The 57,184-nt window shown below is 70.3% G+C and carries 49 protein-coding genes (2 of these 49 cut by a window edge); 30 read left to right on the plus strand and 19 right to left on the minus strand.

The annotated features are described in order from the left end of the window. The 3 genes in view from ACFWNN_RS04535 to ACFWNN_RS04545 are tightly spaced (at most 32 nt apart) and all read left to right on the plus strand, a layout consistent with a single transcriptional unit that may run on beyond the window. Nucleotides 1-916 carry the 3' portion of an ABC transporter permease gene (locus tag ACFWNN_RS04535; RefSeq protein WP_382438461.1) on the plus strand. The gene continues 152 nt to the left of window position 1, outside the view, so only the last 916 of its 1,068 coding nucleotides appear in the window; its start codon lies beyond the left edge, outside the window; its stop codon occupies nt 914-916. A gap of 5 nt (nt 917-921) precedes the next feature. Further along, a complete protein-coding gene (locus ACFWNN_RS04540; RefSeq protein ID WP_382438462.1) occupies nt 922-1,833 on the plus strand; it encodes a Gfo/Idh/MocA family protein in 912 nt (303 codons plus the stop codon). 32 nt (nt 1,834-1,865) lie between these two features. Beyond that, a complete protein-coding gene (locus tag ACFWNN_RS04545) occupies nt 1,866-2,969 on the plus strand; it encodes a macrolide family glycosyltransferase (RefSeq protein ID WP_382438463.1) in 1,104 nt (367 codons plus the stop codon). Here ACFWNN_RS04545 and ACFWNN_RS04550 read toward each other — a convergent pair. Continuing rightward, nucleotides 2,944-3,789 (minus strand): alpha/beta hydrolase, encoded by an 846-nt coding sequence (locus tag ACFWNN_RS04550; protein ID WP_382438464.1) that lies wholly within the window; start codon nt 3,787-3,789, stop codon nt 2,944-2,946. The genes ACFWNN_RS04545 and ACFWNN_RS04550 overlap by 26 nt on opposite strands. Nucleotides 3,790-3,898: 109 nt before the next feature. Here ACFWNN_RS04550 and ACFWNN_RS04555 point away from each other — a divergent pair, with 109 nt between their 5' ends. Continuing rightward, complete coding sequence (locus ACFWNN_RS04555; protein WP_382438465.1) at nt 3,899-4,618, plus strand: SDR family NAD(P)-dependent oxidoreductase; 720 nt, start codon at nt 3,899-3,901, stop codon at nt 4,616-4,618. On the opposite strand, the gene ACFWNN_RS04560 is transcribed toward ACFWNN_RS04555, so the two are convergent. Continuing rightward, nucleotides 4,581-5,180, minus strand: coding sequence for a DedA family protein (locus ACFWNN_RS04560; RefSeq protein ID WP_382438466.1), 600 nt, complete (start codon nt 5,178-5,180; stop codon nt 4,581-4,583). The two genes, ACFWNN_RS04555 and ACFWNN_RS04560, sit on opposite strands and share 38 nt — an antisense overlap. A gap of 72 nt (nt 5,181-5,252) precedes the next feature. Here ACFWNN_RS04560 and ACFWNN_RS04565 point away from each other — a divergent pair, with 72 nt between their 5' ends. The 7 genes from ACFWNN_RS04565 to ACFWNN_RS04595 all read left to right on the plus strand — a co-directional run bounded on the left by ACFWNN_RS04565 (nt 5,253) and on the right by ACFWNN_RS04595 (nt 11,062). Further along, nucleotides 5,253-7,373 (plus strand): NACHT domain-containing protein, encoded by a 2,121-nt coding sequence (locus tag ACFWNN_RS04565; protein WP_382438467.1) that lies wholly within the window; start codon nt 5,253-5,255, stop codon nt 7,371-7,373. Between the two features lie 100 nt (nt 7,374-7,473). Then, on the plus strand, nt 7,474-8,715 hold the full coding sequence (locus tag ACFWNN_RS04570) for a hypothetical protein (protein ID WP_382438468.1): 1,242 nt from the start codon (nt 7,474-7,476) through the stop codon (nt 8,713-8,715). Beyond that, nucleotides 8,712-9,011, plus strand: a complete 300-nt coding sequence (locus ACFWNN_RS04575) for a hypothetical protein (protein WP_382438469.1) — start codon at nt 8,712-8,714, stop codon at nt 9,009-9,011. The genes ACFWNN_RS04570 and ACFWNN_RS04575 overlap by 4 nt, the downstream gene beginning before the upstream one ends. After that, nucleotides 9,008-9,640 (plus strand): ESX secretion-associated protein EspG, encoded by a 633-nt coding sequence (locus ACFWNN_RS04580; protein ID WP_382438470.1) that lies wholly within the window; start codon nt 9,008-9,010, stop codon nt 9,638-9,640. Before ACFWNN_RS04575 ends, ACFWNN_RS04580 begins: the two co-directional genes overlap by 4 nt. Beyond that, nucleotides 9,637-9,981 carry a YbaB/EbfC family nucleoid-associated protein gene (locus ACFWNN_RS04585; RefSeq protein WP_382438471.1) on the plus strand — a complete coding sequence of 115 codons (345 nt, stop codon included), beginning with the start codon at nt 9,637-9,639 and terminating at the stop codon, nt 9,979-9,981. The genes ACFWNN_RS04580 and ACFWNN_RS04585 overlap by 4 nt, the downstream gene beginning before the upstream one ends. Further along, the gene (locus ACFWNN_RS04590; protein ID WP_382438472.1) at nt 9,978-10,277 is read left to right on the plus strand and encodes a type VII secretion target; all 300 of its coding nucleotides are present in this window, start codon (nt 9,978-9,980) and stop codon (nt 10,275-10,277) included. Before ACFWNN_RS04585 ends, ACFWNN_RS04590 begins: the two co-directional genes overlap by 4 nt. Further along, a complete protein-coding gene (locus ACFWNN_RS04595; protein WP_382438473.1) occupies nt 10,274-11,062 on the plus strand; it encodes a hypothetical protein in 789 nt (262 codons plus the stop codon). The genes ACFWNN_RS04590 and ACFWNN_RS04595 overlap by 4 nt, the downstream gene beginning before the upstream one ends. Nucleotides 11,063-11,103: 41 nt before the next feature. On the opposite strand, the gene sucD is transcribed toward ACFWNN_RS04595, so the two are convergent. Together sucD and sucC are read right to left on the minus strand one after the other, a co-directional pair. Continuing rightward, nucleotides 11,104-11,982, minus strand: a complete 879-nt coding sequence (gene sucD, locus ACFWNN_RS04600) for a succinate--CoA ligase subunit alpha (protein ID WP_382438474.1) — start codon at nt 11,980-11,982, stop codon at nt 11,104-11,106. Next, nucleotides 11,982-13,082, minus strand: coding sequence for an ADP-forming succinate--CoA ligase subunit beta (gene sucC / locus ACFWNN_RS04605; protein WP_382438475.1), 1,101 nt, complete (start codon nt 13,080-13,082; stop codon nt 11,982-11,984). Before sucC ends, sucD begins: the two co-directional genes overlap by 1 nt. A gap of 126 nt (nt 13,083-13,208) precedes the next feature. Here sucC and ACFWNN_RS04610 point away from each other — a divergent pair, with 126 nt between their 5' ends. The 6 genes from ACFWNN_RS04610 to ACFWNN_RS04635 all read left to right on the plus strand — a co-directional run bounded on the left by ACFWNN_RS04610 (nt 13,209) and on the right by ACFWNN_RS04635 (nt 21,443). Next, the gene (locus tag ACFWNN_RS04610) at nt 13,209-14,906 is read left to right on the plus strand and encodes a thiamine pyrophosphate-binding protein (RefSeq protein ID WP_382438476.1); all 1,698 of its coding nucleotides are present in this window, start codon (nt 13,209-13,211) and stop codon (nt 14,904-14,906) included. Nucleotides 14,907-14,916: 10 nt separating this feature from the next. After that, nucleotides 14,917-16,146 (plus strand): formyl-CoA transferase, encoded by a 1,230-nt coding sequence (gene frc, locus ACFWNN_RS04615; RefSeq protein WP_382438477.1) that lies wholly within the window; start codon nt 14,917-14,919, stop codon nt 16,144-16,146. A 21-nt stretch (nt 16,147-16,167) separates the two neighbouring features. Continuing rightward, complete coding sequence (locus tag ACFWNN_RS04620) at nt 16,168-18,315, plus strand: acetate--CoA ligase family protein (RefSeq protein ID WP_382438478.1); 2,148 nt, start codon at nt 16,168-16,170, stop codon at nt 18,313-18,315. Between the two features lie 238 nt (nt 18,316-18,553). Beyond that, nucleotides 18,554-19,960 carry an Nramp family divalent metal transporter gene (locus tag ACFWNN_RS04625; protein WP_382438479.1) on the plus strand — a complete coding sequence of 469 codons (1,407 nt, stop codon included), beginning with the start codon at nt 18,554-18,556 and terminating at the stop codon, nt 19,958-19,960. Between the two features lies 1 nt (nt 19,961). Continuing rightward, nucleotides 19,962-20,396 (plus strand): hypothetical protein, encoded by a 435-nt coding sequence (locus ACFWNN_RS04630; RefSeq protein WP_382438480.1) that lies wholly within the window; start codon nt 19,962-19,964, stop codon nt 20,394-20,396. A gap of 30 nt (nt 20,397-20,426) precedes the next feature. Beyond that, entirely contained in the window at nt 20,427-21,443 is a 1,017-nt protein-coding gene (locus ACFWNN_RS04635; RefSeq protein ID WP_382438791.1) for a TerC family protein, read from the plus strand. Here the strand turns inward: ACFWNN_RS04635 and ACFWNN_RS04640 are convergent. Together ACFWNN_RS04640 and ACFWNN_RS04645 are read right to left on the minus strand one after the other, a co-directional pair. Then, complete coding sequence (locus ACFWNN_RS04640; protein ID WP_382438481.1) at nt 21,434-21,619, minus strand: hypothetical protein; 186 nt, start codon at nt 21,617-21,619, stop codon at nt 21,434-21,436. The genes ACFWNN_RS04635 and ACFWNN_RS04640 overlap by 10 nt on opposite strands. Nucleotides 21,620-21,885: 266 nt before the next feature. Continuing rightward, the gene (locus ACFWNN_RS04645) at nt 21,886-22,611 is read right to left on the minus strand and encodes a GntR family transcriptional regulator (RefSeq protein ID WP_382438482.1); all 726 of its coding nucleotides are present in this window, start codon (nt 22,609-22,611) and stop codon (nt 21,886-21,888) included. 265 nt (nt 22,612-22,876) lie between these two features. Here ACFWNN_RS04645 and ACFWNN_RS04650 point away from each other — a divergent pair, with 265 nt between their 5' ends. From ACFWNN_RS04650 to ACFWNN_RS04675, 6 genes are all read left to right on the plus strand, one after another. Further along, complete coding sequence (locus tag ACFWNN_RS04650; protein WP_382438483.1) at nt 22,877-23,854, plus strand: 2-dehydropantoate 2-reductase; 978 nt, start codon at nt 22,877-22,879, stop codon at nt 23,852-23,854. A 4-nt stretch (nt 23,855-23,858) separates the two neighbouring features. Then, on the plus strand, nt 23,859-24,779 hold the full coding sequence (locus ACFWNN_RS04655) for a LysR family transcriptional regulator (RefSeq protein WP_382438484.1): 921 nt from the start codon (nt 23,859-23,861) through the stop codon (nt 24,777-24,779). Nucleotides 24,780-25,136: 357 nt separating this feature from the next. After that, nucleotides 25,137-25,562: a helix-turn-helix domain-containing protein gene (locus tag ACFWNN_RS04660; protein ID WP_382438485.1), complete on the plus strand. Its 426-nt coding sequence runs from the start codon at nt 25,137-25,139 to the stop codon at nt 25,560-25,562. Continuing rightward, nucleotides 25,559-26,029, plus strand: coding sequence for a hypothetical protein (locus ACFWNN_RS04665; protein WP_382438486.1), 471 nt, complete (start codon nt 25,559-25,561; stop codon nt 26,027-26,029). The genes ACFWNN_RS04660 and ACFWNN_RS04665 overlap by 4 nt, the downstream gene beginning before the upstream one ends. Then, nucleotides 26,022-27,059, plus strand: coding sequence for an MAB_1171c family putative transporter (locus ACFWNN_RS04670; protein WP_382438487.1), 1,038 nt, complete (start codon nt 26,022-26,024; stop codon nt 27,057-27,059). Before ACFWNN_RS04665 ends, ACFWNN_RS04670 begins: the two co-directional genes overlap by 8 nt. Nucleotides 27,060-27,115: 56 nt before the next feature. Further along, nucleotides 27,116-27,769: a hypothetical protein gene (locus ACFWNN_RS04675; RefSeq protein WP_382438488.1), complete on the plus strand. Its 654-nt coding sequence runs from the start codon at nt 27,116-27,118 to the stop codon at nt 27,767-27,769. Nucleotides 27,770-27,785: 16 nt separating this feature from the next. Here ACFWNN_RS04675 and ACFWNN_RS04680 read toward each other — a convergent pair whose 3' ends face one another. Then, nucleotides 27,786-28,616, minus strand: coding sequence for an alpha/beta fold hydrolase (locus ACFWNN_RS04680; protein WP_382438489.1), 831 nt, complete (start codon nt 28,614-28,616; stop codon nt 27,786-27,788). A 79-nt stretch (nt 28,617-28,695) separates the two neighbouring features. Here ACFWNN_RS04680 and ACFWNN_RS04685 point away from each other — a divergent pair, with 79 nt between their 5' ends. The 6 genes from ACFWNN_RS04685 to ACFWNN_RS04710 all read left to right on the plus strand — a co-directional run bounded on the left by ACFWNN_RS04685 (nt 28,696) and on the right by ACFWNN_RS04710 (nt 36,635). After that, nucleotides 28,696-29,283, plus strand: coding sequence for a TetR/AcrR family transcriptional regulator (locus ACFWNN_RS04685; protein ID WP_382438490.1), 588 nt, complete (start codon nt 28,696-28,698; stop codon nt 29,281-29,283). 179 nt (nt 29,284-29,462) lie between these two features. Then, a complete protein-coding gene (locus tag ACFWNN_RS04690; RefSeq protein WP_382438491.1) occupies nt 29,463-31,397 on the plus strand; it encodes a molybdopterin oxidoreductase family protein in 1,935 nt (644 codons plus the stop codon). Continuing rightward, complete coding sequence (locus ACFWNN_RS04695) at nt 31,398-33,167, plus strand: NAD(P)H-dependent oxidoreductase subunit E (RefSeq protein WP_382438492.1); 1,770 nt, start codon at nt 31,398-31,400, stop codon at nt 33,165-33,167. It abuts the gene before it with no gap. Further along, a complete protein-coding gene (locus ACFWNN_RS04700) occupies nt 33,164-34,087 on the plus strand; it encodes a 2Fe-2S iron-sulfur cluster-binding protein (protein WP_382438493.1) in 924 nt (307 codons plus the stop codon). The genes ACFWNN_RS04695 and ACFWNN_RS04700 overlap by 4 nt, the downstream gene beginning before the upstream one ends. Before the next feature lie 23 nt (nt 34,088-34,110). Continuing rightward, nucleotides 34,111-35,652, plus strand: a complete 1,542-nt coding sequence (locus tag ACFWNN_RS04705) for an aldehyde dehydrogenase family protein (RefSeq protein WP_382438494.1) — start codon at nt 34,111-34,113, stop codon at nt 35,650-35,652. Continuing rightward, nucleotides 35,649-36,635, plus strand: a complete 987-nt coding sequence (locus ACFWNN_RS04710; RefSeq protein ID WP_382438495.1) for an acyl-CoA dehydrogenase family protein — start codon at nt 35,649-35,651, stop codon at nt 36,633-36,635. Before ACFWNN_RS04705 ends, ACFWNN_RS04710 begins: the two co-directional genes overlap by 4 nt. Here the strand turns inward: ACFWNN_RS04710 and ACFWNN_RS04715 are convergent. The 9 genes from ACFWNN_RS04715 to ACFWNN_RS04755 all read right to left on the minus strand — a co-directional run bounded on the left by ACFWNN_RS04715 (nt 36,621) and on the right by ACFWNN_RS04755 (nt 51,074). Beyond that, a complete protein-coding gene (locus ACFWNN_RS04715; protein ID WP_382438496.1) occupies nt 36,621-38,120 on the minus strand; it encodes a thiopeptide-type bacteriocin biosynthesis protein in 1,500 nt (499 codons plus the stop codon). The two genes, ACFWNN_RS04710 and ACFWNN_RS04715, sit on opposite strands and share 15 nt — an antisense overlap. Before the next feature lie 11 nt (nt 38,121-38,131). Further along, entirely contained in the window at nt 38,132-39,652 is a 1,521-nt protein-coding gene (locus tag ACFWNN_RS04720) for a YcaO-like family protein (protein WP_382438497.1), read from the minus strand. Further along, the gene (locus ACFWNN_RS04725) at nt 39,649-41,352 is read right to left on the minus strand and encodes a hypothetical protein (protein WP_382438498.1); all 1,704 of its coding nucleotides are present in this window, start codon (nt 41,350-41,352) and stop codon (nt 39,649-39,651) included. Before ACFWNN_RS04725 ends, ACFWNN_RS04720 begins: the two co-directional genes overlap by 4 nt. 5 nt (nt 41,353-41,357) lie before the next feature. After that, nucleotides 41,358-42,437: a hypothetical protein gene (locus tag ACFWNN_RS04730; RefSeq protein ID WP_382438499.1), complete on the minus strand. Its 1,080-nt coding sequence runs from the start codon at nt 42,435-42,437 to the stop codon at nt 41,358-41,360. Continuing rightward, nucleotides 42,434-44,851, minus strand: a complete 2,418-nt coding sequence (locus tag ACFWNN_RS04735) for a lantibiotic dehydratase (RefSeq protein WP_382438500.1) — start codon at nt 44,849-44,851, stop codon at nt 42,434-42,436. The genes ACFWNN_RS04730 and ACFWNN_RS04735 overlap by 4 nt, the downstream gene beginning before the upstream one ends. After that, a complete protein-coding gene (locus tag ACFWNN_RS04740) occupies nt 44,848-45,027 on the minus strand; it encodes a thiazolylpeptide-type bacteriocin (RefSeq protein WP_266040363.1) in 180 nt (59 codons plus the stop codon). Before ACFWNN_RS04740 ends, ACFWNN_RS04735 begins: the two co-directional genes overlap by 4 nt. Nucleotides 45,028-45,134: 107 nt before the next feature. Next, a complete protein-coding gene (locus ACFWNN_RS04745; protein WP_382438501.1) occupies nt 45,135-47,819 on the minus strand; it encodes a BTAD domain-containing putative transcriptional regulator in 2,685 nt (894 codons plus the stop codon). Nucleotides 47,820-48,116: 297 nt separating this feature from the next. Then, nucleotides 48,117-48,740, minus strand: a complete 624-nt coding sequence (locus ACFWNN_RS04750; protein ID WP_382438502.1) for a TetR/AcrR family transcriptional regulator — start codon at nt 48,738-48,740, stop codon at nt 48,117-48,119. A gap of 9 nt (nt 48,741-48,749) precedes the next feature. Continuing rightward, the gene (locus ACFWNN_RS04755; RefSeq protein WP_382438503.1) at nt 48,750-51,074 is read right to left on the minus strand and encodes a glycoside hydrolase family 3 C-terminal domain-containing protein; all 2,325 of its coding nucleotides are present in this window, start codon (nt 51,072-51,074) and stop codon (nt 48,750-48,752) included. Between the two features lie 142 nt (nt 51,075-51,216). Between ACFWNN_RS04755 and ACFWNN_RS04760 the strand changes: the two genes are divergently transcribed. Continuing rightward, nucleotides 51,217-51,918 carry a BTAD domain-containing putative transcriptional regulator gene (locus ACFWNN_RS04760; protein ID WP_382438504.1) on the plus strand — a complete coding sequence of 234 codons (702 nt, stop codon included), beginning with the start codon at nt 51,217-51,219 and terminating at the stop codon, nt 51,916-51,918. A 224-nt stretch (nt 51,919-52,142) separates the two neighbouring features. On the opposite strand, the gene ACFWNN_RS04765 is transcribed toward ACFWNN_RS04760, so the two are convergent. The 3 genes from ACFWNN_RS04765 to ACFWNN_RS04775 form a co-directional block, all read right to left on the minus strand. Further along, nucleotides 52,143-54,350, minus strand: coding sequence for a hypothetical protein (locus ACFWNN_RS04765; RefSeq protein WP_382438505.1), 2,208 nt, complete (start codon nt 54,348-54,350; stop codon nt 52,143-52,145). Nucleotides 54,351-54,437: 87 nt separating this feature from the next. Beyond that, nucleotides 54,438-55,808 (minus strand): FGGY-family carbohydrate kinase, encoded by a 1,371-nt coding sequence (locus ACFWNN_RS04770; protein ID WP_382438506.1) that lies wholly within the window; start codon nt 55,806-55,808, stop codon nt 54,438-54,440. Then, on the minus strand, nt 55,805-57,184 hold the 3' portion of the coding sequence (locus ACFWNN_RS04775; protein WP_382438507.1) for an FAD-binding oxidoreductase. 96 nt of this gene lie beyond the right edge of the window; the window shows 1,380 of its 1,476 coding nt (coding positions 97-1,476); its start codon lies off the right edge, out of view — the gene reads right to left on this strand; it ends in the stop codon at nt 55,805-55,807. Before ACFWNN_RS04775 ends, ACFWNN_RS04770 begins: the two co-directional genes overlap by 4 nt.

Consider the following 57,184-nt stretch of genomic DNA (forward strand, 5'->3'; position numbering starts at 1 on the left):
CGACCCGAAGGTCGCCGTCGTCGGCTCCGCCTCGCAGGCGGTGCAGGGCAAGGCACTCGAGGTCCAGGAGGTCGCCACCGTCCAGGAAGCGTCCGACCTGGTCAGGTCCGACGACGTCGAGGCGGCGATCGTGCCGGACGGCGCCGGGATCAAGGTCCTCGCGCTCAACGACCCGCCGAACAGCGTGATCCGCGAGCTCGTCGAGGCACCACCGGTCGAGTTGCTCGACCCGTCGGCGGTGACCTCTGGCCAGCGGTCCGTCACGGTGATCGTGTTCGGGCTGGTGTTCCTCATGTTCGGCATGGGCGGCGCGGCGATCGCGCAGAGCACCGTCACCGAGAAGCAGACGCGGATCGTGGAGATCCTCGTGTCGACGGTGCCGGTGCGGGCGCTGCTCGCCGGCAAGATCCTCGGGCACACGATCCTGACGCTCGGCCAGGTGGTCGTGCTGGCGCTCGCGGCACCGATAGCACTGCGCGTCGCCGATCTCGGCACCCTGCTGGGGGTGGTGGCGCCCGCGCTCGGCTGGTTCATCCCGTTCCTCATGTTCGGGTTCGTGCTGATCTCGTCGATGTGGGCGGTCGCGGGCGCGCTGGTCAGCCGCCAGGAGGACCTCGGTTCGACGATGGGCCTGGTGATGATCGCGGTGATGGGCCCGTACTTCGGCGTGCAGTTCTTCTACGAGAACCCGGCCGTGCTCAAGGTGATGTCGTTCGTGCCGTTCACGGCCGGGGTCGCCATGCCGGTGCGGTTGTTCGCCGAGCAGGCGGCGGCGTGGGAGGCGCTGCTCTCGCTCGCCATCCTCGCGGTGACCGTGGTGGTCATGCTGCTGGTCGCGTCCCGCCTGTACACCGGCTCGCTGCTGCAGACCGGCGCACGGGTGAAGCTGTCGAAGGCGTGGGCACCGGCAGAATAGGGCGCATGATCGCTGACCCGATTCGCCTCGCCGTCGTCGGCCTGGGAGCCATGGGCACCCGGATGCTGACGGCGGCGCAGGCACATCCCGAGTACACCGTGGTCGCGGGCGTCGACGTCGCACCCAGGACGCTCGACGTGCCGGTCGTCACGAACCTCGACGACGTGCTGTCCGAAGTGGACGCCGTGTACGTCTCGACGCCGCCCGCCTCGCACGCCGATTTGGTGCTGAAGGCCTTCGCGGCGGGCAAGGCGGTGTTCTGCGAGAAGCCGCTGGCCGTGGACCTGGACGAGGCCCGCGCGATGGCGGAGGCCGCTGCCGGACGGCCGAACGCGGTGAACTTCGCGCTGTCGGACATGGTCGCGACGGTCGAGATCGAACGCCGGCTGGCCTCGCTGGGCACGCTGCGGGGAGTCGAGATCCGGTTGCAGTTCCCGGTGTGGCCGCGGGCGTTCCAGGCGGACGCGACCTGGCTGTCGCGCTCCGAGCAGGGCGGGTTCGTGCGCGAGGTGCTGTCGCACTTCGTCTACCTGACCGACCGGATGCTCGGCCCGCTCACCGTCGAGTCGGTCTCGTCGGACTTCCCGGCTCCTGGAGAGGCCGAGGTCGCCGCGCGCGGAGTGCTGCGCGGCAGCGGCGTGCCGGTGCACGTGTCGGCGTTCTCCGGGCTCGCCGGGCCCGAGATCTACGAGTGGACCGCGTGGGGCACCGAACGGTCGTTGCGCCTCGACCAGTGGGCGTTGCTGTCCACTTCGGACGGCGGCGCGTGGGAGCCGGTGCCGCTGGAGCAGACCGGGTCCGACTACGCGCGGCTCACCCTGTTCGCCCAGGCGATGAAGGGCGAGCACCCGCGTGACCTCGCGGACTTCGCCAGTGGCCTGCGGGTGGCCGAGGTGATCGAGGCGTTCCTGCGCTAATTCGCTTGCGCGCGTTCGGCAGGATCGGGCCAATGGGGATCTTGTTCGTCACGCTCGCAGGTCATGGCCACGTCACGCCGACCCTCGCGGTCGTCGCGGAGTTGGTGGGACGCGGTGCCGAGGTCGACTACGCGACCGGCGCCGAGCACGCCGAGGCGGTGACCGGAGCGGGCGCGCGGTGGGTGGAACTCCCCGCGCTGCCCGCCTTCCGGCCCGTCACGGCCAATCCGATCGACGAGTGGTTTCCGCACTACTTCCGCGCGATGGCCGCGACCTACCCGGTCCTGCTCGACCACTGCACGGCCACGAAACCCGACCTCATCGTTTACGACTCCACGAACTGGCCTGGGCGGCTGATCGCGCATGCGCTCGGTATACAGGCTGTACGCACGGTGCCACACACTGCATCCAACGCGCATTACCGCCTCATGGACCCTGCCGTGGCGCAATATATTGCCGACGACCTCGACCGTTTCGTGGCTGAGCACGGCGTCGACCTCGACATCCCGAGCACGATCGAGGCGTCCGAGGCGTGCAGCATCGTGTTCGTGCCACGCGCGTTCCAGCCGCACCAGGAGACGTTCGACGACTCGTTCCACTTCGTCGGGCCCGTGCTGGGGGACCGGGCGGACGAGGAGTGGCGGCCTCGGCGTGCGGACCTGCCGCTGGTGTTCGTGTCGCTCGGCTCGGTGCTGAGCGACGACGGCTTCTACCGGGCGTGCCTCGACCAGTTCGGCGACGGCGCCTGGCAGGTGGCGATGACCGCACAGGGCGTCGAGGGGACCGAGCACGCCGACGTGCGGCCGTGGTTCCCGCAGCCCGCTGTCCTGAAGCACGCGCGGGCGTTCATCAGCCACGGCGGCATGAACTCGACGATGGAGGCGCTGCACGCGGGTGTGCCGCTGGTCGTCGTGCCGCAGACGCCGGAACAGGCCGCGAACGCCGACCGCGTGGTCGAGCTCGGCCTGGGTGAACGGGTCGACGACCACGCTGACCTGCGCGCGGCCGTTGACCGGGTGGCTTCCGACGGCACGATCCGGCAGAACGTCGACCGGATGCGTGCCGCGATCCACGACAGCGGCGGCGCTCAGCGGGCCGCCGACGTCGTGCTCAGCCGAGCACCTCGCGGAGTTTGACCGCGAACTCCTCCGGCTTGCCCGCGTAGCCGGCGAACTCTCCGCCGATGAACCCGCCGTGGTGGCTGGGGAACACGACGGCCTCCTGGCCGAGCAGCCGTGCCGTGTGGACGGCCGTGCGCGCGGTGAACGCGTCGCCGGTCTCCTCACCGACGGCGATCACGACCCGCGTGGGCGAGGCGGCCAGGTCCTGCACGCGCGGGTGGTAGTCGGTGATGGCGAGCGAGGCGGTCCCGAGCAACGGGTCGTCGCGCTTGCCGTCGTCGTCCGAGGACATGCCGAACTGCGCGGGATCGGGCAGCGGCAACGCGAAGTACTCGTCGGTGAACTCGCCCTGGTACGAGCTCATCTGGATGAACGCCGCCATGCCCGCGCCCTGGCCGTTCGCCTGGTAGGCGTCCATGAAGCCGTCCCGGGCCTTGCGCGCGGCGGCCGCGTCGGGCAGCACGTCGATGATCGGCGGTTCGTGCGCGACGAGCGTGACGACGTCGTTCGGGTACGCCGCGACGAGTTCGAGCGCGGTGACCGCGCCGCCGCTGGACGCGAACAGGTCGACCGGACCGCCCACGGCCTCGATCACCGCGTGCACGTCGCCCGCCTGGATCTGGGGCGTGTTGTCGGTGAGACCGTCCGAACGGGTGCTCCGGCCGAGGCCGCGCGGGTCGTAGGTGATGACCGTGCGGTCGGGGAACTGGGCGCGCAACGCGGTGAAGCCGCTGGCGTCCATCGGCTGGCCGATCAGCATCAGCGGACGGCCACCGGAGCCGCTCACGTCGTACGTGATGACCGCGCCGTCTGTCTCAAGAGTGCGGGTTTCCATGTGATTCTCCCCAGCGGAGTCGGGTGTGAGCAGCCTAGTCACAGACGTGAACCGCGCTGGGCTGACAAGCCGATCGACCTGCATGTTTTCCGCTGTTATGAAAGACCGCATGACGCGTACAGCAGTGGTGACCGGCGGCGGCACGGGCATCGGCAAGGCAGTGGCGGCCCGGCTCGTGGAGCAGGGTCTCGACGTGGTGATCACCGGACGCCGGGAGGACGTCCTGAAGGCGGCGGCGGAGGAGATCGGCGCACGGGCGGTCGTGTTCGACGCGGCGGATCCCGACTCGGTGGAGGCGGCGCTGAGCGACCTGCCGTCCACTGTGGACGTCCTGGTGAACAACGCGGGCGGCAACATGACCCGGCGCCTGCCCGCGCCGGAGAACCTGGCCGACGTGAAGAACCTGTGGCTCGCGAACTACGAGTCCAACGTGGTCAGCGCCGTCCTCGTGACGACCGCGCTGCAACCGCGCCTGGCCGACAACGCCCGCGTGGTGACGCTCGGGTCGATCGCCGGACGGCGTGGCTCGGGTGCCTACGGCGCGGCCAAGTCGGCGGTCGAGGCGTGGACGGCGGACCTGGCGTTCGCCCTGGGAGGGCGGGGGATCACGGTCAACGTCGTGTCGCCCGGCGTCGTCGAGGACACCGAGTTCTTCGGCGGCACGTTGTCGGAGGAACGGCGCAAGAAGCTCGTCGGCAACCCGGCGAACGGCCGCGCGGGCACTCCCGCCGACGTCGCCGCGGCGATCACGTTCCTGACCTCGCCGGAGGCCGGGCACGTGACCGCCCAGGTCATCGGGGTGAACGGCGGAGCCGGGCTCGGACGCTGAACCCGATGACCGCGAGCAGCACGACCAGCAGCGCGATCCACGAGAACTCCGCGAGGTAGTGCTCGGCGGCCTCTCCGACGAAGTAGACCGCCGCCGTCGTGCCGCCGGCCCACGCAACGCCGCCCGCTGCGTTGGCCAGCAGGAACTTCCCGTAGTGCATGCCCATCGTGGCCGCGAGCGGACCCGACAGGATCCGCAGCAACGCCACGAACCGGCCGAAGAAGACAGCCCAGGCGCCGTACCTCTGGAACAGCGCCTGGGCCTTCTCGACCTTGTCCGCGCTGAAGTGGCTGGGGAACTTCTCGCCCGCCCAGCCGAAGATCCGCGCGCCGAACCGCTTGCCCAGCGCGTACCCGACGCTGTCGCCGATGATCGCCCCGGCCGACGCCGCGATGCCGACGTACAGGGGCGAGATGCCGTCGTGGTGCGACGCCATCAGCGCGGCCGCGACGAGCACGACCTCGCCCGGCAGCGGGATTCCCATGCTCTCGACCCCGACCACCAGGCCTACGACCACGTAGACCAGCAACGGCGGCACGGCGTGGAGCCACTCGGTCAGCACATCCGCGATCTTCCTCCAACCGGGCGGGAACGGCCACGAGACAGGGCCGTCTCGGTAGTGTGCTGATCATCCGTGGCTGAGGGGGCTGGTGTGGCGGGGTTCGGCTCACTGCTGCGGCAGTGGCGCCAGAGGGCGGGGCTGAGCCAGGAGGCGCTGGCCGGGCGTGCCGGTGTGGGTGTGCGCACGGTGCGTGGGCTGGAAACCGGTGAACGCGGCGATCCGCGGATCGGGACCGTGCGCGCGTTGGCCGACGCTCTGGAGCTTTCCGGTGCTGAACGCGCTGAGCTGTTCTCCGCTGCCGGGCGTGACGAGGCCGTTGTTCCTCCAGCTGTCCGGTTCGATCCGTTGCACGAGGCCGTCGAGACCTTGAAGGTCGCGGTCGAGGCCCGGTGGCGGCGGGAGGAGGAGCAGCGGCAGGTCCACGACCCCGTGCCGCTGCCGGTGCGGTGGGAGGCGGCGCCCTCCTCGTTGATGGACGGGTGGGTGAACGTCGGCGGCTCGGTGGACCTGGCCGGGAGCCTGGACCGGGTGGTCGAGGTGTACCGCTCGGTGGGGTCGCGGCGGCTGGTGGTGCTCGGGCGCGCCGGAGCCGGTAAGACGGTGCTGACCACGCGTTTCGTGCTGGACTTCGTGGCGCGGCGGGACGCTTCGGAGCCGGTGCCCGTGATCTTCCAGGTGGGTTCGTGGCAGCCCGAGGTCGTCGGGTTGCGGGACTGGCTGGCCGCGCAGCTGATCCGCGACCACCCGTTTCTCGCTGGTCCGGGGCCCAGCGGGACGCTGGCGTCGGCGCTGGTGGACTCGCAGCGGGTGTTGCCGGTGCTCGACGGCTTCGACGAGATCGCCGTCGGGTTGCACAGGTCGGCCTTGGTCGCGCTGAACACCACCACTCTGCCGTTGGTGCTCACCAGCCGTGTGGACGAGTACCGCGAGGCCGTGGCGGGCACCAAGGTGCTCACGTCGGCCGCCGCGGTCGTGCTGTCCGATCTGTCTGCTGACGACCTCGCGGACTACCTGCCGCGCACCACCCGGAAGACCGGTCCCGGCGGCAACGCGTGGAAGCCCGTCCTGGACGAGGTGCGCCGGGGCGGGCCGTTGGCGGAGGTGCTGACGACGCCGTTGATGGTGGCGCTGGCGCGGCGGATCTACAGCGACACCCCGGACCACGACCCGGCCGCGTTGCTGGAGTTCGTGGACGCCGAGTCTCTTGAACGCCACCTGCTCAGCAGCTTCATACCCGCTGTATACAAGGTGGATGCCGATCGTGTGCGGCCGTGGTTCGGTCATCTCGCGGACCACCTGACGCGGCTCGGCACGCACGACGTGGCGTGGTGGCGGTTCGGGACTTCGTCCTCGGTCACCGGGCTTGTCGTCGGGGCGGCCGTCGGTGTCGCGGACCTGGTGCTGGAGACGGCGCTGGTGGGAGCGCTGGGAGTCCGGGGGCTGCTGTTCGCGGTGATGATCGGGCTGGTCACCGGGGTGTTCTTCGGGGTGGCGCACCGGTTCGTGGTGGCGCGGACACCTCTGGAGCCGGTGCGGTCCCGGCTGCGGTTGCGGGGTCGCGCGGGGCGCCGGGTGTGGACGCGGGGCCTGCTCGGGCTCGCGTTCGGCGGTGCGATCGGGGCCGCGTACGGGGTGGTGCGCGCGATGGCGTTCTGGCTGGCCGTGCCCGGTGCCGTGATGACGTCGGGCGTGCTGGTGGACGTCGGCGTGTTCGGCCTGGTGTTCGGCCTCGGCGCCGGACTGGTGTTCGCCGTGGTCGCCGCGATGGAGGCACCCCTCGACGTGCGGTCGGCGGGCAGCCCGGGCGAGCTGCTGGCGGCGAACCGGCGCGCGGTGCTGGGGTTGGTGGCGGTGATGGTGCCGGTGTTCGCGGTGTTCGTGATGGGCGCGACCGGCGTCGTCGCCCAGGGCCTGACCGCGCTGCGGTTCGAGGTCGTGTGGAGCCCCACCACCGCGCTGGCGCTCGGTCTGGTCGGCGGCATCGGCGGCGGCGTGGCCTACGTGCTGAGCCTGACCGCGTGGGGCCAGTGGGTGGTGTTCGCCCGCGTCTGGCTACCGCTGACCGGCAAGCTGCCGTGGGGCCTGCCGGCGTTCCTCGACGACGCCTACCGCCGCGGCGTGCTCCGCCGGGCGGGCGCGGTCTACCAGTTCCGGCACGCCCGCCTGCAGGAGCACTTCGCCCGTTCCCGCTGATCAGACCCACCGGCCACGAACGGCCGGTCTGCTGGCCTGGCCCTTCGTTTGGCCCCGGTGTGATCGTTCGCCGGGGACGCACGAGGGAGGGAAACCAGGGGTGTCAGGCATCAACTGGGAGGCGTACAGCCACGCCGAGCTGCACCACATGCTCTGGCAGGACGCCGACGTGGCGGACGTGAGCACGGTCGCCGAGGACTGGACACGCCACCGTGCCGCACTGACCGCACACGCCGAGGTGCTCCGCGAACAGCGGACGGCACTGCTCGACGGGTGGACCGGCAGGGCGGCGGAGGAGGCCGCCGCACGGCTGGCGACGCTGGCCGAGCGGGTCGAGAAGATCAGCGAACTGGCCGGCGCGGGCCAGAAGGCGGCGCAGGACTCGGCGGACGCGCTGGCGGCGGCGAGAGCGGCGATGCCACCGCCGCCGGATCCGGCCTCGACGGTGCCGGCCTTCGCGGCACCGTTCACGCAGCCGCCCGCACCGACGGGCGCGCCGGTGGGGCCGCCGCCGGGGTCGCCGAGCGTGCCGGGGGTAGTGGCGCTGCCGAGCGCGCCTGCGGGGTGGGCGACGCCGGGTCGGGTCGAACCGGTGGGGACGCCGAGCGTGTCGGCGGTGCCGGGTGGGGCTGGGCCTTTCGCCTCGCCGGACGGTCCCGCGTTGTTCGGCTTGCCGGACGTGACCGCCCTGTCGGCGACGCCGGGTGGGGCCGCGCCGTTCGCGTTGCCGAGCGCGCCGGCACCCTTCGCGTTGCCGAGTGCTCCCGCGCCGTTGGCGTTGCCGGCCATGCCTGCGGGCGCCACGTCCGGGTTCTACTTCTACTTCGGGGCGGCGTCGGCCGACCAGCAGAAGGCCCAGGCCGTGCGCGCGATGCAGACCTACGAGTCGAGCCTCAACGGCAGCGGTCGCCTCATCGACGACGCCCGCGCCACCGCTCCGCAGGCCGCCGCGTCGCCGAGGGCGAGCGGCCCCGCGCCTGGGAACGCCGGCGTGACGCCGGTGCGGACGCCGAGTTCGGGCGGGGTGCCGTGGCAACGGCTCCTGAGCGGCGCCACGGGTGGTGCCGTGCCCGGTGCCGGGCCGGTGATGAGTGCCGGGCAGCAGGTCGTGCCGGGCATGCGTGCCGGGGTGATGGCCGTGCCGCACGGCGGGATCGCCGCCACCGGCACCGTGGGTGGTGAGGCCAAGGCCGCACCGGGCAACGCGATGGGCGGGCCCGCGGGCGGGGCGGCGCGCAAGGACGAGGAACAGCGGCACGAGAACCAGATGCCGACGCTCGACCACGACCTGTTCGCCGTCACCGAACGGGTGTCGCCCGCCGTCATCGGGGAGGAGCTGTGAACGGGTACGAGGTGTCGCCGGACCGGCTCGGCGATCGGGTGCGGACGCTCACCCGGCTTGCCGAGCTGACCGGGGAGCTGGTGGCCACGGCGGGGCGGTTGGCCGAGCGGCGGCCGTTGCTCGGGACCGCGCCGCCCGCGCAGGAGCTGTCGCGGCGGCTCACGGACGCCGGGGCCGGGATGGCGGGCGAGGTGAGCGCGGCCGAACGCGAGGTGCGGGAGTTCCGGCAGATGCTCGCGGACATCGGGGCGAACTACGCCGAGACCGATGCCGAGCAGGCCAGGCGGGCGCGGTGATCGCCTTCGACCTGGTCGAGATGGACCTGCTCGCCACCCATGCCGGGGTGCGGTGGCCGTTTCCGCTCACCGTGCCGTCGTTCGGCAAGGAAGCCGACGAACGCGCGCGGCTGCTCGCCGAGGCCGGGTACGGGTTGCAGGCCAGGGGACTGGCCGCCCCGCACGGGCCGGTCGGTGTGGCTGCGGAGCTCGTCACGGCGCTGCACGAGCACACGGCCGTGGTCGACCTCGTAGCGCCGGAAACCAAAGCGGTGGCGCTGGTCTACGGCGCCGACGCCGTGGTGTGCGCGCAGACGGAGGGCACGGTGCGGGTCGCGCACGTCGAGGCGGAGACGGTGGGGGACGAGCTCGCGGCGCTGGTGCCGCGGGCCAGGGCCGCTCAGGTGATGCCGGTGACGGTGCCGCCGGGGGCCGGGTACGAGCTGGAGGTCGTCGGTCACGGCCAGGCGGGCGTGGTCCGGGGCGGGAGGCGGCACGAGGTGTCGTGGTTGGACAGCATCAGCGGACGGGTCAGGGTCGACGTGGGCGAGGACGGCTGGGTCAGTGTCAACCCGTTGCGGCACAACGATCTGGTCCGCGCCATCGGTGAGCTCGCCGCAGCAGCGCGGGCCTGGGAGGGGGAGAAGTGAACTCGGAGCAGTGGCTGGCGGACTACCGCGAACGGCTCGAACGCGTCGCCTACAACGCGCGGGAAGCGAGCGCCAGCCTGAACGAGGCAGGGGCCAAGGCCACCTCACCACGCGGTGAGGTCACGGTGACGGTCAACGCGGGAGGCGTGCTCGGCGACGTCGCGCTGACACCCGCCGCGCGCAAGCTCGACGTCGACACGCTGGCGATGCTCATCGTCAGCACCGCCCGCGAGGCGCAACGGCTGGCGAGCGCGCGCATGACCGAGATCATGACGGACTACCTCGGCGACGGCGACGCGCTGCACCAGATCACGGCTCACGCGCCGGAGGCCGTGCGATGAGCCTCACCGCCGACCACGAACAGCTGCGCCGCCACGCCAGGACGCTGACCGGGTACGCGGACCAGCTCTCCGCCACAGGCACGGTGTTGCCCGACCAGCTGGGCCAAGCCTCGCTCGGTCAGTTCGCCCAGTTCCTCACGACCGGACTGAGCGGCCCGATGGGGGAGACGATGGGAGCGTTCGCGCACGCCGCGTCCACAATGGACAAGGTGGGTGAGGGCATGCGCCGCACCGCCGAGAACTACCAGCGCACCGACGAACGCAACGCCGAGGACGTCACGGGGGCGGGCCGATGACCACCACGGACGCGGGCACGATCGCCGCGCTGCTCACCGAGCTCCGCACCACCACGAACGCCATCGCGGCCGACGAGTGGCTCTCGGCCGACCTCGCCGCCACCCCGAAGGCGCCGATCACCGAGTTGGGCACCAACGGGAAACCGTTGCAGGCGTTGGACGGCGCGGGCGTCGGCTTCCTCACGCCGATGATCTCGTTCCTGGAGGAGCCGCTCGGGCAGCTCAGCGGCAACCCGGACGCCGTCCAGCAGGGCGCCGCGGAGTTCCAGAACGCCGGCAAGGCGGCCACCGCTCTCGCCGACGACTACGGCGCGAAGGCGGGCCAGGAGACCGACAGCTGGACCGGTGCGAGTGCCGACGACTACGCCAAGACCGGCAAGGAGCTGATCGACGGCGTGCTGTCGGTCGCCGAGACCGCCCTCACCAACGCCAGCGCGCTGATCAAGGCGGGCGAGGTGGTGGCGCAGGTCGTCGCCGAGGTGACGCGGCTGATCACCGAGGCGGTCGGCAAGATCGTGCCGATCATGACCCAGGCGCTCGCCGCGGCCGCCGCCACGTTCGGGCAGAGCGTCGCGGTGGCGATCCCGCAGTGCGTGCAGATCGCGGTGGAGTGCGGCGGGCAGATCGCCGCCAAGCTGGGGGAGCTGCTCGCCAGCGGAGAGAACCTGATCAAGCTGGTCGAGGGCGCCTCGGCCGTGCTGAAGATCGTGAAGCAGGCGATGTCGCTGATCGGGGACAAGGCGGAGAGCGGCTCGGCCCAGCTGCCGACGGCGAAGACCGCCTGAGACGGTTCGGGCCCTGCTCCCCAGGGCCCGAACCGCCGTGCTCAGCTGGTCAGGATCGCGCGGGCCAGCGCCGCGGTCTCGGACGGCGTCTTGCCGACCTTGATCCCCACCGCCTCCATCGCCTGCTTCTTGGCCTCCGCCGTCCCCGAGGAACCCGAGACGATCGCACCCGCGTGCCCCATCGTCTTGCCCTCCGGCGCGGTGAACCCGGCGACGTACCCGACGACCGGCTTGGACACGTTGTCCCGCACGAACTCCGCCGCGCGCTCCTCCGCGTCCCCGCCGATCTCCCCGATCATCACGATCAGCTCGGTCTCCGGGTCGGCCTCGAACGCCGCGATCGCGTCGATGTGCGTCGTGCCCACGATCGGGTCGCCGCCGATGCCGACGCACGTGGTGAAGCCGAAGTCCTTCAGCTCGTGCATCAGCTGGTACGTCAGCGTTCCCGACTTCGACACGAGCCCGATCGACCCGGGCTTGGTGATGTCGGACGGGATGATCCCGGCGTTCGCCTTGCCGGGGCTGATGATCCCCGGGCAGTTCGGGCCGATGATCCGCGTGGACTTGCCCTGGGCGTGCGCCCAGAAGCGGGCCGTGTCGTGGACCGGGACGCCTTCCGTGATCACCACGGCGAGCCCGATCCCCGCATCCACAGCCTCGATCACCGCGTCACCGGTGAACGCGGGCGGCACGAACAACACCGACACGTTGGCGCCGGTGGCCTCCATCGCTTCCGCGACCGTGCCGAACACCGGCAGCGTCACGTCGTCGAAGTCCACGGACGTGCCCGCCTTGCGCGCGTTCACACCGCCGACGACCTGGGTGCCGGCCGCGAGCATGCGACGGGTGTGCTTCGCACCCTCCGAGCCCGTCATGCCTTGGACGATCACACGGCTGTTCTCGTCGAGGAAGATCGCCATCAGGACTCCTTACCAGCGAGGGCGGCGGCACGGCCTGCCGCGTCGTCCATCGTGTGCGCCACGGTGATCAGCGGGTGTCGTGCCTCGTCGAGGATGCGGTGGCCCGCCTCGGCGTTGTTGCCGTCGAGCCTCACCACCAACGGCTTGTCGGCGCGGTCGCCGAGCATCCCCAGTGCCTGCACGATTCCGTTGGCCACCGCGTCGCACGCGGTGATGCCGCCGAACACGTTCACGAACACGCTGCGGACCGACGGGTCCGAGAGGATCACGTCGAGGCCGTCGGCCATCACCTGGGCCGACGCGCCGCCGCCGATGTCGAGGAAGTTCGCGGGCGCGGCTCCCGCCAGCGCCACGACGTCCAATGTGGACATGACGAGGCCGGCGCCGTTGCCGATGACACCGACGGTGCCGTCGAGCTTGACGTAGTTCAGCCCCTTCTCGGCGGCCCGCACCTCCAGCGGGTCACCGTGCACGTCGTCCGAGCTCCGAGAGTGCCGGAACGACGCGTTGTCGTCCAGCGTCACTTTCCCGTCCAACGCGACGATTCGCCCGTCCTTGGTGCGCGCCAACGGGTTCACCTCGACCAGGGTCGCGTCCTCCGAGACGAACACCTTCCACAATGCGGAAGCGACCTCGTTGACCTGTGCGGCGATCTCCGGCGGGAACACCGCCGATGCGTCGAAGGACGAAGCCGGCATCCGGGTGATGGAGTCCGCCATCTCCTCGATCTCCATGCCGCCCGTCGCCGACGTCATCCCGATGAACGTCCTGTTGGCACGGTCGAGCAGGAACGACAGGTAGTACTCCTCGGCGATCTCGCTCGCCTCGGTGATGAGCACCTTGTGCACGGTGTGGCCCTTGATGTCCATCCCCAGGATGGCCGTGGCCGCGTCGAAAGCTTCGTCGGGCGTCGAAGCGAGCTTGATGCCGCCGGCCTTGCCGCGCCCGCCGGTCTTCACCTGTGCCTTCACGACGACAGTGCCGCCGAGCTTCGTGGCTGCCTCGCGCGCGGATTCAGGAGTGTCCGCCACGAAACCACGCGGAACGGGCACCCCGTACCGCTCGAAGAGGTCCCGCGCCTCGTGTTCGAAAAGATCCACCGTCTACGTCCTCTCGCCGAAAACTTGCGGCCATCTATGGACATCCGGTTGGTAGCGGAGTAACGATATGCCTACCTCATACGGTATGCAATCTACAGTCGAAGCGCCAAGGGGAGCTGATCGCCGATGACGAGTTCCGCGGAGCCGGAGTCGATTCCTGAGTCCATCTCTGGTGGCCACCTGGTGGCGAAGGCACTCAAAGCTGAGGGCGTCGACACCATCTTCACGCTGTGCGGCGGGCACATCATCGACATCTACGACGGCTGCGTGGACGAGGGCATCGCCGTCATCGACGTCCGGCACGAACAGGTCGCGGCGCACGCGGCCGACGGGTACGCCCGCATCACCGGCAAGCCCGGTTGTGCCGTCGTCACCGCGGGGCCGGGCACCACCGACGCCGTCACGGGTGTCGCCAACGCCTTCCGCGCGGAGAGCCCGATGCTGCTGATCGGCGGCCAGGGCGCGCTGAGCCAGCACAAGATGGGCTCACTGCAGGACCTCCCGCACGTCGACATGATGACGCCGATCACCAAGTTCGCGGCGAACGTCCCGCACACCGCCCGCATCGCGGACATGGTGTCGATGGCGTTCCGCGAGGCCAACGCGGGCGCGCCGGGTCCCTCGTTCCTGGAGATCCCGCGCGACGTCCTGGACGCCAAGGTGCCGACGAGCACCGCACGAGTACCGGAGGCCGGTCACTACCGCGCCTCCACCCGCAGCCTCGGCGACCCGGCGGACGTCGAGAGGCTCGCGGACCTGCTGGTGAACGCCAAGAAGCCCGCGATCCTGCTGGGCAGCCAGGTGTGGACGACGCGCGCCACGGACTCGGCCATCGAGCTCGTGCGCACGCTCAACATCCCCGCCTACATGAACGGCGCGGGTCGCGGCACCCTCCCGCCCGGCGACCCGCACCACTTCCAGCTGTCGCGCCGCTACGCCTTCGACAACGCCGACGTCATCGTCATCGTCGGCACCCCGTTCGACTTCCGGATGGGGTACGGCCGCAGGCTCTCCGCGAACGCGACGGTCGTCCAGATCGACCTCGACTACCGCACCGTCGGCAAGAACCGCGACGTCGACCTCGGCATCGTCGGTGACGCCGACCTGGTCCTGTCCGCCGTCACGCAGGCCGCCTCCGGCCGCGAGGACAACGGCGCGATGGGCCGCAAGGTGTGGCTGGAGGAGCTCCAGGCGGTCGAGGAGAAGGCCCGGCAGAAGCGCGCGGAGCACCTGCTCTCCGACGACCTGCCGATCCACCCTTACCGGCTGGTGAGCGAGATCAACGACTTCCTTACCGAGGACTCGATCTACATCGGCGACGGCGGCGACATCGTCACCTTCTCCGGCCAGGTGATCCAGCCGAAGTCGCCCGGCCACTGGATGGACCCCGGTCCACTCGGGACGCTCGGCGTCGGCATCCCGTTCGTGCTGGCCGCGAAACTGGCCAGGCCGGACAAGGAGGTCGTCGCCCTGTTCGGCGACGGCGCGTTCAGCCTCACCGGCTGGGACTTCGAGACGCTGGTCCGCTACGACCTGCCGTTCGTCGGCATCGTCGGCAACAACTCGTCGATGAACCAGATCCGCTACGGCCAGGCGGCCAAGTACGGGCTGGAACGCGAGCGCGTCGGCAACACGCTCGGCGACGTCAAGTACGACCAGTTCGCCAAGATGCTCGGCGGCTACGGCGAGGAAGTGCGCGACCCCAAGGACATCGGGCCTGCCCTGCGGCGCGCCCGGGAGTCCGGCAAGCCCTCGCTGATCAACGTGTGGATCGACCCCGACGTGTACGCGCCCGGAACCATGAACCAGACGATGTACAAGTAGGTGAGCTGAGATGGCCAAGGCCCTGGAGGGCGTCAAAGTCCTCGACATGACGCACGTGCAGTCCGGACCGTCGTCGACCCAGCTGCTCGCCTGGCTGGGCGCGGACGTCATCAAGCTGGAGACCCCCGGCAAGGGGGACATCACCCGTGGCCAGCTGCGGGATCTGCCCAAAGTGGACAGTCTCTACTTCACGATGCTCAACTGCAACAAGCGGAGCATCACCCTCAACATGAAGGCCCCTGAAGGCAAAGAGGTCTTCGAGAAGCTCATCGGCGACGTCGACATCCTCGTCGAGAACTTCGGTCCCGGCGTGGTCGAGCGGTTCGGCTACCCGTGGGAGAAGCTGCAGGAGCTCAACGACAGGCTCATCTACGCGTCGATCAAGGGCTTCGGGCCCGGCCGGTACGCCGACTTCAAGGCGTACGAGGTGATCGCGCAGGCCATGGGCGGCTCGATGAGCACCACCGGGTTCGAGGAGGGTCCGCCGCTCGCCACGGGCGCGCAGATCGGCGACTCGGGCACCGGCATCCACCTGGTGGCCGCGATCCTGGCCGCGCTGTACCAACGAACCCACTCCGGACGCGGTCAGCGCGTCCAGGTCGCGATGCAGGACGCCGTCCTGAACCTGTGCCGGGTGAAGCTGCGCGATCAGCAACGCCTCACCCACGGGCCGCTGGGGGAGTACCCGAACGAGCAGTTCGGGGACGAGGTGCCCCGCTCCGGCAACGCATCCGGTGGTGGCCAGCCCGGCTGGGCGGTGCGCTGTGCCCCCGGCGGCCCCAACGACTACATCTACGTGATCATCCAGCCCGTCGGCTGGGCCCCGCTGACCGAGCTGATCGGCAGGCCGGAGCTCGCCGAGGACCCGGCCTGGGCCACGCCCGAGGTCCGGCTCTCCAAGCTGGACAAGGCGTTCGCGCTGATCGAGGAGTGGACGGAGAAGCACACCAAGTGGGAGGTGATGGACAAGCTCAACGCCCACAACATCCCGTGCGGACCCATCCTGTCCACCAAGGAGATCATCGAGGACGAGACGCTCGCCGAACTGGGCACCGTGGTCGAGGTCGAGCACCCCGAGCGCGGCACGTTCAAGACGGTCGGCAACCCGCTCAAGCTCTCGGACAACGACGTGACGGTGCAGCGACCGCCGTTGCTCGGTGAGCACAACGACGAGGTTCTCGGAGCACTCGGCTACAGCGCGGACCGTCTCGCGGGACTGCGCGCCGCCGGCGTCATCTAATCCTTAAGGGAGAAGAAACCCATGCCGGACAACGGCTACGACCGCGCCGCGGTCGAGAACGTACTCGCGAAGGTGCGGGCCGAGGGACGGTCGTCCCTCTCCGCGCCGGAGGGCAAGCGGGTCTGCGACGCCTACGGGATCGCGACCCCGGCCGAGGCGCTGGCGAAGTCGTCGGAGGGCGCCGTCGCGTTCGCCGAGGAGATCGGCTACCCGGTCGTGCTGAAGATCGTCTCACCGGACATCCTGCACAAGACCGAGGCCGGTGGCGTGCTGGTGGGCCTCAAGAACGCGGCCGAGGTCGCCGAGGGCTACCGCACGATCATCCACAACGCCGGGACCTACAAGGCGGACGCCGACATCACCGGCGTCCAGGTCCAGCAGCAACTCCCGACCGGCAACGAGGTCCACGAGGTCATCGTGGGCGCCACCACCGACGAGACGTTCGGCAAGATCGTCGCGTTCGGCCTCGGCGGCATCCTCGTGGAGGTGCTGAAGGACGTCACGTTCCGGCTGGCGCCCGCCAGCGCCGAGGAAGCGCTCTCCATGGTGAACGGCATCGCGGCCGCCGAGATCCTCCAGGGCGTCCGCGGTGCCGCGGGGGTCGACGCGGGCAAGCTCGCCGACCTCATCCACCGCGTGTCGGACCTGGTGTCCGACTTCCCGCAGCTCGCCGAGGTCGACCTCAACCCCGTGCTGGCGACGCCGGCGGGTGCCACCGCCGTCGACGTCCGCATCCTGGTGGACGAGAACGCCGCCAAGGAGCCGGTCCGGTTCACCCAGGACGAGATCCTCGCCTCGATGAACCGGATCATGAAGCCGTCCGCGATCGCCGTGATCGGTGCCTCGAACGAAGAGGGCAAGATCGGCAACTCGGTGATGAAGAACCTCGTCAACGGCGGCTACGGGGGCACGATCTACCCGATCAACCCCAAAGCGGACGAGATCCTCGACATCAAGGCGTTTGCCAGCATCGCCGACGTGCCAGGGGACGTCGACGTCGCGGTGTTCGCCATCCCGGCCAAGTTCGTGCCCGCCGCCCTCGAAGAGGTCGGCAAGAAGGGCGTCGGCGGCGCGATCATGATCCCGTCCGGCTTCGGCGAGACCGGGAACATCGAGCTGCAGAACGAGATCGTGGAGATCGCGCGCAAGCACGGTGTCCGCATCCTCGGCCCGAACATCTACGGCTACTACTACACGCCGGAGAACCTCTCAGCGACGTTCTGCACGCCGTACGACGTCAAGGGCGGCGTCGCCCTCACGTCGCAGAGCGGCGGAATCGGCATGGCGATCCTCGGATTCAGCCGTTCCGCGGGCATGGGCGTCTCGTCCATCGTGGGTGTGGGCAACAAGGCCGACATCGACGAGGACGACCTGCTGACGTTCTTCGAGTCGGACCCGAACACCCAGCTCGTCGCGATGCACCTGGAAGACCTGAAAGACGGTCGTTCCTTCGCGGAAACGGCGAAACGCGTCTCGGAAAAGAAACCGGTCGTCGTGCTGAAGGCGGGCCGGACCGACCAGGGTGCCAAGGCCGCGAGCTCGCACACCGGCGCACTCGCCGGCAACGACCGCGTCTACGACGACATCCTGAAGCAGAGCGGCGTGATCCGCGCACCCGGCCTGAACGACCTGCTGGAGTACGCGCGCGGCATCCCGCTGCTCGCCACGCCGAAGGGCGAGAACGTCGTCATCATCACCGGCGCGGGCGGCTCGGGCGTGCTGCTCTCGGACGCCTGCGTGGACAACGGTCTCAGCCTGATGAGCATCCCGGACGACCTGGACGCGGCGTTCCGGAAGTTCATCCCGCCCTTCGGCGCGGCGGGCAACCCCGTCGACATCACCGGCGGGGAACCGCCCTCGACGTACCGGAACACGATCGCGCTCGGTCTCGCCGACGAGCGGATCCACTCGTTGATCCTGGGCTACTGGCACACCATCGTCACGCCGCCGATGGTGTTCGCGAAGCTCGTGGTCGATGTGGTGGAGGAGTACCGGGCGAACGGCATCCACAAGCCCGTCGTCGCCTCCCTTGCGGGCGACGTGCAGGTGGAGGAGGCCAGCGAGTACCTGTACCGGAACGGAGTGGTTGCGTATCCGTACACAACGGAGAAGCCTGTCGCAGTACTGGGTGCCAAATACCGCTGGGCTCGTGCTGCCGGCTTGCTGTAGTTAAGTCGTGGATGGTCGTGGTCTTGGGAGAGATCACGACCATCTCGGCCTTGCAAGGAGAGATGGCCCGTCCGCGACCGTGACACGCCCACGGTCGCGAACCCGCCAGGGAGGTCAACGAAGACAGCCGGTCCTCTGGAGGTTGTTAACCGTGGATGATCCAAATCTGGCAGCCCGGACGGAAACCAGTTCGCCTCCTGAGAAGGAGCGCACCTGGGCCGCGGGCAAGCTGGAAGCGATGCCCATCAGGAAACTCCCCGACGCACCACCGTCGATCCACCTGCTCGGTCCCACGGTGTTCCTGGTGGCGCTCGGCGTGGGCATGGGCGAGTCCTACATGTGGCCACGACTGGTGCTGGTCTTCGGACCGGACATCAGGTGGCTCTTCCTGGTCGGCGTGACGCTGCAGGCCGTCGTCATGCTCGAGATGGCGCGGTACGCGATGGCGACGGGGGAGAGCATCTTCTTCGGCGCCGCACGCGTGTTCAAACCGATCATGTGGTTCTTCTTCGTGGTCGCGATACTCGTCTACATCTGGCCAGGTCACCTGTCGGCCGGTGCGGCGGCGCTGGAAAAGATCACCGGCATACCGTGGACGGTCTCGGCGTGCGTGGGACTGATCCTGGTCGGGGTGCTGTTCAGCCTCGCCAAGGTCATCTACAACCTGCTGGAGAACCTGCTGTCCATCCTCATCGGACTGCTGGTCGTCAGCACGGCCGTGGTGGCGGCGATGGTCGGCACGTGGGGCGACCTGACCAGCACGATCAGCGGCATGTTCCAGTTCGGGTTCTTCCCGGCACAGGCCATGTCGCCGGAGTGGTTCCCGATCATCGTCGGCTCGATCGCGTTCGCCGGCCCGTCCGGCATGCAGCAGATGTGGTACACGCTGCACCTGCGCGACAGCGGTGCCGGCATGGGCGCGCACATTCCGAAGCTCCGCGGGTTGCGGCACGCGGGTGAGGAAGAGCAGATGCCCAGCCGGGGCTTCATGTTCGACACCGACGACAAGGACGAGCTCGCGAAGTGGAAGGGCTGGCGGCGCTGGGTCACGTTCGACGCGCTGTTGCTCTTCTGGGGCATCACGATGCTCGTCACGGTCTCCTTCACGGTCCTCGCGCAGTCGGCGTCGCGGACGTCCCCGGACGTCAAGGCGCTCATCGAGTCCGGTGAACGCGAGGCCGCTCTCAACGCGATGTCGGACGCGTTCGCCTCGGCGGGCGGACCGGTGCTCGGCGCGGTGTTCCTCGGGTTCATCGCGTTGATCGGCCTGAACGCCACGCTCGGCCTGTTCGACTCGTTCTCCCGCGGTCAGGCGGACATGACGTACCACTTCGTGAAGGGTGCGAAGAAGTTCCGCATGTCGCACCTGTACGCGGGGTTCCTCTGGGGTGTCATCACCTTCGGCATCCTGATCCTGCTGTTCGGACCCGCCGACGGGCCGGGCGCGATCCTCGACGTGCTCGCGTTCCTGTCGACGTTCGCCATGGGCGCCTACTGCGTGGTGCTCCTGCTGGTGAACAACCGGATGTTGCCCAAACCCATTCGCCCCAAGCTGGTCACGAACCTGATCATCGGCTTCGGGGCGTTGTTCTACCTGGGCATGCTGTTCTTCAGTCTCATCAAGTTCGGCGTGGTGGTGGGCTGAGATGCAGATCCGCGAAGGGTTTCTGAAAGAGGCGGTCCCCGGCGCGTTCGTCGGGCTGGCCGCAGGGCTCATCGCGGGAGGGCTGGCCGCGCTCGTCGGCCAGCCGCTCGGCTGGGCTCTCGTGACGACGGTGGCGCTCGGCCTGCCGCTGGGCGCGTTCGGTGGCGTCTTCGGTCTGCTGACGGCCTCGGGCCGGCTGCCGGCCGGACGGTTCGCTCCCGTGGCGTTGTACTGGCTGGTGGCGTTCCCGCTGGCCAGGCTGATCCACGAGACGACCGTGAGCCTCGTGCTCACGGGACAGGTCCGCATGCCCGCGGATCTGGCCGGTTTCCTCGCCTACCAAGGGATTGTGAGCTTCGGCTGGGCCATCGGTTTCCTGTGGCTGCACGAACGCATCGCGGCGCGGCTGCGTGCGCAGGCCACCGCCTCCCGCTGACCTCCCCTTCCGCCGAAGGAGCCACGGATGTTGGATCTTCCTGTCTGGGTGTGGATCGCGACGATGGGCGGTATCGCCGCCATCATCGCGTTCGACTTCTACCTCGTCGTCCGCAAACCGCACGAGCCGTCGTTCCGCGAATCCCTGTACTGGGTGCTCTTCTACGTCGGCCTGGCCATCGTCTTCGGACTCGGCGTCACGATCTTCGCCGGACCCGGCCACGGTGGCGAGTTCTTCGCCGGCTGGATCACCGAGTACTCGCTGAGCGTCGACAACCTGTTCGTGTTCGTCATCATCATGGCCCGGTTCGCGGTGCCACGTGAGTACCGCCAGAAGGTGCTGATCGTCGGCATCATCCTGGCTCTGTTGCTGCGAGCCGTGTTCATCGCCGCCGGAGCACAGGCGATCGCACGGTTCGACTGGCTGTTCTACTTCTTCGGCGCGTTCCTCATCTTCACCGCGTGGAAGCTGTTGAAGCAGGACGAGGCCGAGGAGGCCGACGTCAAGGAGAACGCCGCGTTGCGCGCGGTGAAGAGGTTCCTGCCGGCCACGACGGTGTACCACGGCGCCTCGCTCACGACGCGCATCGACGGAAAGCGCGTCGTGACACCGATGCTGATCGTCATGGTCGCGGTGGGCACGACCGACCTGTTGTTCGCGGTGGACTCCATCCCGGCGATCTTCGGACTCACCAAGGAGCCGTACCTGGTGCTGACCGCCAACGCGTTCGCGTTGATGGGCCTGCGCCAGCTCTTCTTCCTGGTGGGTGGTCTCCTGGACCGCCTGGTGCACCTGAGCAAGGGCCTCGCGGTGGTGCTCGCGTTCATCGGGTTCAAGCTCATCTTCGAGGCGATGCACCACCACGGTGTCTCGTGGGCCCCGGAGATCCCGATCGTGGTGTCCCTCGGGGTCATCATCGTGACGCTCGCCGTCACGACGGTGTGGAGCCTGCACACCTCACGCCGGGCAGCCCAGTCCGCCGTGGAGGATGCCGAGAGTGCGCGCAGGAGCGAGGAAGACGCTCCTGTGAAGGACTCTCAGCCGTGAATCGTGTGGCCTTCGGCGTCCTTGCGGAGCGTCTTGGCCACAGCCGCCTGGGCCTCGGCGTCCTTGCGCTGCTCCGTCAGCGCGGTGGACAGTCCGAGGCCCAGCGCGCGGCCGTCCGCGGAAGCGCCGTTGCGCGGCTCGGTGAGCGAACGCGCGAAGTTCTTGAAGCGGGACATGGTCTTCCTCCTGACGATGGTGGTTCCCGGGGCGCGCAAGTGCCCGGAAGGCACTGTGGCACGGGAGGAGCAGGGGTGCGGCCGGGGTCTGATCCACCGGACACCCATCGCTCGGGTACCCGGTGGGAAACCTCTTGCGGGTCTCCGTTGACCCCGCCCCTGATGCGATTCAGCATACTGCGTTTTGTATGCAATCGCCCGTCATCGTGTCGCGGATCACCCGTACGGTACCAAATGACCGATTTGGGTGATCCGAGAGTGATCGCTCAGTCGCTTTCGGTAGAACTTTCGGACGTCTTGCGGTCGTGGTACGTCTGGCGGGTCTGCTCGGCGTGGTCGTGCATGACCTCGCCGGCCCGTTCCGCGTCGCCCGCGGCGATGGCCGCGACCAGCTCGGCGTGCTCGTTCCACGAGTCACGGCTGCGCGGGCGGGCGATCGGGGTGTAGTACCAGCGCACCCGGCGGTCGACCAGCCCGATCATCTCGGACAGGACCTTGTTGCGGCCGATCGCCGCGACGGCCGCGTGCAGGTCGGCGTTCGCCTTGACCAGGCGCTCGACGTTCGCGGCCACCAGGGCCTCCTCGCCCGCCTTCTGCAGCTTCCTGAGAAGCTTCACGTCGGCGGCGGTCGCGTGCTCGGCGGCGAGCTTCGCCGAGTACGTCTCCAGCACGCTGCGCACGGCGAGCAGCTGGTCGGCTTCTTCTTCGGTCGGGGTGTGGACGAACGCGCCCTGGGCGGGCCGCAGGTCGACCCAGCCGTCGGTCTGGAGTCGTTGCAGCGCCTCGCGCACGGGCTGCCTGCTCACGCCCAGGTACTCGGCGAGCTCGGCCTCGACCAGGTGCTGGCCGGGGGCGAGGGTGCGGTTGACGATGAGTTCCAGCAAGGCGTCGTAGACGGCTTGTCGCAGCGGTGCGGGCCGTTCGACCCTGCGGGTCGCGGCGGCGCTGAGTGAGCCGCGCGGTGCCCGGCGGCCACTGGGCAAAGAGGTCATGTCCGACAGACTACAGCTTTTCGTATGCAAAAAGCACTTAGTGGAGCGACGCGAAACGTGGGCGGCGCATCCACGCTCAGCAGGGTCCGTCGCGGCACCGCCCCCACGCCCCCGTACCACCAGTACGAGGACGTGGGGGCGGCACCCCGACGCACCCGTCTGACCGCGGATCCGCCGGCAACGTTTCGAGTCGCGCCACTAGAAGAACAGTCGGGTCGTACGTATACTGTATGCAATCTTGCCGTGGGGCAGAGCGGGGCGTGCTATGAAGATCGCTGTTCTCGGAGCCGGGGCGATCGGTGCCTACGTCGGTGCGGCGTTGCACCGGGCCGGCGTGGAGGTCCACCTGATCGCGCGAGGTGCCCATCTGGCCGCAATGCGCGAGCACGGCGTGCGGGTGCTCAGTCCGCGCGGTGATTTCACCGCGCGTCCACATGCGACCGACGATCCCGCCGAGGTGGGCGAGGTCGACTACGTGTTCCTCGGTCTGAAGGCGTACTCCTACGCGTCGTCAGGCGATCTGCTGGCCCCGTTGATGGGGCAGGACACCGCTGTGATCGCGGCGCAGAACGGGATTCCGTGGTGGTACTTCCACGGCATGACCGGGCATCCCCTGGAGGGGCACCGGATCGAGGCCGTGGACCCCAGTGGGTCCGTCACCGCCGTGCTGCCCATGGAACGGGCGATCGGCTGCGTCGTCTACTGCTCGACGGAGATCGAGTCGCCCGGTGTCATCCGGCACCTGGAAGGAACCCGGTTCTCGATCGGCGAACCGGACCGCAGCATCTCCCCGCGGTGCGTCGCGCTGAGCGAGGCGATGATCGCGGGCGGGCTGAAGTGCCCGGTGGAGAAGGACGTCCGCGAGGACATCTGGATCAAGCTCATGGGCAACGTCGCGTTCAACCCGCTGAGCGCGCTGACTCGCGCGACCATGGTGGAGATCTGCGAGCACGACGACAGCCGCGACCTGGTGGCGCAGATGATGGCGGAGACCCTGACCATCGCGCGGGCCGCGGGCTGCGACCCGCAGATCTCGATCGACAAGCGCATCGACGGCGCCCGCCGGGTCGGGCACCACAAGACGTCGATGCTGCAGGACCTGGAGGCGGGCAAGCGCCTGGAGCACGACGCGATCATCGCCGCGGTGGTGGAGATCGCCGAGCTCACCCGCGTGCCGGCGCCGACGCTGCGGCACGTCTACGCGGCGATCGACCTGCTCTCCCGCACGTCGCTGGTGTCCTGAGTTGTTGCTGCGACAGCTGGAGTACCTGGTCGCCCTGGCCCGTGAACGCCACTTCGCGCGAGCCGCCGCGGCCTGTCACGTGTCCCAGCCGTCGTTGTCGGCGGCGATCAGCAAGCTCGAACGCGAGCTCGGGGTGCCGATCGTGTCCCGGGGCCGCCGGTTCGAGTCGCTGACGCCGGAGGGGGAACGGGTCCTGCTGTGGGCGCACCGCATGCTCGCCGACCGCGACGCGCTGCGGCAGGACCTGTCCCGCATGAGGGAGTCGCTGTCGGGAATCCTCCGGATCGGGGCGATCCCGACAGCGCTTCCGACCGCGCCGCTGCTGACGACCCCGTTCTGCGAGCGCTACCCGCACGTCCGCGTGACGCTGGAGTCGTTGTCCTCGCAGGAGATCACCCGCGGGCTCGAGGAGTTCGAGCTCGACCTCGGCATGACCTACGTGGACAGTTCGGTGCGGGCGATGCCGTTGTACGAGGAGCGGTACGTCCTGCTGACGCCCGCCGACGAGGAGATCGCCGAACGCCCGGTGGCGCGGTGGGCGGACGTGGCCGCGCTGCCGTTGTGCCTGCTGACGTCCAAGATGCGCAACCGCCGGATCCTGGACGGGGTGTTCGCCGACAACGGCGTGCAGCCCGTGCCGGTGATCGAGGCCGACACCGTGGCGACGTTGTGGGCGCACGTGGCGACGCGCAAGTGGTCGAGCGTGATCGCGCACGCGTGGTTGCAGATGTTCGGCACGCCCGAAGGCATGCGGGTGGTGCGCATCGAGGATCCCCAGCGGGTGCCGCAGATCGGGCTCGTCGTGGGGGACCAGGAACCGGTGTCGATGCTGGCGCGGGCGATGCTCGGGCTCACCCGCGGCCTCGACGTGCGCGGGGAGCTGGACCGCCTGCTGCACAAGCACCTGGACCGCAGGGACCTGTGACAGAGCGGTGAAAACGGGGACCGGAGCGTCACCCACCGGTCCCCGTCCCCCCTTCCCCCAGGTCTGCGCTGCCTCGGTTTTCCCGGCCGGGAGGTGTGCAGTCGCGCTAGTGCGGTGACCCGGCCTGGACCACCTCCCCCGAGGCGTCGGCCCCCAGTGCGGATCCGGTGAACAGCGGTGCCGCCGTGCTGACGGCGGCAAGCATCCTTCCCAGCATGGAATCCCCCTCCATTTGCCTCAGTTCATGAGGCAGCCCACCGCAGTAAACTGAGATGTCCAGCCGCTGTCAACTGGTGTGGGGCCGAGAGGGCACTTTCGTGTCACGGGAGTTCATGAGCTGATCGGTAGGATGCCTCCATGTCAGAAGACGAAGGCGTGCTCGCGTCGCGGGTCGACCACCTGTTCCGCACGGTGCGGGCGGACGACGGCGGCGAGTACACCTTCGAGGAGGTCGCCGAGGCGATCAGGGCCAAGGGCGGCCCCACGATCTCCGCCACCTACCTGTGGCAGCTGCGCAAGGGCGTGCGCGACAACCCCACGAAGCGGCACGTCGAGGCGTTGGCGGGCTTCTTCGGGGTGCCGCCCGCGTACTTCTTCGACGACGACGAGGCGGCCCGCATCGACGCCGAGCTGTCGCTGCTCACCGCGTTGCGCGACGCGCCGGTGCGGCGGCTCGCCCTGCGAGCGCGTGGACTCTCGGACAAGAGCCTCGCCACCATCGCCGAGATGGTGGAACGGGTGCGGGAGCTCGAAGGCCTGCCTCAGGAGGACGGCTCGAAGTGAGCGCGCGGAGGCTGAGAAAGCTCCTGCGCGGCCTGGACGTCCCGGTCCCGTTCGACGTGAGGTCGTTCGCGGACCGCATCTCCGCGCGCCGCGGCCGGCCGATCCACCTGCTGCCCGTCGCCGGGCTCACCGGCGTGTGCGGCCTGTGGATCGCCACCGACGCCGCCGACATGATCTTCTTCGAGGAGGAGACCGCGCCGTTCCACCAGGAGCACATCGTGCTGCACGAGCTGAGCCACGTGCTGTGCGACCACTACCCGGCGTCGGCGAGTCTCACCGAGCTCGCGGAGCTCCTGCTGCCCAGCCTCGACCCGGCGCTGGTGCGGCGCGTGCTCGGCCGCGCGGGGTACTCGACGGAGGAGGAGCAGGAGGCGGAGCTGCTCGCCACCATGATCCGCCAGCGCGTGCACACGGGCACCACGCTGGCCGACCGCCTCCGCGACACGTTCGACGGCTTCCATGGGTGAGCTGCTGCTGCGGTACGTGCCGCCCGCCGCCGCGTGGCTGATGGCGCTGGGCTGGCGCGGCGGCCAGGACGCGATCCGCCGGCTGTTCCTGGGGCTCGCCGTGTCGCTGACCGTGCTCACCCCGGCGGGACAGCAGCTGCTGGAACGCCTGACCGGGCTGGGCACGCTGTCGCGGTTGCTCGGGCACGCGGGCATGGTGCTCGTCGCGTGGTCGGCGCACGACCTGCTGGCGCACCTCAACGGGTTGCGGCGCAGCCGGTGGAGCACGTGGTGGACGGCGGGCATGTTCGGCGTGATGTGCCTGTGCTTCGCGCTGGCGCCGAGCCTGCTGCCGCAGGCGCCGTGGGTGCTCGAGTACTGGACGGCGTACCTGCTGACGCTGACGCCCGCGTTCGGCAACGTGATCCGGCTCGGGCTGCGCTACGCCCGCACCACGTCCGACCGCGCGCTGCGGCTCGGGCTGCGGCTGATCGCGACGGGCGCGGCGATGGCGTTGGTGTACCTCGTGAACCGGGTCGTGCGCGTCGGGGCGAGCCGGTTCGAGTACTCCTACCAGCTGGGCTGGAGCTTCTGGATGAGCGCGGTGCTGCCCAACGCCGCCCACGTCGTGGTGCTGGTCGGCGCCGCGCTGCCCGCCGTCGCTGCCTGGCGGCGCCGGCACCGGCAGTACGTCCGGCTCGCCCCGCTCTGGCGGGCGCTCGCCGACGCGGACCCGCGGATCGCGCTCAACCCGCGCGTCGGCTGGTGGAACATGCGGATGCGGCTGTACCGGCGGGTGATCGAGATCCGCGACGGCCTGCTGGACCTCCAGCCGTGCCGCGACGCCGACGTGGCCGCCGCCGCACGGGCTCTCGCGGCGAGCCCGGCGGAGGTCGAGGCCGCGGTCGTCGCCACCGCCATCGCGGCGCGCGGGGTGCCGCCGGCGAGGGTCGAACCCGGTGCGGGCGCACCGGATCTGGACGGCGACACCGCGTTCCTGTGCGAGGTGTCGGACGCCTTCTCCCGCTTGGGTGCCCGTCGCGCGCTGTGACCGATCTGCTTCAATTTCCCCGAGCCTGTTGGCGGGCGCGATTCTGGGGGAATCAGATGAACACGAGGATTTGTGCTGCCGTCGTGGCGTTCGTCGCGCTGACGGCCGGGTGCACCGCCGAACCCGCGGCCGCGCCGCAGACGTCCACCCCGAGCACCACGACGACGGCGGCACCGACGCCCGCCGAGCTGAACGAGCGGGCCAAGGCGGCGATCGCACCACCGGACGCCTTCGCCGCGCGCGGCGGTCAGGTCAAGACGAACACGCCGGCGACCGATGCCGAGATCGGTGACCCGAGCCAGGCCGTGGCCCTGTACTGCGGGGGCAGCCAGATCCACGCGGACGGCGTCTCGGTCGCCCGGTCACGGCTCTGGACGGGGCGGACGACGGTCTTCCAGCAGGTCCACGCCATGGCCGACCGCCCGGCGGCCGTGCTGGTGAAGAGGCTGGAGACCGGGCTCGCCGCCTGCGCGAGCACCCGGAGCGTCGAGCAGCTCACGACGATCGCCAAGCCGGAGGGCGTGGACGACTTCTACGCGTACTGCGAGGCCACGCTCGACCAGACCGTGGCCCCGTTCGCCTGCTACGCCTACCTGGGCCGCGGCACGCTCATCTCCGAAGTGATCATGTTCGGCCAGACCAAGGCGGAGGCCGGCGCCGAGCTGGCGTCCGTGCTGCCGGCCTTCGTCCCGTCGTTCGCCAAGGCGTGAGACCCCGGCCGGGGTCTCACGCGCCGAGGAACTCCAGCGCCTGCTCGACGAACAGCTCGTGGTGCTGGAACAACGCGCCGTGGCCCGCGTCCGGGTAGATGCTCAGCCGGGCGTTCGGCAGGTGGTGCGCGAGGGTGAACGAGCTGATCGTCGGCGTCATGACGTCGTTGTCCCCGTTGACGACCAGCACCGGCTGCCGGACGTGCGCGAGTCCGTCGGGCGACCCCTGCTCCCACTTGGCGAGCGCGGTCGCCTGGGCGCCGATGGTCTCGTTCGTGACCTCGGCGTCGCGGTCCTCGACCCGTTCGTTCAACCGGGCGAGGAACCGGTCGGCGGCCTGCTGGCTCGTCGTGGTGGGGGAGAAGAACAGCAGGTGCTTGGGGTGCTTGCCCTCCGCCGCCGACTGCTGCAACGCGCTCTGCAGCAGAGCCAGCGCGTTGCCCGCGCCCGCGTCCCCGGCCGGTGAGGTGCCGGCGAGGACGATCCTGCGCACCAGCGCGGGTTCCTTCTCCGCGAGCACCTGCGCGATCATGCCGCCCATCGACACGCCGAGCAGGTCCACCTCGGCGAATCCCAGTGCCCGCACGAACTTCGCGACGTCGTCGGCCATCGCCTCGACGCTGTCCGGTGTCGTGCCACCCGATCGGCCCACGCCGCGCAGGTCGACCAGCACGACCCGGTGCCGCGCGGCCAGGCCGTCCACGACCGCCGGGTCCCAGTCGTCGAGCACCGCCGTGAAGTGGTGCAGGAACACCAGCGGCACCCCTTCCTGCGGGCCGGCCTCGCGGTAGGCGAACGGCGTGCCGTCCACGTCGACGGTGCGCGTGACAGCGGTGTTTGCGCTCATGGTCCCCTCACGGACGAATAGAATAACGATCGCTATGTAACGAGCGTTATCGTATGATCATGGCCCCGGTGGAAGTCAAGTGGGGAGTTTCTGGGTGCGGTACGCGAAGGAGCACAAGGAGCAGGCCAGGGCGGCGATCCTGGCGGCGGCGTCGCGTCCGTTGAAGGAGAAGGGCTTCCACGGCGTGGGCGTCGACGCGCTCGCCGCCGCGGCCGACGTCACCTCCGGCGCGATCTACTCCCACTTCGGCAGCAAGGAAGGCCTGCTGGAACAGGTGATCCGGGAGTACGTCAGCCCCGAGTTCGAGTCGCTCCGCGTCGAGGACCGGGACGAGCGTCGTCGCAGGCTCGTCGAGCTCCTCGGCACGTACCTGAGCGACGAGCACTGCCAGGACGTCGCCGGCGGCTGCGTGCTGGCGGCGCTGACGGTGGACGTGGCGCGGGCGAGCGACGCGGTGCGCGAGGTCTACCAGTTGCAGATCTCCAAGATGGTCGCGCTGATGGTGCCCGCCATGCCCGGCGACGAGGAGGAGCGCAGGCAACGGGCGTGGGCGCTCGTGGCGTCGCTCATCGGGGCGGTGTCGGTGGCGCGGGCGCTGCCGGCGGGGGTGCACCGCGACGCCGTCCTGCAGGCCACGCTGCGGTCGATCGAGGACTCGATCCGCTGAGGTGCGAGCCCTGTCCATCAGGGCGTGAGTTCCGGAACGCCTGCCGCACAACCTCTTCATAGATGCGATCTATGACGCGATAGTCCCCTTCTCTCACCGCGGTTCGTCGTCAAGAAACCGCAACAGGGGCTAGCGCGTACAGAAGATTGCATACAGTATGTGGGGAGGAGGTGCAGACGATGAGCAGGCGGAAGAAGACCGAGCCCTACGTGCGGCTCACCCAGCCCCTGGTGCGTGACGCGGGCGTCCTGCGACCGGCGAGCTGGGACGAGGCGCTGGACAAGGCAGCAGAGGGCTTCCGCAGGAACGTCGCGCTCGGTGGCCCGGACGCGTTCGGCATGTTCTCCTGTGCGCGGGCCACCAACGAGATGAACTACATGGCCCAGAAGTTCACCAGGGCCGTCATCGGGACCAACAACGTCGACTCGTGCAACCGCACGTGTCACGCGCCGAGCGTGGCGGGCCTCGCCAAGGTGTTCGGCAGCGGCGGCGGAACCTCCTCCTACCAGGAGATCGAGGACGCCGACCTGATCGTCCTGTGGGGGTCGAACGCGCGCGAGGCGCACCCGATCTTCTTCCAGCACGTGCTGAAGGCCGTGAACAAGGGCGCGAAGCTCTACGTCGTCGACCCGCGGCTGACCAGCACCGGCAAGTGGGCGCACAAGTGGTTGCGGCTCAAGGTCGGCACGGACATCCCGCTGGCGCACGCCATCGCCCGCGAGATCATCGCCTCGAACCTGACGAACATGTCGTTCGTCGAGCGGGCGACCGAGGGCTTCCAGGAGTTCGTGAAGGCCGTCGAGCCGTGGACGTTGCCGGTCGCCGAGCTGGAGACCGGGGTGCCCGCGGAGCTGATCCGCGAGCTGGCGCACGCCTACGCCAAGGCGGACCGCGGCCAGCTCAGCTGGACGCTCGGCATCACCGAGCACCACAACGGCACCAACAACGTGCTCAGCCTGATCAACCTGTCGCTGCTCACCGGCCAGGTCGGCCGCTACGGCGCGGGCCTGAACCCGTTGCGCGGGCAGAACAACGTGCAGGGCGGCGGCGACATGGGCGCCATCCCGGACCGGCTGCCCGGCTTCCAGGACATCACCGACCCGGACGTCGCCAAGAAGTTCAACGACGCGTGGGGCTCGAACTTCAAGGCCGCCAAGGGCTGGAACCTCACCCAGATGCTCGAGGCGATGGAACGCGGTGACATGACCACCGTGTACATCATCGGCGAGAACCCGGTGCAGTCCGAGGCCGACTGCGAGCACACGATCAAGCGACTGTCCAATCTGGACCACGTGGTGGTGCAGGACATCTTCCTCACCAAGACCGCGCAGCTCGCGCACGTCGTGCTGCCCGCGGCGGCAGCCTGGTGCGAGACCGACGGCACGTTCACCAACAGCGAGCGCCGGGTCCAGCGCGTCCGCAAGGCGTTGACGCCACCGGAAGGCGCCCGCGACGACATCGAGATCATGGGCGAGATCGCCCACCGGCTCGGTGCGGACTGGGAGCACAAGACCGGCCAGGACGTGTGGGACGAGCTGCGCAGCCTGTCGCCGATCCACACCGGCATGACCTACGACCGGCTGGAGAAGCTCGGCGGCATCCAGTGGCCGTGCCCGGATGAGGACTCCCTCGAACCCAGCTTCCTGCACGGCAGGCTCTGGGAGGAGGACCCGGTGAAGCGCGGCATGCCCGCGACGTTCTCGCCGGTGCCGCACAGCCCGCCCGTCGACGAGCTGACCGAGGAGTTCCCGTTCCGGCTCACCACCGGCCGCCGGCTCGACTCCTACAACACCGGGGTGCAGTCGGCCGGTTTCGAGTCGCCGCTGCGCGTCGGCGAGACGCTCGACCTGTGCCCGGAGGACGCGCGTGCGCTCGGGGTGGAGGCCGGCGAGGAGGTGTCGATCACCAGCAGGCGCGGGCAGATCGTCGCGCCGGTGCGGATCGACGAGGGTCTCACGCCGGGGCTCGTCTTCATGACGTTCCACTTCCCGGACGAGATCGACGTCAACGTCCTGACGATCGAGGCCACCTGCCCGATCGCGGGGACCGCCGAGTACAAGGCCGCGGCCATTCGAATCGACAAGCTGGCCAAGCTTCCGGTGAAGGTGGGCTGAGTGGATCTCAAACTGCTCGACGTCGAACCGTCCGAGTCCGAACGCGTGGTCGTCGACCTGTTCGCGGGGATGGGCAGGGACCAGCTCCTGCCCGCCCTGCACGCGGTCAACGACCGGGTCGGCTGGATCAGCCAGGGCGCGCTGAACCACATCTGCCGCGTCCTGCACATCCCGCCCGCCGAGGCGTACGGGGTGGCGAGCTTCTACTCGTTGTTCTCGCTGACCGAACGCCCGGCGAGGGTCACGCACGTGTGCGTCGACCTCGCGTGTCAGATCAACGGCGCGAAGTCGTTGTGCGACAGGCTGACCAGCGAGCTCGGACCGGCGGGGGCGAAGAGCGGTTGGTTGCGCAGCCCGTGTCTCGGGGTGTGTGAGAAGGCTCCGGTGGCGCTCGCGTTCGAGGCGGGGGAGGTGGCGGCGGAGCAGCTCCTGGCGCCCACCACCGCCGAGGAGGTGATCGCGGTGGCGGCCGCCAGTCCCTCCCACGTGGACGGTGAGCGCGCGGAGGTGCCGCAGGCCGGTACCCCTGGTCTGCGGCTGCTCAAACGGGTTGGCGTCGTCGATCCGGAGTCGCTCGACGACTACCGGGCGACGGGCGGCTACGCGGCGTTGCGGACAGCCCTCCTCCTGGGGCCGTCCGGGGTGATTCGCGAGGTCACCGACGCGAAGCTGATGGGCCGCGGCGGTGCGGCGTTCCCGACAGGACGGAAGTGGGACGCGACCGCCCGCCAACCCGTGCGACCGCACTACCTGGTGTGCAACGCGGACGAGAGCGAGCCCGGCACGTTCAAGGACCGCCTGCTGATGGAGGGCGACCCGTACGCGGTGATCGAGTCGATGACGATCGCCGGGTTCGCGGCCGGCTGCTCGCGCGGCTACCTCTACCTGCGCGGCGAGTACCCGCGGGCGTTGCACCTGCTGCGCAACGCGATCGCTCGTGCTCGTGAGCGCAACTTCCTCGGCGAGAACATCATGGGCCACCAGGGTTTCTCGTTCGACATCGAGATCCGTCGCGGCGCCGGCGCGTACATCTGCGGCGAGGAGACGGCGATCTTCAACTCGATCGAGGGCTTCCGCGGCGAGCCGCGCTCGAAGCCGCCGTTCCCGGTCGAGTCGGGGCTCTTCGGCAAGCCGACGGTGGTCAACAACGTCGAGACGCTGGTCAACGTGCCGGTGATCCTCACGGAGGGGTGCGAGGCCTACACCGCCATCGGCACCCCCGGCTCGGCCGGGCCGAAGCTCTTCTGCCTGTCGGGCAACGTCAGTCGTCCGGGCGTGTACGAGGTGCCGTTCGGCACCACGCTCGGAGAACTCCTCGATCTGGCGGGTGGCGTGCCGCCAGGCCGGGAGCTGCGAGCGGTACTGCTCGGCGGGGCGGCAGGCGGGTTCGTTCGCCCGGACGAGCTCGACCTGCCGCTCACCATGGAGGACGCGCGGGCGGCGAACACCACGCTCGGCTCCGGCGTCGTGCTCGTCCTCGACGACACGGCCGACCTGGGCGCGTTCCTGTTGCGCATCGCCGCGTTCTTCCGCGACGAGTCGTGCGGCCAGTGCGTGCCGTGCCGGATCGGCACCGTGCGCCAGGAGGAGGCGATGGCGCGGCTCGTGGGCAAGCGCCCGCTGAGCACGTCGGCCGAGGACCTCCAGCTGCTGAAGGAGGTCGGGCAGGTCATGCGCGACTCGTCCATCTGCGGTCTGGGCCAGACGGCCTGGAACGCCATCGAATCGGCCCTGTACCGGCTCGGCTACGCGGAGGAGGCGGCATCATGACCATCGTTGAGATCGGCCTGCCGAAGCGCTTGGTCGAGCTGACGCTGGACGGCGAGTCCGTCCGGGTGCCGGAGGGTGCCACGATCCTGGATGCCTGCACGGCACAAGGGAAATCGATCCCGACGCTGTGCTACGGCGACACGTTGAAGCCCGCAAACGCTTGCCGCGTCTGCATGGTCGAGGTCGAGGGATCGCGCACGCTCGTGCCGTCGTGCTCGCGCAAGGTCGAGCCGGGCATGGTCGTGAAGACCGACTCCGAGCGCACGAACCACAGCCGCAAGCTGGTACTGGAACTTCTCGGGTCCGCTACGGACCTCTCCACCACGCCGCACGTGGACGAGTGGATGTCCGCGTGCGGCGCCGACCCCTCCCGCTTCGGCCCGCCGGCGCCGCCGTCGACCGACCGGGACGACCGCCGTCCTGGCGAGCACGACGAGCCCGACGGCCAGACCGCCGCCACCGTGCGGCAACCGGCCAAAGTGGACAATCCGCTGTACGTCCGGGATCTCAGCAAGTGCATCATGTGCTACAAGTGCGTGGACGCGTGCGGCGACCAGTGGCAGAACACCTTCGCGATCTCGGTCGCGGGCCGCGGGTTCGACTCGCGGATCTCCACGGAGTTCTCCACGCCGTTGCCCGAAAGCGCTTGCGTCTACTGCGGCAACTGCATCGAGGTCTGTCCCACGGGTGCGCTGAGCTTCAAGCGCGAGCACGACAAGCGCGAGGACGGCACCTGGGACGAAGAGGCCCAGACGCAGACGACGACCATCTGCACGTTCTGCGGGGTCGGGTGCAACCTCACCCTGCACGTGCAGGACAACGAGATCGTGAAGGTCACGTCTCCGCACGAAAGCACTGTCACGCGCGGAAACCTGTGCATCAAGGGTCGTTTCGGCTGGCAGCACGTGCAAAATCGCTGATCAAAGCACTGGAGGGCGCTCCGATGTCGTTGATCCTCAAGCCCGGAACCTCCTGGCACGACGTGTACTCGCGGTGCGTGTCCGTCGCGCCGGAGGCGTTCCACGAAGACCGGCTGCTCAACCACTTCGGCGGCGAGTGGAGTCGTGCGGGCGAACCGATGCCCGCCACCAGCCCGGTCGACGGCTCCACCATCGCGGGCCCGCCCTTCCTCGACTTCGACGTCGCGGGACGGGCGGTCGTCGCGGCCGTCGACCAGCACATCGAGTGGCGCAACGTCCCCCTGGCCGACCGCAAGGCCAGGGTGACGGCGGCGCTGGACGCCCTCACCGAGCATCGCGACCTGCTGTCGTTGCTGCTGGTGTGGGAGATCGGCAAGCCGTGGCGGCTCGCGACGGCGGACGTGGATCGGTGCATCGAGGGGGTGCGCTGGTACGTCGAGGAGATCGACACGATGCTGGCCGGCCGGGGCCCGTTGAACGGCCCGGTCAGCAACATCGCCTCGTGGAACTACCCGATGAGCGTGCTGATGCACGCGATGCTGGTGCAGGCGCTGGCGGGCAACGCCGTCATCGCCAAGGCGCCGACCGACGGTGGCGTCAGTTGTCTCACTTTGGCGACCGCGCTGGCCGTTCGGTCGGGGCTGCCGCTGACTCTGGTGTCCGGAAGCGGGTCGGAGCTCGCACCGGTGCTGGTCGGGTCCTCGTTCCTGGGCTGTGTGTCCTTTGTGGGCGGTCGTGATGTCGGCAGCGCTATTGCGACGCGCCTGGTCGACTCGAACCGGAGGCACGTCCTGGAGCAGGAGGGCCTGAACTGCTGGGGCATCTGGGAGACCGACTCCTGGGACATGCTCGGCACCCAGATCCGCAAGGCGTTCGACTACGGCAAGCAGCGCTGCACCGCCTACCCGCGCTACGTCGTGCAGCGGTCGTTGTTCGACAAGTTCCTCAGCGTCTACCTGCCCGCGGTGCGGGACGTGAAGTTCGGGCACCCGCTCGCCGTCGCTTCGCCCGAGGACGAGCTGCCCGTGCTGGACTTCGGGCCGTTGATCAACGACGCGAAGGCCAAGGAACTCGGGGACGTCGTCGAGGAGGCCGTGCGGGCGGGCGGGGTGCCGCTGTACCGGGGGTTGCTCGACGGCGGGCACTTCCTGCCGGGGCAGCAGACCGCGGCCTACCTGGCGCCGGTGGCGATCCTCGACCCGCCGCGGTCGTCGCCGCTGCACCACGCGGAGCCGTTCGGCCCGGTCGACACGATCGTGCTGGTGGACACCGAGGCCGAGCTGCTGGCCGCGATGAACGCCTCGAACGGTGCCCTGGTCGCGTCCTTGGCCTGTGACGACGAGGCGACCGCCCGCCGGTTGAGCGAGGACGTCCAGGCGTTCAAGGTCGGCATCAACAAGCCGCGGTCGCGGGGTGACCGGGACGAGGTGTTCGGTGGGCGTGGTGCGTCGTGGCGCGGTGCGTTCGTCGGCGGATCGTTGCTGGTGCACGCCGTGACAGAGGGCCCGCCCGACGAACGGCCGTACGGCAACTTCCCCTCCTACTCGCTCTACCCACCCACGTGACCTACCGGGCGGACCTGCTCCGCATCGTGCAGACGGTGGTGGCGCCGAACGCCGCGGACGTCGATCAGCACTCCCGCTTCCCCCGTGCCGCGCTGAACGCGTTGGGTGCCAAGGGGTTGCTGGGGATGACGATCTCCCGGACGGTCGGCGGGGGAGGCCAGGACGTGCGGTCGGCCGGCCGGGTGGTCGAGCAGGTCGCCCGCGTGTGTGCCGCGACGGCCTCCGTGCTGCGGTCGCACTACTCGGCGGCGGCGGTGCTGGACCGGTCGGGCCCGCACTGGTTGCGGGCCGAGATCGCGGCCGGGCGGCACCTGTCGACGCTGGCCGCCTTCGGTTCGGCCGGCGAGGCGTCGTCGCACGGCGACGTCGTTCAGGTGCGGGCGCGCAAGAACTGGGTGATCGCGGCCGGCGAGGCGGACAGCTACGTCTGGTCGTGCGGCTCGGGATTGTGGCTCGTGCCCGCCGAAGCGCCGGGGTTGCTGGTGCCCGCCGACCATGCCGGGATGGGGCTGCGCGGGACCGTCGCCACGTGCGTGCAGGCGGACCCCGTGCGGGTGCCGGCGTCGAACCGGCTGTGGTCCGGGGAACTGGCGTTCCCGTGGTTCATGGTGCTCGGGGCCGCGGTGTCGCTGGGGCTGATGGAGGGGTCGCTCGCGGCGGCGATCGGCGTGCTGGGGCGCGATGATCCGCGCACCCGGCCGGACCTCGCGCGCATGCGGTTGCGGACGGACTCGGTGCGGGTGCTGTACAACGACACCCTGTCCGCGGTGACGTGGCACCCGGAACGGTCGGTGGACCGCGTGCGGCTGCTGGCGGTCACCGCGACCGAGGCCGCGGTGGCCGTGACGGATCTGGCGATGAAGGTGTGCGGGGACGCGGCGTTCCGCCGTGACCTGGGCATCGAACGCCGGTTCCGGGACGCGCGGGCGGCGGCCGCGATCGAACCGACCGTCGACGTGCTGCTGGACTCAGTCGAGATCTGAGGCCAGCGGCAGGAAGTAGACGAGTGCGTCGTCCACGCCGTCGAGCCCGATGACGTCGTGGGCGATGTCGTCGTAGAACCCGCCCACCAGGCCCGTCCGGATGCCGAGGTTGGCCGCCGTGACGGTGAGGTTCTGCGCGAGGTGCCCTGCCTCGGTGAACGCGAATCGGAGTGCTCTGAGGCCGTAGGTCTGCCTCAGGCTGCCGAGTCTGATGTAGAGGGCCAGGACCGCGGGCGTGCCGGCGAGTTCCGTCGTGCCCGGGCCGAACCACATCGACGTGGCTTCGAGGTCCTCGATGGACGGAGCCTCGCCGAACCACGTGAGCGCGCGCTCGACCTCGTTGACCTCGTAACGGCCTCTGGCGAGGCCGTCGACGTTCAGGGCGATGATCCTGATCCTGGCGCAGTACTGGGCTCCGGCGCTCGGGTAGGGCCATCGGCCGTCCCTGGGCGACATGGCGTTCCAGAGCAGGGTGCCGAGCTGTTCGGCGCTCAGGTCGCCGGTGAGGTCCCGGCTGGTCCTCCTCGCTCTCAGCGTGTCGGTGTCCACTGTGGAGGGCAGTGCGGTGGTGGCGGGCCAGGACTGCCTCGGGGTGCTCGACTTCCTCGGCAGCTGGTCGGTGAAGCCCGGCAGGAACTTGCTCGCCTCCAGGTAGCGGCGGTCGGGCGCCGTCTCGTTGTCGTCGTGGAAGTCGGTGAGGCCGTTGGGGGACATGGCGGCGGCCGCGGTGGTCCAGCAGATCATGCGCTCTTCGTTGGGGGTGATGCCCATGCGGTTGAGCAGCATGTGCAGCTGCGACGCCCAGACGTAGGGCAGCCAGCCGCCGATCCGGTCGTTGGCCTCCTTGATCGTGCTGCGCCAGTGGGCGATCGCGCCTCGCGGGTCGCGGTGCCATCGCGCCGCCAGGTCCCGGCCGCGCTTGGCGAGCAGCTGGTTCGCGGCGTGCTGCGACCCGATCGTGGGGGCCGGCGCCTGCTCCTGGACGTTGCGCCAGCCCGAACCGAGGCTGCGCAACCATCCCGCGGCCTGGGGCAGGGTGAGGTCGAGCGCCCTGGCCGTGGCGATGGTGAGGTCGATGGCGGCCGTCAGCCTCGCGCTGTCGGTCTTCGTGGCCTTCAGGACCGCGATGGCCACCTGGGTGCTGTGGCAGAACACCTCTTCCGCGATCGGCAGCGCCTTCGGGCCGCCGTAGCGTTCGGTCTCGGGGACGTACTCGACCTCCCGGACGTCGCCGTGGGGGAGCCAGCCGGGTTCGTCGGGTTCCTGTGCGAAGGTCTGGTCGGCGATGAGCTTCTCGAGGGTCTCCTTGAGCTCCTCGGTGGCTGCGGCGTCCTTGAACCTGACGCGCAGGTGCGGTCCGGTCTCCCAATAGCGCAGGAAGTACCACTCGTGGCCCGCCATCGCCGGCGCCAGCGACTCGGCGACGAACGTGTCGAGGTCGGCGCGGTTCCAGTTCACCCTGCAGTGCAGGCCGGTCCAGGTCACAGCTTCACTCCTCAGGGGAACGGGTGGGGGTGCGTCTGCCTGAGGACGAGCCGGGGAAGTCCATTGGTCCTGCGGTGGCCGAACGTCATGGGCAGCGCGCCGGGCACGACGACCTTGGCCGCGTGCAGGCCGAGCGTGTTCACCGTGTGCGGGTCCGACTGGTCGACGGCGATCACTTCCAGGCTCATCGCTCTCGTGCAGCTGTCGAGCAGGTGCTTGAGATCGGTGTGCGTTCTCTGGCCTTCGAGGTGGTGCGGGGGTTCGTCGCTGACCAGGAACGCCCACCGCTCTCTGGCTCCTTCGAGCGTGTTGACTGCGACGTGGTCGTCCATGGTCCTGACCAGCCTCGGGTCTTCGAGCAACCGCTTCAGCCTGGCCGGTTCGTAGTCCTCCGGCTTGGTCCTGACCCGGTCCGCGAAGGCCTCGACGTCCACCGCCACCTCGACCGCCGCCGACCGCATGGCCCTGACCGGGTCGGGGCTGGCACCGGCCGCGAAGAACGCCTGGGGCAAGCCTGTGCGCGTCGCCCTCGCCAGGGTCATGACCGCCGGGATGCGCATGTCGTTGGTGGCGTTGAGGAACAGCAGTTCGTAGCCGAGCTCTTCGAGCCGGTCCTTGAGGTGGTGCAGCAGCGGGTCGTCCGGCAGCTTGATCCTTCTGAGCGGCGTCTTCCCGTACCAGGCCATCAGGAACGCATCCCGTTCCGCGACCTCGAACAGCCCGTGCAACACCGCCTCCGTCAGGCTGTTGCCGAGCCCGCACCCGTTCGAGGTCTCGTGCACGAACCTCTCACCCGGCACACCCCAGTACGCGATCTGCTCCGGCACCAGGATCTTCTTGCCCTGCGTGTACGACCACCCCTCGACCCAGCGCAGTTTCATGTCGGGGTGGTAGACGTCGTTCTCGTCGTCGAGGCCGAGCGTTGCCGGGTCCAGCGCTCTGGTGGGGCCGAGTTCGGCGAACGAGGCTTCCGTCGTTGGTCGACGGCGGGGCCGCATGCCGTTGATCCGCTCGATCAGCTCGAAGATCGCCGTTCTCTCGGCCTCCTCGAACGACGCCGTGCGCCCGTACCCGACCGTGTGCGCGTCCAACTCCGCGGTCACCGTCGCCAACGGCAGGTGGCCGCTCTTGAACAGGGCCGTCACCGGCCCGTGGCGGAAGTCGACCATCGCTTCCTTGAGCGCCTCGACCGTGGTCTTGCTGTTGGGTGTTCTGAGTTCCCCGTTGGGCGTGGCCGTGTTCTCGGTCGCTTCCTGGACCGGCTCGCAGCACGTGCCCGGCTTGATCCGGTGCGTGGACACCAGCCCGAGGTCGCTCCGGATCGCGACGACCGCGGCACTGCCTTCGATCGCCTCGACCAACGGCGCGAACGCGGGCGCCGTGAGTCCTCCGAGGTTGAGGGTCTGCCGCGGTGCCTGCGCGAGCCGCGCGTTCTCCGCGCACCGCACGCAGGCGTTCGTGCCGGGACCGACGAGCGTCAGTGCGCCGTCCGCCCGCACGACCGGCGGGTCCTGGGACGTGTAGGTGATCATCGGTACGCCCTCAGTCCCGCGGCCCGGAGTTCGGGGTCGAGCTCCACCGGCCGGATGTCGATGCCCGGCAGCAGTGCGATCGCCCGCTGAAGCCGCTCTTCGCTCTCCCGGACGTCCGCCGGCCAGTGCCACTGCCGGGTGACCCACGCGGGCTGGTCGGCCGTCCTGGTGGGCGCGGCCCCGTTGAGGTGCGCGGTTCCCGCCCACCCGGCCTGCGCGAACCCGGCGGCGGCCAGGGCGGCGAACGCCACCGCGTCCGCGGCCGTCGCTTCCACCGCCCAGGCCAGAACCTGGTGCTTGTCCCGGATCTCGGCCCGGTAGACCCCGTCCGCGAGCCGGTCCGCCCGGACGACCGCGGGCACTGCGAACCGCGCGGTCAACGCCTTCCACCACCGGTGCGCGGTCGGATCGCCCGTCCACTCCTCGGGATCCGCCGGCTCACCCCGATGATGCCGCGCTGCCCGCCGCAACGCGCCCCCGCGCGCGTGAACGTCGTCGATGCCGATGACGCCGTCGCACTTGAGGGCGTGGAGAGCGGCGTCGAGCCGAGCGGCGTCCGCGGTGGTGCCGATGCCGAGCGCGGTACCGGAGGTGGCGAGGTTGGCCGGCACCTGGGGGAGCGCGCCGAACTCCGGGGTGTCGACCGGCCCGAGCTCGGCGTCGGTCAGGGCGTCGAGGGCGTGCCACGGGTCCTGAGGTGGTGGGCCTTGGAGGATCGGGTGGTAGGTGGCGGTGAGCGGGGACGCGTGGGCGACCAGCGCCATCGGGTAGCCGGCTGAGCCGGAGGTGAGTTCGCCGGCCGGGTCGGGCAGACCGGCGACGGCGCAGACGAGTCGATGCACGGCGGCGCACCCGATCAGGGTGGCGAGGACTCCGGTCGGTTCGCCGGTGAGGCCGAGTCTGGCGGAGGTGCGCATAGTGACTTCAGTGTTGAGTGAAAGAGACGCTTCGGTAGTGGGCGGCAGGACGTACCCGACCTCGGTCCCGCACTCGGCCACGACGGTCAGGCCGCCGGCGGAAAGGGAGAGGTCACGGGCAGAGGCCGACTCCACCACCGGGGACGCCGTCGGTTGACCTGCCACGTTTTCCGACGCTGCCGCCTGTACCGGCTGACGGGTCGTGCTCTCGGACGCTCCGGCCTGTGACGGCGGACCGGCCGCGCTTTCCGACGCTCCCGCCCGTACCGGCTGACCGGCGATGCTCTCCGATCCCGCCTTCCCCGCCGCAGCCGATCGCCCCGGCACCGCTTCCTCCGCGCAAGCGGCCGCGGTCTCCACCGCCAGCCCCACCGCTTCCGCCGCCCGCACCGCCGCTCCAGCCACCACCCCGTTCCCCGACACCACCACTGTGACCCCGCGCAACCGCCGCCAGGCCTCCACAGGCTCCGCCGCCGCAGACTCCAGCCACGCCACCACGTCCGCAGAAGGCGCGTCCGCACCCCAACCGGGCATCTCCACGAGCATGTCGTGCTCCCACAACTGCTCCACGATCAAAGCCACCGCCGCACGCACCGCAGGCGCTGCATCAGGCGCCTCCAGGTCGGCCCGCACCACTCCGGCAGACAACTGCGGGGCCAGGCGTTGCCACACCTTCCACAGGCCCGCGCCGCCCGACAGGGTGCAGTTCGACGTCCAGCCGCGCAGGTGCAGGCCGTCGGGGGTCGGGGTGGCCTGGACAACCGGGCGCAGGCGCACGAGCACGGGCGTCACCCCGTCTTCCGGAGGGCGGCGAACTGGTCGGACCAGGTGGTGCCGAGGACCTGCTGTGCCGCGTTGGCCAGGAGGTGGGCCGCCGCGTAGCGCTCCATCGGGGTGACGTCGCAGAGGGCGAGGAGTTGGTAGAGGACGTTGGTGCCCAGGCGGTAGACGGTCATGGCGCGCGCCACGGGTGGGGAGGAGAGGTCGACCGTCCACATTGCTGTGTGGTATTCGGTGAAGGTGGTTCGCTCGCCGTAGTTGTAGCGGCGGATGGCGTCCTGGTCGCCCACCTCGTAGGCGCGTTCGCCGTGGCGGGGGTTGGGGTCGGACGAGAGGTCGCCCGCGTCGTAGCTCTCCTCGGCGGACAGGCGCAGCGCGATGGTCCACGTCTGCCAGGCCGCTTCGAGGTGGGTGGTGGGGTGGCCCAGCGCCACCTGGGAGACCAGGGCACAGGCTGTGGAAGCGTTTGCGGCCCAGATCTTGTCCAGTTTGGACCTAACGGCACCCGATGGGTCGCTGGCGAGGAGGAAGTCCTCCACGTGCGAGAGGAACGAGTGGTAGCCGTACTGGAGGCCGCCCGGGTAGCGGCTGGCGTGCACGGCCATCGCGGTCAGGGCGAGCAGGGGGCGGGAGACGCCCAGGGACGGGCGCAGCAGCGGAATGCCCAGGTGGAGGCCGTGGGCTCGCAGGGCCACGTGGGCCGGCGGGAGGAACGCCGCGGCGCGCGAGGTGTCGGTCGGTTCCACGTGCACGGAGTTGTTGGGGTGGAACGGGGTGAACGGCGGCAGCAGCAGTTCGGCCACCGCGGCGGACTCGGCGTGAGCCAGCAGTTCAGCAGCAGAAAGCTCGACCACAGAAGGCGCAGAGGCCAGGTAAGAGCGCAGCAGGGTGGCCACCAGGAGCGCCGCTGTCGGGCTGGACGGGCCCGACAGCACGACGCGGACGTGCGGGCCGTGCAGCCAATGGCGTTCGAGGTGGCCCACCACGTCCGGGAACGCCGAGGTGGCCGCGGCGAGCGCCGGGAGGACGCCGTCGCGGAGCAGCGGGGCCTTGACGGGGTCGTGGTAGTAGCAGACGACGTCGGTCATCCGGCCCTCCGGTAGGTCTCCGCCACCACTTCGAGCACCTGGCCGGACGGCACGGGGAGTGCTTCGGTCAGGCGGACGTGCGCGCCGTAGCGGGGGACGAGGCGCGGGAGGCAGCGCAGGTGCAGGGCGTTCAGGAGGTCGACGTACTGGGGTTTCGGGCCGTTCACGCGGGCCTCGAAGTCCTCGCGGGACGTGATCACGCCACCCATGCCCGCGAACAGCTCAGACGGCAGACCGAAACGCGCGCGCAGAGCCGTCGCGCCCGCAACCGAACCGAAGGCCTCGTCCAAGACAGAAGACGGGAAGTCCCAGTAACGGCGGCCCAGCACGACGTCGCGGTACCGCAGGCGCGAGGCCACCCGGACATCGCCGGCCGACGACACCGGCTGCAACGGCGTCAGGTCGGCCGCGCCGCACGACAGGTCGGCGTGCAGGGCGGCGGCGCGGTCGGGCAGGGAGATCGGCATCAGGTAGCCGAGGTACAGCACGTCGAGCAACGCTCCGTTGTCACGGCGGCGCAGGCGGAGCTCGTCGTTCTCCTGGTCGTGGAAGACCTCCAGGGCGTCCGGCGTGTGGTCGGCCCAGCGCGGGTCCTCGCCGATCTCCGCGCGGCCCAGCAACGGGTGCAGGTTCGGGTTGAAGCCCTGCACCGGCCGGTACTCCAGGAAACCGCGCGGGAACACACCGTCCAAAGTGGCCCGGACCGTCGCGTAGGCCTCGGGCGGCAGCAGGTCGAGGAACCGGCCGGGGAAGCGGCCGAAGCCGTCGTAGATGTGGTTCACCACCAGGCCATGAGGCGACGGCTGGGCGAAGAACGAGTAGGAGACCGGCCGCGTCTTCATCCACGACGGCACCAGGTCCGCGGCGGCGCTCACGACCTCGTCGGTGATCACGCCGTCCTGCACCAGGTCCGCCACCTGGGCCCGGCTCGCACCCAGTCCGCCGGTCGGCGCACCGGACATCGCCTCGTGCATCAACGGCGCGCACTCGGCCAGTCGTGCGACACCGCCGCGCCCGAACGCGGACACGAAGAGGTCCCGCGAGTACCGGCGGATCGCGAGATGCCGGTCGAACAGCATCAGCAACGGCGTCAGCCCGGCCAGCGACCGCACCCCGTCGTACCCGTGCGCACGACCGAGCCGCACCGGCTGAGGCAGCACGACGTCCTCGCTCAACGGCGTCACGTCACCCAGCTCGACGCCGACCAGCGCCCCGAGCGACTCCCAGGCGGAGAACAACGCGGCCAGCGCGGCCGGCCGGGCGGAGGCGTCCAGCGAGGCGAACTCCACCGTGTCCCGGTAGATCTCGACCACCCGATCGGCCAGCGCCGACCGCCCGGTGTCCCGCAACCACGACGCCAGGGCGGGGCAGGCCGCCGGGTCCTGCGGGTCGACCGGCAGCACCGGCACCAGGAGCTTGATGTCGAGCAACAACGCCACGTAGTGCTGCGCGCGATCGGACTCGCCGTCGGGCAGCCGGGTCGCCAGCGCGCTGGCGAGCTCGGCCGGGCTGATCCCCTTGGGGTTCGCCCCGGTCAGCCCGACCAGGAACTGCAGCGGCGCGCTCGACGCCAGCTCCACGTCCTCCTGGATGCCGACGTAAGCGCGCAACGGCCCCCGAGCAGGCACGTCGCGGCGGAACTTCGCCTGGCCGTCCTCGAAGTGCACGTCCGGCGCCAGCCGGTGGGGATGATCGACCACGTGCGCCCGGTCGGCGAGCAGGGCCGCGATCAACCGCGACAGCAACACCTGGTTCACCCGCGTCACCGCGACCGGGGTCCCGAAGTCGGGTTCCGGCGCGTCGGGCGACCAGGTGCCCCAGCCGACCGCCGCGTACCAGGACAGGGGACTGGTCTTGGACGTCGCGCGCAGGGCGTAGCGCAGCACGGTCGGCTCGGCCTTGCGGGCCCGCTTGTCGGACGAACCGGCCCGCGCGAGCCCCTGCCAGAGGTCGCGCCCGCTGAACACCGCCGCCTTGCGCACGGACTCGTCCCCGCACAACGAGGCGAGCACGGCACGTTCGGCGTCGAGCGCCTCGGGCAGCAACCGCTCGACCTCGGCCATCGCCGAGACCCGATCCTCCATTGCGGACAGCCAGGTGCCGAACTGCGGGAACCGCGAGACCAGATCAGCGGTCTCGGCGAGCAAAGCCGCGCGCGGCATCCGTCCGTTGTGGACGTCGCGGCGCAACGGCAGCACGACTGTGCGGTGGTAGGCGTCGGAGTGCGTGCCGGCGCTGTCGTGCAACAGGTCCGACACCGGACCCGCCAGCGACTGCAGCGTGGCTTCGAGCGCCGCCAACGTCTCCACCGCCCGCCGGAACGGCGCTGCCGTCGCAGCGCCGTCCGGGTGCGGCAGGGCCGCCAGGCGCACGAGTGCGTATGGCGCTGTTTCTCCCTGCACGCGTTCGCTCATGCGTTCTGGGCGGGAAGCTGGGGCTGGGTGCAGCTGCTGCACGACGAGCTGCCGCACGAGCACGACGAGGCGCCTCCGGAGGCACCGGACTCCGGCAACGCGACCGAGTCGCGCAGGGAGGTGACCGCGAGGTCGCCGAGCTCCAGGTCGTCAGGGTCGAAAGAGAGATCCTTCATGCCGTGTCCTCACGTCTTCAGTTGTTGTGACCAGGCCCCAGAAGGGCAGTCAGCTCAGGCTGAAGAAGCGCGATACGGCACGGATCGCGCTTTGCTTGATCGGCCGGTCAAAGCCGGGCGCGGACCTCGTGGGCCTTGGGTTCGCCGAGCTCCTCGAACACGGTCGCGGACTCCAGCCAGCACTTCTCCGCGCCCCGCCGGTCACCGAGCCCGTCGAGCGCGAGCCCGAGGTTGTCGAGCGACTCCGCCTGCCCGTACAGGTCGCCGATCGCGCGGAACGTCTCCAGGGCCCGCTCGACGTACGTCACGGCCTGCGTGAAGTCGAGCAGCCCCCGGTACACCTCGCCGACGTTGTTGAGCAGGATCGCCTCGCTGTACGGGTCCTTGATCTCCTGCCGGATCTCCAGCGCCCGCAGGTACCGCGCCAGCGCCACGTCGAACCGCCCGGCGTCGGAGTGCAGCAGCCCGATGTTGTTCAGCAGCACCGCCGCCGTGTGCAGATCGCCCAGCTCGCCCGCGATCTCCGCCGACTGCTCGTAGCACGCCAGCGCGTCCTCCGGCCGGCCCTCCGCCATGTGGACGATGCCGATGTTGTTCAGCGTCGGCACCTGACGCGACCTGTCGCCGACGGCGCGGAAGATCGCGAGCGCCTGCTCGTAGCAGTCGATCGCCTCGTCGTGGCGGCGCACCTCGCGCAACGCGATGCCGAGCGTGATCAGCATCCGGCCCTCGGCCGACCGGTCACCGACCGACCGCGCGGCCGCCAGCGCCACGCCGTGCGTGTCCAGCCAGTCCGCCCAGTGCTTGCGCAGGTTGAAGAAGTCCCACAGGCATTGAGCGAGGCTCCACGAGTGCTCCGGCAGGTCGTGCTCGGCGGCGTCGCGGATCGCGGCCACGAGGTTCGCGCGTTCCGTGTCGCACCACAGCAACGCCATGTCCCGGTCGGCGAACGACCTCGGGTGCACGGCCGGGTCCGCGGGGCCGATCTCCAGCTGTCGCTGAGGGTTGAGCAGCTGCGCGCTGCGCCACGACGTGTGCACGTACCAGTCGAGCACGCGGCGCCGTGCCAACGCCCGCGCGGGCGGCGGTTCGGCGGCGTTCACCTGCTCCACGGCGTACGCGCGCAACAGGTCGTGCAGGCCGTAGCGGTCCGGAGTGTGTTGCTGCAAAAGGTGTTCGTCGAGCAACGTCTCCAGCAGGTCGCCGGCCTCGTGCGCGGTCAGCCCGGCGAGGGCGGCGGCGGAGTCGGCGGTGACGTCCTCGCCGGGGTGGAGTCCGAGGAGGCGAAACAGACGCCTCTGGTTCTCCGGCAGCGCCTGGTACGAGAGGTCGAACACGCCCCGAGCACCGAGACCGCCTCCCCGTTCGAGCCGGTCCACGAGATCCCGCACGGTCCATTGTGGACGTCGAGCGAGACGTTTCGCGGCCAGTGCCACGGCGATCGGCAGGTGACCGCAGATCTCGGCGATCCGTTCCGCGGCCTCGCGATCGGCCGCCACCCGGTCGTGCCCGGCGATCCGCGACAGCAGCGCCAACGCCTCCGGCGGCGTGAAGACGTCGAGGAACAACGACCGCACCCCGTCGAGCTGCAACAGCGTGCGGCGGCTGGTGATCAGCACCACGCACGTCGCGCTGCCCGGCAGCAACGGCCGCACCTGGTCCTCGCCGGCGGCGTTGTCCAGCAGCACCAACGCGCGCTTGCCCGTCAGCCGGTCGCGGTAGAGCGCGGCCCGGTCCTCGAGTGACTCGGGGATCTGCCCGCCCGGCACGCCGAGCAGCCGCAGGAAGCTCTCCAGCACGGCGGACGGGTCGGCGGGCAGCTCGTCCGCGTCGAACCCGTGCAGATCGGCCCACAGTTGCACATCGGGGTAACGCTCGACGAGCCGGTGGGCGGCCCGCACAGCCAGCTTGGTCTTGCCGACCCCCGCCATGCCCTCGATCGCGGAGATCACGACCGTGGTCTGCGGCCCCGGTTCGAGCAGCCTGCGCAGTTCGGACTCGCGCCCGGTGAACTCGGCGATGTCCATCGGCAGCTGCCGGTGCGCGCTCAACGCCGCGGGCGAGGGCACCCGGCTCTCCAGGATCACCTGGTGCAGCTGCCGCAACCGCCCGCCCGGTTCGACGCCGAGCTGCTCGACCATGTGCTTGCGGGCCGTCGCATAGGTCTCCAATGCTTCGCCCCGGCGGCCGGACCGGTCCTGCGCGAGCATCAGCAACGCCCAGAGCTCCTCGCGCAACGGGTGCTGCGCCGTCTCACGCCGCAGCCGGTCCACCACGTCGTCGAACCTGCCGAGCTCCAGCGTCGCCTTGGCGAACCGCTCGACGGCCGCGAGTCTGCGCTCCTGCAGCCGGGTGAGCTCCGCGCGCAGCAGCGGTCCCGCGTTCAGCTCGGCGGTCGGGGTGCCGTGCCACTGCGCGAGCGCCTTCCCGAACAGGTCCGCGGCGGACTCCGCGTCGTTCTCGGTGAGAGCGTTCTCACCGTCGCGCACCAGCTGGTCGAACGCGTCGAGGTCGAGCTCGCCCGGCAGCACGGTGAGCTGGTAGCCGTGCCCGGACCGGGTCACCAGCCGGTCGCCGACGACCTTGCGCAGCCCGGCGACGTACGTGCGGAGGTTCGACTCGGGAGCGACCGGGGGAGAGTCCCACACGGCGTCGGTCAGCAGGGCCGCGCTGACCGCTTCGTTGGCGTGCAGCAACAGCATGGTGAGCACCGCGCGCTGCCGGGGTCCGCCCAGCTCCAGCAGTGTGCCCGACCGCCGTACCGCCAGCGAGCCGAGCAGCAGGAACTCCACAGGTAGATCGCTCCTCGATGATCAGGACAGGGGGTGCACCTCCATCCTGGCGCAGAATCCGGCGGCCTGTGCACAGCCTGGGCGAAATCTGTGCGCGCCGCCTGTCATCTTTGTGTCCAGATCCGGTACCTGCGCCGCCAGGCCCGAACACCTGGGAATGGGGGTCGGCGCAGTTGCCGGGTTCGGTTCCCCCAGAACCCGGCCGGCGTGTGAAAGTCACCGCGCACGTCGGCCACCTACCGCAAGACCGGTGGCCCGGACGGGTCCCCCAGACTGAACCGGGCCACCACCTTGCGGTCATCGACCCCAGCGAGCGCGCAGGGTCGCTGTGAACGTCTCGAACTCAGCCGTCATGGACACCTGGTCCGGCTCCAGCAACCACTGCTGTTGCAGCCCGTCGACCACCGCGATCGTGGTGCGGACGATCGCGGTGATCGGCGCGTCCTGCGCGATCTCTCCCTCGCGCTGACCTGTCGTGACCGCCTCGGTGAGCCACTGCTTCAAGCCGTTGTAGTGCTGATGAATCCATTGGTGGGCCGGATGCGCGGGTTCGGTCGCCTCCGCCGCCAGCCGCACGAACAGGCCCACCAGGTGCGGCCGGGCGGAGTTGCGGGCGACGAGAGCGGCCAGCGCGTCGAAGGCGGCCCAGCCCAGCGGTGGGCCGTCACCGCCGGCCAGGAAGTCGCCGTCCTGCCTGTCGCGTTCCTCCAGCACGGCGGTGAGCAGCGCCGCCTTGCTGGGGAAGTGGTGCAGCAGACCGGACTGCGAGAGCCCGGTCCTCGCCGCGACGGCCGCCACCGACGTGCCCTTGAACCCCGTCAGCGCGAACAGTTCGGTCGCGACCTGCACGGCCTTCGCGCGCGACTCCTCGCCGGAGACGTCCACCCGGGACCTGGCCCGGTACCTCGGCGGGACGGACACCGCGTCACCTCACTCCTGATCAGCGGGCAGGGTAACGCGGACGTCGCCGAGGCCGCGGGCGATCAGCACGTCGCCGCTGACCGGGTGCCAGCCGCCGGCCCACCGGCGCTGGGTTCGGGGATCGCACGGCACGTCGACGCGCACGGTCTCGCCTGGCTGGACATCGGCAACCGCGAAGCCGATGAGCCGGATCGTCTCGTCAGCAGGCCGCAGATAGACCTGCACCACCTCGCGCCCAGGCCGTGAACCGGTGTTCGTGATCTCCGCCGTGACCGAGCTGATCACCCCGTCGGCGCTGGTCACCGACGCGGCGCCGTACTCCCAGGTCGTGTACCCGAGCCCGTGCCCGAACCAGAACAACGGATCGGTCGCACCCCGGTATCCGACCGCCGTCCCCTCCGAATACACCAGCTCCCCGTCGACCGGCACCAACGGCAACGCGTCGGCATCGCTCCGGGGGAACGTCGTCACCAGCCGCCCGGCCGGTTCGATCTCGCCGAGCAACGCCGCCGCGACCGCGTCCCCGGCCTCCTGTCCCGGCAACCCCGCCCACAGCACCGCGTCGACCTGCCCGAGCCACGGCATCAGCACCGGGGTCGCCGCGTTCACCACCACGACCGTGCGCCGCGCGGCCGCCGCCACCGCGGCGACCAGCGCGTCCTGCTCGCCCGGCAACGCCAGCGTCGTCTTGTCGAAGCCCTCGGTCTCCTGCTCCTCGGTGAGCCCGACGACCACGACCGCCACGTCCGCCTCGCGTGCGGCCCGCACGGCGGCACCGATCGCGTCGGCGGGGGCACGCGGCACGGGCTGGGTGATCAGGCCGACCAGCGCGACCGCCCCGCGCACGCGGGCCGTGATCCGGTCGCCGGGGGAGAGCAGCACCTCGGCCGTCCAGTGCGGCGGCTTGAGCAGCGCCTCCTCGACGATCCCGGTTCCCCTGGCCAGCACCGCGGCGTGCCGGCGTCCCGCCACGTCGATCGTCCAGTCGCCGAACCCGCGCACGCCGATCAGCATCCGCACGGGCTCGTCCAGCACGACCTCGCCGGACACCTCGATCGACGCGGCCCCCTGCGCCCAGCCGCCGTACGCGGCCAGTTCGGCGATCTCCATGTCCCGCGACGCCAGTACCTCGCCGTCCGCGTCGAACGTCGTGGCACGGATGTCCTTCAGCACGCCAGGAGCCGGTGCCGCGTACCGCTGCCGCACCTCCACACCGTCCACAACGGACACCGACGACCCGAGTCGCGAGGTCAGGCCGTCCGCGATGCTGATCACGTGCGGCGGTCGCACCCCGGCCGAACCGCCGCCCTGCGCGACGGTCGCGACCGCGTGCCGTCCGATCAGGGCGACGGACGACTCCCGCACCGGCAGCACGCCGGAGTTCTTCAGCACGGTCATGCCCCCGGCCGCGAACCTCCGCAGCTGCTCGCGGCGCACCGGGCTGTCCGGCGCGGGCAGGTCCGCCGGCCACGACCGCACCGAGCCGAACGCACCCGTCCGCGACGCCAGGAGCAGCAACCGACCGACGTGGTCGTCGATCACGGACTCGGCGACCTCGCCGGCGTGCACGGCCGCCACCAGCTTGTCCTCCCACGGCCCGCCGGGGCCGGGCATCGCGAGGTCGAGCCCGCCGTTCGCGCTCGCCGCCGTCGACTTCGTGGCGAACCAGTCGGACATCAGCAGGCCGTCGAACCCCCACTCGCCCTTCAGCACGCCCTCGACCAGGTCGGTGTGCTCGGTGGCGGGAACACCGTTGACGTTGTTGTAGGCCGCCATGATCGCCCACGGCGAGGAGTCCTCGACCACGATCTCGAACGGCAGCAGGTAGACCTCGCGCAACGTCCTCTCGTCGAGCACCATGCTCGCCGTGCGCCGCTCGGTCTCGGACTCGTTGGCCACGTAGTGCTTCGGCGTCGCCGCGATGCCCTTGTCCTGCAGGCCCCGCACGTACGCGGCCGCGATCACGCCGGTGAGCAGCGGGTCCTCGCTGTAGGCCTCGAACAGCCTGCCGCCCAGCGCGGTGCGGTGCAGGTTGATCGTCGGGCCGAGCACGACGTGGACCTGCTGTGCCGCCGCCTCGTCCGCCAGCACCTCGCCGACCTCGCGGGCCAGCGCGACGTCCCAGTGCTGGGCGAGCAGGGTGGCGTTCGGCAGCACGCACGCGATCGTGCCGCCGCGCAGTTCGGCGCCGCGGACACCGGTCGGGCCGTCCGACAGCTTCAGCGACACCAGCCCGATCTCCGGCTCCGGGTGCAGCGCGAACAACGCGGACCCGGTCAGCAGCCGGACCTTCTGCACCAGGTCAAGCCGTGCGACGGCCTTCTCGATGTCCATGCCCCCGAGCACACCAGAACGACCGACTGAGTGGTCGGTCGGTATATCCGTCTGTGACCATTCGGTTATCGGGCGGTGATGTTCCGTCGCGTGGCACACCCGTGGCACGCCTTTGGTTGTGTCCAAGGGGAGGGGAATGGTGATGAAGATCGAGGTGCGGCTGCTCGGGCCGCTCGAAGTCCGCGGCCCGAACGGCCCGGTGCACTTCACGGGTGCGCGGCGGCGTGCCGTGTTCGCGTTGCTGGCGTTGCGCACGGGACGGCTGGTGTCGGCGTCGGCGCTGGTCGACGGGCTGTGGGGCGAGGACGTGCCGGCGACGGCGACCAAGACGTTGCAGGGGCACGTCGCGAAGGTCCGCCGGGCGCTCGAGCTCGCGGGTGCGGACGGCGTCGTGCTCACCCGCGAACCCGGCTACCTGCTCGACGTCACGCAGGTCGTCGTTGACGTCGAGGAGTTCGACGAGCACCTGCGGCACGGCAGATACGCGGAGGCGCTGAGACTGCACAGGGGCGAGCCGCTCGCGGACTGCCCGGTCGAGGGCTGGGCCGGCGCGGAGATCGTGCGGCTGCGGGAGGCGGTGGCGTTCGCGGAGGAGAGCCACGCGGGGGCGCTGTGCCTGAGCGGCCGGTACGCGGAGGCGATCACGCAGCTCGAACGGCTCGTGGCGCTGTACCCGCTGCGGGAGACGCTGTGGGAGATGCTGATGGAGGCCCAGCACCGGGCCGGCCGCGCGGGTGACGCGCTGCGGACGTACCGGCGGGTGCGGGCGCTGCTGGTCGAGGAGTTCGGCATGGAACCCGGGATCGCGTTGCGCCGCAGGGAGGCCGCCGTGCTGGCGGGATAGCTGGCACGGCGGCCCGTGTCGGGGGATGCGGGCCGCCGTGCCGACGCCGTGGTCCGTGCTGGGGGACGCACCGCGGCGTCTGCCTCATCCGGGCGATGCCGCCCCCTCGGTGGCACCGATCGGTTCAAGCCTCGTCCATCGTTCTCTTCGTGCGGTGTGGCGCCCCCGTGCACACGAGACTGCCCGCCCGCGGTGGCGAGTGGGCGGCCGTGCGGTGGTCAAGATCAGCCGGGCTTGTAGGAACAGCGGTAACCCGTGGTCACGGTGTCGCGCAACGCGTCCGCTGTGGACTGCTCGGTCGACGCGATCGTGTCGATCGCCCGCCGGATCGCTTTGCGCACAGCGGTTCTGGCGCGTTCGGCCGGTCCCGCGAAGTTCCTGCCGCGCCCGCCCATGCCGGTCTCGCGTTCGAGGTGGCTGAGCAACGCCTCCAGCTCGGCCTCGACGCGCGGCGACGGGCTGTCGTCGAGCTGGGCGCGCAGATCGCGGATGCGGGTGAGATAGGCCGCGCGCGCCACGGGATCCAGCACCGGCTGGTTGCCGCTGTCCTGCCCTCCCACGAGCTCCAGGGCCGGGATCTCGGTGCCCGGATCGGCGACGAGCCGCGCGAGGTACCGCATGCCGACTAGGTCCTCGACGCGGGTTTCCCTGCCGTGGTGGGAGACCACCCACCACACGTTCTCCTTGCGGATCACGACCCGGTCGGCGAGCCCGTCGCGGTGCCGGGCCCACGCCTGCGCCCGCGCGGTCATGCCGATCGCGGTGGCGTCGTTGATCGCGACGTCGAACAACGCCCGCGCGCGCTCGCCCTTCACCGTCTGGGCGAGGGTGGCGCGGGCGTAGGCCGTCATGGGCAGGTTGCCGAGCCGGATGTTGGTGGTGACCGCGCGTTCCAGGTGCCCGACGGCCTTCTCCGGCTCGCCGAACGTCGTCGCGGCGATGCCCAGCAGCAGTTCGGTCGAGCCGAAGCAGACGATCGCGGTCGCCGGCACCACGGGCTGGTCGGCGAACGGGAGGAGCAGGTCGTAGGCCTCACGGGCGATGCCCGCCTCCTGGAGCGCCGCGGCCACGTGCACGACGCAGAACATGCACGTGATCCACGTGCTGGACAGCGGAACGGCCGCCAGTCCGTTGATGGTCAGTCGATGCAACGCCGACCGCGCGCGATCCCGTTGCCCCGCTTCGAGAGCGAGCAGTGCGAGCGCGGCCTCGAAGCTGAACTCCAGGTCCGGCAGCGTGGGGGAGTGCGTGACCTGCTCGGCCAGGTCGACCAGTTCGCCGCCGCGGCCCTGGAGCCAGCGGATCGCGAACAGGTGCGTGCTGTGGAACGTTTCCGCGTCCACGTCGCCCGCTTCCATCCCCATCTTGGCGCAGGCCAGCGACTTCTGCTCGGCCTCCTCGAACCTGCCCGCCCGGATCGTGCGCATGACGTCCATGGCGGCGTGGAAGAACAGCAGTCCCGGGTGGTGCGCGGCTCTTCTGGCCAGTTCGGCCTGGGAACGTTCGGCGTGCGGGTCGCCCAGGCAGAACAGGTCCATCGTGCGGCGGCACAGACCGCTGAGGGCGAGGAGGTCGAGGCCGGCGGCGGAGGCGACGGTGATCAGTTCGTCGGCGAGCTCGCGGCGGCGGGCGTTGTGCTCCGGGGACCACAAGGCGTGATGTGTCAACGACAACGCCTCGGCGAGGGTCAACCGGTCACCAGTGGATCTGGCTCGGTCGAGGGCTTCGAGGACGCTCGCGGTCTCGCGCCTGTCGTAGGCGTGTTCGGCGGTGAGCCTGGTGGCGAGGCGGGTGCGCAGGGGTTCGGCGGGGTTCCGGTCCAGGGCCTCGCGGAGGCGGGCGATGGTGAGGGCGCGGTCGGCGCGGGCGCGGAACTTGTTGACCCACATGCCGGGCAGGCCCAGGGCCGCTTCGGGGTCGCCGTCGCGGGCGGCCTGGTCGAGCAGGTCGCGGGCCTCCGTGATGCGACCGGCGGCGAGGGAGGCGTGGGCCAGGTCGACGAGACGACGCGCCTCGTCGAGGTGGGTGGGCCGGGTCGCGGTGACGACGATGACGACCGGCAGCCGGTGCACCTGCCGGACCACCGCCTCCAGCAGTCGCACCGTCTCCTCGCCCGCGAGGTCGATGTCGTCCACCAGGACCATCGCGGGCGCGGCCGCCAGCACGTCCACGACCTTGTCCGCGCACACCTCGGGCTCGGCGTCCAGGGCGGCCGCGTCCCCGCCCAGGCTCGCCAGGACCGCGTGCCACGGCCAGTGCGGCGGCGCCTCCGCCCGGCAGGTCGTCCACACCACGGCGAACCCGCGCGCCTGGGCCAGCTCCACGGCCTGGACCAGGTCGCGGGTCCGTTCGGGACCGGGCGGCGCGGTCACCGCGAAGAGCTGACCGGACCCCAGTTCCGCCTGTTCGAACGCCGACTCCGGCAACCGCACAGCTTCACCCTCGAATGCACTTTCTCAGCCAGGACTGGGGAAACCTAGCGGAGGACGGCGACCGCCACGTACGCGGTCAACACGCATTTAAGGGTGCAGCGACGCGAACAGCGGATCGGTGTGCTCCGTGACGCGGGCGTGGTCGGCGGCGATCCGCGCGTACGTCCCGGAGGCGGCGGACGGCGTGAAGACGTCGGCCGTGGTGACCATCGCCTTGACCGCGCTGTCCCAGTCCGGGTGCACGCCGCTGCCGACGGCCGCGCAGATCGCGGCGCCCAGACCCGCGGCGTCGCTCATCCGCGTGCGGCGCACCGGGCGGGCGAACACGTCGGCGAAGATCTGCATCATCAGGTCGGAGCGGGAGCCGCCTCCGGAGACGATCAGTTCCGGGAACTCGCGGCCCAGGGCGTCCGCCATGGCCGTGCTGTGCCGGTGCATCGTCAGCGCGATGCCCTCCAGGATCGAGCGGTAGACGTGGAAGCGGCCCTGGCTGCCGTCGAACCCGAGCAGCGCGCCGCGGCGGTACGGGTGGTCGCCGGGGGCGAGCCAGTCGAGCACCGTCAGCAGGCCGCCGCAGCCCGGTTCGACGGTCGCGGCGCCGGACTCCAGCTCGCCCAGGTCGGCGTCGACGAGCTGGCGGTACCAGCTGACGGTCCACATGCCGCGCCGGATGCCGTTGCTCTCGTAGAGGTACCTGCCGGGCACGGAGCCGAAGTTCGCCCAGAACCGGCCGGACGGGTCCACCACGTGCTCGGCACCCGTGGTCATCGCGGCGATGTAGGTGCCGAGCGACACCAGCAGCTCGTCGGCCAGGCCGCTGCCCAGCGCCTCCACCGCCTTGTCGTTCGAGGTCGCGAACACCGGCAGCCCGGCGGGCAGGCCGGTCGCGGCGGCGGCCTCGGGGGTCACGTGCCCGAGCACCGCGCCGGGGTCGACCAGCTCGAACAGCTGCTCGCGGCGCATGCCGGCGGCCTCGTAGCCGGGAGAGGAGTCCGGCCAGCGCCACGTCTCGTGGTCGATCGGCCACATGCCCTCGTAGTTGCCGGCCGTGTCGCGGCGCTCGCCGGTCAGCCGCAGCGTCACGTACCCCGAGGAGGTCGTGACGTACCGGATGGCCGGATCATCCCACTGCGGTTGCCCAAGCCGGTCGTCCATCCAGCTGAGCAACGGCTCCGCGAGCAGGCCATCGGCGCCGAGCAACGCCCGGCAGAACCGGATCGTGCACAGGCCGACGCCCGCGATCTCGCCGGGCGCGCCGATGAACCGCTGCATCGCCTCGGTGCAGGCCTCGGCGATCGAGTCCCACACGTCGTCGTCCGGGTGCACGACCTGGCCCGGCCGCGGGTGCGCGTACGGGCGCAACGGGCGTTGCGCCGACGCGTGCACGCGGCCGAACTCGTCGACGATCGACACCTTCGTGCTCTGCGAGCCGTTGTCGATCGCGATCAGGTAGCTCATGACACCGGGAAGATCGTGCCGGCGTTCATGATCCCGTTCGGGTCGAAGCCGCTCTTGAGCACTTCGAGCATCCGGTACGCGCTGCCGTGCTCGTCGCGCGTCCACGGCGTGCGGTACTTGCCGATGCCGTGGTGGTGCACCATCGACCCGCCGAGCCGCAGCGCCTCCTCGACGATGATCGCGTTGAGCGGGATGTGGTACTCGGTGATCTCCTGCTCCGGCTCGCAGGTGATGGCGTAGTCGTAGACGAAGTAGAGGTTCGTGCCGGTCTGGTAGCTGTGCGACGAGTGCGCGCCCAGCATGGTGAGGTCCTGGGCGCGCGGGAACTCCGCGCGCACCCGGTTCATGATCGCCTCGTACAGCGGCGTGACGTTCGACCAGTCGACCGAGACCTCGGTGGTGTAGCCGAGGTGCTGCGTCTCCAGCATCGCGCGCTTCTCGGCGTCGATCTTGTCCTGGCCCCAGTTGAGGTTGTCGAACCACTCGACGATCAGCTTCGGGTCCACCGCCTCCGTGCCCGCGAACGTCTTCTCGATCGCCTCGGCCGTGGCCCGCGCGATGCCCTCGGGGCCCTCCGCGACGAGCACGACGACGTTCTTGTTCTGCGAGAAGTGGCTGAAGTGCTGGTTCGCGTCCTCGGGGGAGTAGACGCGGCACACGGACGGCCGGTAGCCGTCGGTGATCAACGTCCGCAGCCGCTCGACCGCGTCACCGAAGTCGTCGGTGAGGAAGCCGAAGTAGTGGTTGTGCTCCGGCTGGTACTTGAAGAGCTTCACCGTGACCTCGGTGATCACGCACAGCGCGCCCTCGTTGCCGATCACGACGTGCCGGATGTCCGGCCCGGCCGCGCGCCGAGGCACGTTCTTGATCCGGCTGACCGTGCCGTCCGGGAACACCGCCTCCAGCCCGACGACCATGTCCTCGATCCCGCCGTACAGCGTGGAGAACTGGCCGATCGAGCGGGTCGCGACGAGCCCGCCCATCTGCGCGAGCGGTTTGGACTGCGGCGAGTGGCCGGTGGTCAGGCCGCGTTCGCGCAGCGCGTCCTCCAGCTGCTGCAACGGAACGCCGCACTGCGCCGTCACCATCATGTTGACCGGGTCGATCCGGACGATCGAGTCCATTGTGGAGCCGTCGAGCACGATCGTGTCCGCCACCAGCGTCTCCAGGCCGCCCTCGGTCGCGGTGCGGCCGGTGCGCGGGACGACGTTGATCCGGTGCTCGTTGGCGAACGCCAGGACCTTCGCGACCTCGTCGGTGCTGCCAGGCTTCACGATCGCGGCCGGGATCGGGCCGGTGAAGATGCCGTGCACCGAGGTGTACTTGCGGAACCGGTCGACGCTGGCGTCGCGCAGCTCGTGCTCGTCGGTGTCGAC

The sequence above is a fragment of the Lentzea sp. NPDC058450 genome, assembly GCF_042721395.1.
Lineage (GTDB): Bacteria > Actinomycetota > Actinomycetes > Mycobacteriales > Pseudonocardiaceae > Lentzea.

Excerpts from the sequence above, each read along its gene's own strand:
- ACFWNN_RS04540 (WP_382438462.1), top strand. The coding sequence starts at position 922 with ATGATCGCTGACCCGATTCGCCTCGCCGTCGTCGGCCTGGGAGCCATG.
- ACFWNN_RS04545 (WP_382438463.1), top strand. The coding sequence starts at position 1,866 with ATGGGGATCTTGTTCGTCACGCTCGCAGGTCATGGCCACGTCACGCCG.
- ACFWNN_RS04550 (WP_382438464.1), bottom strand. The coding sequence starts at position 3,789 with ATGGAAACCCGCACTCTTGAGACAGACGGCGCGGTCATCACGTACGAC.
- ACFWNN_RS04555 (WP_382438465.1), top strand. The coding sequence starts at position 3,899 with ATGACGCGTACAGCAGTGGTGACCGGCGGCGGCACGGGCATCGGCAAG.
- ACFWNN_RS04590 (WP_382438472.1), top strand. The coding sequence starts at position 9,978 with ATGAGCCTCACCGCCGACCACGAACAGCTGCGCCGCCACGCCAGGACG.
- ACFWNN_RS04595 (WP_382438473.1), top strand. The coding sequence starts at position 10,274 with ATGACCACCACGGACGCGGGCACGATCGCCGCGCTGCTCACCGAGCTC.
- sucD (WP_382438474.1), bottom strand. The coding sequence starts at position 11,982 with ATGGCGATCTTCCTCGACGAGAACAGCCGTGTGATCGTCCAAGGCATG.
- ACFWNN_RS04610 (WP_382438476.1), top strand. The coding sequence starts at position 13,209 with ATGACGAGTTCCGCGGAGCCGGAGTCGATTCCTGAGTCCATCTCTGGT.
- frc (WP_382438477.1), top strand. The coding sequence starts at position 14,917 with ATGGCCAAGGCCCTGGAGGGCGTCAAAGTCCTCGACATGACGCACGTG.
- ACFWNN_RS04620 (WP_382438478.1), top strand. The coding sequence starts at position 16,168 with ATGCCGGACAACGGCTACGACCGCGCCGCGGTCGAGAACGTACTCGCG.
- ACFWNN_RS04625 (WP_382438479.1), top strand. The coding sequence starts at position 18,554 with ATGCCCATCAGGAAACTCCCCGACGCACCACCGTCGATCCACCTGCTC.
- ACFWNN_RS04630 (WP_382438480.1), top strand. The coding sequence starts at position 19,962 with ATGCAGATCCGCGAAGGGTTTCTGAAAGAGGCGGTCCCCGGCGCGTTC.
- ACFWNN_RS04640 (WP_382438481.1), bottom strand. The coding sequence starts at position 21,619 with ATGTCCCGCTTCAAGAACTTCGCGCGTTCGCTCACCGAGCCGCGCAAC.
- ACFWNN_RS04645 (WP_382438482.1), bottom strand. The coding sequence starts at position 22,611 with ATGACCTCTTTGCCCAGTGGCCGCCGGGCACCGCGCGGCTCACTCAGC.
- ACFWNN_RS04650 (WP_382438483.1), top strand. The coding sequence starts at position 22,877 with ATGAAGATCGCTGTTCTCGGAGCCGGGGCGATCGGTGCCTACGTCGGT.
- ACFWNN_RS04660 (WP_382438485.1), top strand. The coding sequence starts at position 25,137 with ATGTCAGAAGACGAAGGCGTGCTCGCGTCGCGGGTCGACCACCTGTTC.
- ACFWNN_RS04670 (WP_382438487.1), top strand. The coding sequence starts at position 26,022 with ATGGGTGAGCTGCTGCTGCGGTACGTGCCGCCCGCCGCCGCGTGGCTG.
- ACFWNN_RS04675 (WP_382438488.1), top strand. The coding sequence starts at position 27,116 with ATGAACACGAGGATTTGTGCTGCCGTCGTGGCGTTCGTCGCGCTGACG.
- ACFWNN_RS04680 (WP_382438489.1), bottom strand. The coding sequence starts at position 28,616 with ATGAGCGCAAACACCGCTGTCACGCGCACCGTCGACGTGGACGGCACG.
- ACFWNN_RS04690 (WP_382438491.1), top strand. The coding sequence starts at position 29,463 with ATGAGCAGGCGGAAGAAGACCGAGCCCTACGTGCGGCTCACCCAGCCC.
- ACFWNN_RS04700 (WP_382438493.1), top strand. The coding sequence starts at position 33,164 with ATGACCATCGTTGAGATCGGCCTGCCGAAGCGCTTGGTCGAGCTGACG.
- ACFWNN_RS04705 (WP_382438494.1), top strand. The coding sequence starts at position 34,111 with ATGTCGTTGATCCTCAAGCCCGGAACCTCCTGGCACGACGTGTACTCG.
- ACFWNN_RS04720 (WP_382438497.1), bottom strand. The coding sequence starts at position 39,652 with ATGATCACCTACACGTCCCAGGACCCGCCGGTCGTGCGGGCGGACGGC.
- ACFWNN_RS04730 (WP_382438499.1), bottom strand. The coding sequence starts at position 42,437 with ATGACCGACGTCGTCTGCTACTACCACGACCCCGTCAAGGCCCCGCTG.
- ACFWNN_RS04735 (WP_382438500.1), bottom strand. The coding sequence starts at position 44,851 with ATGAGCGAACGCGTGCAGGGAGAAACAGCGCCATACGCACTCGTGCGC.
- ACFWNN_RS04740 (WP_266040363.1), bottom strand. The coding sequence starts at position 45,027 with ATGAAGGATCTCTCTTTCGACCCTGACGACCTGGAGCTCGGCGACCTC.
- ACFWNN_RS04755 (WP_382438503.1), bottom strand. The coding sequence starts at position 51,074 with ATGGACATCGAGAAGGCCGTCGCACGGCTTGACCTGGTGCAGAAGGTC.
- ACFWNN_RS04760 (WP_382438504.1), top strand. The coding sequence starts at position 51,217 with ATGAAGATCGAGGTGCGGCTGCTCGGGCCGCTCGAAGTCCGCGGCCCG.
- ACFWNN_RS04770 (WP_382438506.1), bottom strand. The coding sequence starts at position 55,808 with ATGAGCTACCTGATCGCGATCGACAACGGCTCGCAGAGCACGAAGGTG.